Here is a 49,863-nt window from a genome sequence, read left to right on the forward strand (position 1 = left end):
ACTTGTTCACAGCATGTAGCTCGGCACGCTTGCGTGCAACCTACGAATCGGCAGGAGATCGACCCCCGCCGACTTGCCTATTGGCGACCATGATGACTACTAGGCCTGTTTTTCATCGCAGTGGGCATGGGCATTGCGCTGCCACTGGTGATGGCCGAGCCCTTGCAGGTGATCGGCCTGGGGGCGGGCATTCTGCTGCTCAAGGCCCTCACGCTGTACGCGGGAAGGCGGCTCATCGGCGGCGACGACGCGCTCAGCCGTCCCTTGGCCATTTTGCTGGCCTGCGGCGGCGAGTTCGCCTTCGTGCTGTTCACCAGCGCGCGCAGTGGCGGTCTGCTCGACGGCCCCACTGCCGAGCTGCTGACCGTGGCGGTGGCCGTCTCCATGGCCTTGGCGCCGTTTCTGCTCATCCTCAACGACCGGCTGATCCAGCCGTGGGCGCGCAACCGTCAGGCGCCGCCCTTCAGCACTATCGACGAACCCGGCCAGCCCGTCGTCATCGCGGGCTACGGGCGCGTCGGCCAAATCGTCGGAAGGCTGCTCAACGCGCAAGGCGTGGCGTTCACCGCGCTGGACGCCAGCGCCGAACAGGTGGATTTCGTGCGCCAGTTCGGCAACAAGATCTACTACGGCGACGCCACCCGCCTGTCGCTGCTGCGCGCCGCCCATGTGCAGGACGCCCGGCTGTTCATCCTCGCCGTCGATGACGTCGAGGCCAGCCTGAAGATTGCCGAGCTGCTGCGCACCCACTTCCCCGACGTGCCGCTGCTGGCGCGGGCGCGCAACCGCACCCATCTCATGCGCCTGCGCGAGCTTGGCGTGAAAGACGTGCTGCGCGAAACCTGGGGCACGAGCGTGGAGCTGGGACGGCGGGCGCTGCAGACCGTGCAGCCCGACGTCGATGCCGACCGCGTGGTCGCGCTGTTCACCGCCCACGACCTGCGAGTGCTCGACCGTCAGCAGGCCGTGTTTCACGACAGGGCCGCGCTCATCGCCCTGTCGAAAAACGCCCGCGCAGAGCTGGAAGACATTCTCCAGGGCGACGCTCAGCTGCACCTGACCACGGCTGCGGAAGGCAGCACCGAAGCGCCCAAGACCGTGCCGGACGGGACTGCGTAGGACGACATCGGGCAACGGAGTTTCGCCGTTCGCGCGCCTGCAGAAAACACGCCACGCGCGTACAGTCTTTGGCTTTGCCCAAGGAGAAAAAACATGTCCCTGAATCTCGCTCCTGCATCGCTCAAAGATCGCGTCGTCCTCATCACCGGCGCTTCATCCGGCTTCGGCGAAGCGACCGCCGAGCTGTTCGCCCAGGCTGGCGCGCGCCTGGCCCTGAGCGCACGCCGCGGCGACCGGCTGGACGCTCTGGCCGCACGCCTGCGCGCACTGGGCGCCGAGGTGCTGGTTCTTCCTGCCGACCTGGCCGAAGTCAAAGCCGCGCAGGCCATCGTGCAAGATACGGAAGCGCATTTCGGCTGCCTCGACATCCTGGTCAACAACGCCGGGGTCATGTATTTGGAGCCCATCGACAGTGCGGACATGACCCGCTGGCAGCACATGATCCAGCTGAACCTGCTCGCGCTCATGGCCAGTTGCCAGGCCGCCCTGCCCGGTATGCGCGCCAGGAAGGACGGGCACATTTTCAACATGGCCTCCACCGCCGGGCGGCAAGCCAACCCCAACGGTGGGGGCTATTCGGCCTCGAAATGGGGCGTGGTGGGTTTTAGCGAGTCGCTGCGGCGCGAGGTCTACAAAGACAATATCCGCGTCACCGTGATCGAGCCTGGCGTGGCGCAGACCGAGCTGCGCGACCATATCGCCCACGCGCCCACGCAGACGGCGCTCAACAACTGGGCCGACAGCATGCGCCAGTTGCAAAGCGCAGACATCGCCCGCGCCATTGTGTTCTGTGCCGGCCAGCCCGCGCATGTGAACATCAATGAAATCCTGATGCGCCCCACCGATCAGGAACGTTGAACCCAACTCTGGAGACTCCCCAACATGATTCATGAACTCGCCGATATTCAGATCCGGCCCGGCAGTCAGGCCGAATTCGAAGCCGCCATCGTCCATGGCGTGAACACCGTCATCGCGCATGCCAAGGGGTTCGAAGGCTACGAGATCCGCAAAGGGATTGAAACGCCCGAACGCTATCTGCTGATGATTCGCTGGGCCACCCTGGAAGACCACACCGTGGGCTTTCGCCAGTCCGAGGCGTTCTCGCAGTGGCGGGCGATTGTGGGCCCCTACTTCGCGCAGCCCCCGGTGGTCGAGCACTTCACGACTTTGCCCGAAGCGCAGAAGCATTGAACGCCGAAGGAGCGCCTGTACGCGGCCCCGGCCGCAACACCCTCAACCCTCCACCGTCGGACGCCACCATTTCGAGGTGCGTTCGGCAATCTCGCGCTCGGGATATGACTGGTAATGCGATACGTCGTTGAACAGCTTGAGGCGCGGGCGAACCTCGTTCATGAAATCGAGAATGGTTAGCGCCGCGGGGCTTTGATCGAGGCGCTCGCGGTAGCCGCGCGCATCCAGGCCCAGCAGGCTGCTGACAAGCAGGCGATTGGTGCCTTTGTGCGAGACGACCAGCACGGTCTGATGCCGGTGCCGCTCGATGATCTCGCGCATGATCGGCAACGCCCGGTGGATGACGCTCAGTCCCGACTCCCCGCCTTCGGGCGCCACCAGTAGCGGGTCTTCCTCCCACAGGCTGTAGGCCTGCGGAAATCGGCAGGTGACTTCGTCCCGGGTCAGGCCTTCCCAGTTGCCGTAGTCGATCTCGCGCAGCGCATCAACGATTTGCACGGGAAGATTGTGCGGGCCTGCGATGATCCGGGCGGTTTCCAGGGTTCGCGCCATCGGGCTGGCATAGACCGCAGCGATGGACACGCTGGACAACCTGATTCCCAGGCTCGCAGCCTGCTCTCGGCCCTCGTTCGACAACGATATATCGTTCGATCCGGCAAAGCGGTCTTCCAGCGTCAGACGGGTCTCGCCATGACGGACGAGCAGAATTCTTGTGGGCATTGGGTTCTCCTGCGTGTCTCGTGAACACATTGTGATGTCGGGCGCACTCAGGGGCATAGCGCCGTCTGGAATGAACTCTGTGCCGTCATCGATTTTTCGCTTTCAAGGCTGACTGGTTGCCAGCAGTATCCGTCCTCCGTTACCAAACGCCGGATCACCTCTGCGCTCTCGTCAATGCGAAAAATGTGAAGCCATTTGTTGTCCACCAATTGGCGGATCATTTCATGGCGAGCAATGATGTTGTCGATCGCTTCAGCTGGCGCCTCCAGATAGACACTGAGCCGCAAAGGCTCATGCATCCAACGGCTACCGTCATGTAAAGACTGCAGAGGAAGGCCCACCCGCAGATCACCTCCATTGCCTTCCAGAACGCCGATGGCGCCACCCACCACGTTGTGAAGCACCTTGTTGCCGCTTCCGAAGCGTGAATTGTCGACAACCGAGCCGTAATACTGCATGTTGATCCAGTTGGCGACGACCATCGGGGCGGTCATGATGAGCTCGAGCACCTTGAAGTCGACATCGTTTTTCCAAACATAGTCGTGCAAGAAGGCGCGCCCGCCAAGGTCGGCGCCACGTGTACGGAACCTGGGGGCGGCAATGAAGGCGGCGTTATTGGCCAGCGCCCATTCAGGGCGCACTTGCGACCAATCCCGGCTGCGCGCCTGCACATGCTGGGCGACATCGCGATCTGTCATTGCATCGATGCCCATCGACGCAGCACGCTGCATGCGGGTCAAGTCGCCAGCCTGTTCGAGTGCGCGTTCAAGGTTGGCGAGATCAGGCGCCAGGTCATGCGGTACGGCATGCGCATCGAACACCTGCACGATGTCGGTCGTCGTGTCATGCAAGGCCGCCAGGAAACAGGTGTCTTCTGGAATGAGAATGCCACGGCGTGCCAGTTCCACCCGAACCTGCTTGTCGTTGAATAGCGCTGCAACCACTTTCGCACTCGCCTCGCCTGTTTGTCCGGCACACGCGCCGCAGTCCAGACTCGTGGCATGCGGATTGTTCACAGAACTGCTGCCATGCCCAACGAGCAAGACAAGGCGCGCAAATGGCCCGGTCAGGCCCATGGCGCGCAAGATTCTTTCCGCGTTCTCAACCCGTTGGTCCTGCGGAATTCCTGTTGCGCCGTGATGCGAGCAGCACGCATCACTTGTCTTGGGCAACAAACTCGGCGAGAGAGCCAGCGCCCTTTTCCGGCCGATGCCCTGCGTTTTAGGGTCAGGAACGGGTCGAGACCAGCCCATGCTGTCCGACAGAAGTTTGGGCGCGTAGGTCAGCCCGGCAGACTCCACAAAAGAAAAACAGGAGGACGCCGAAAATTTGAAACCCTTCCACACCTTCGCCCATTTCAACCGAGCTCGGCGCTGTTGACGCAGTTGATCCGTTTCGTCTCCACCCTGCTCTTGCAAACAATAGCTGGGGGTGAACAGAATCGGCACATGAGAGTGCCCGCAATCGGCGCCCAGCGGAACGACCTCAATGAAAATTCCGAAGAACCCGGCAAAGCCGATGGTCTGTATCGAGGGCGCCACGATTTCCAGCGAGCGGCGGAATATCTCTGAGCGGACATCAATACAAAAAGCAGCCTGCACAGCGGGGCGCGTCGGCAGCGGCTGCGGACGCTGCGCTTCTTTCAGCGCTGCGAGCACCGAGTTCTGAAACCCGATTTCCATGGCACTGAGCAAGATTCTGTCGACCTCCGCAGCCGCACGGCGTTTGGCCGATGGCGCACGCATGCTGGCTGCGAGCATCTCCCGCCAGCGGGCCTGAAGTGCAGCACTGCCCTTCTCCTGAAACAGCAAGACATCCCAGACCAGACGAATCGCCAGAAGATCGACGATCGACGCATCGGTCTGGCCTGAGAGCTCCGCTTGCCACTTCAGGTATCGCGTCCAGGCGGCCCATCCCCCCACGCTCAGCAAAGCGGCGTGAAGATAGCGCTCGGTGGCCTCTGCAGGAATGTCGAGCTTCTCGACGGCCCATGCAATCGCATCCCGTGGGGCATGCGGAACCTCGGCGATGGCAGCGCGCAGGCCACGCAACCCCATCAACGCCGGGCTCTGGTCAATGGTGGCGGTCTCCCGCCAGGCGGCAAACAACGATTGGTGACGATAAGGCATGGGAATGACGGCCTGGCCGATGTCGAAGTACGCGGCGCAGTGCATGCTGATGCGTTCAACGACAAATCGCGTCCACAGACCTCCCTCGACTTTGTCGAGCAGATCACTCACGGTCGCCATGCCCATGCGGGGCTGAGGGCGGTCTGTGGCCAGAGCTTCCTGAACGTCCTCCAGGCTGAGCGTGCTGCCGCAGAGCCTGATCGCTTGGCGAATGTCCTTGCTGCCGATCCGGCCTTGAGCCACCTGCTCCTGGAAATAGGTGCGCGGCATGTAGAGGCTCGTGCCCATGACACGAGCCAGTAGATCAGAGGCGCTCTGAAAGTCGTGATCCCGCAGCCCAAAAAATGGATTGACGGCCACAAAATTCTTCAGCGGCCAGAGCGGCGCGATTCGGCCGCAGGCGGCGTCGATCTGAGGATCAATCGACAAGGTTGGCGCCATCAGCGTGGGCATGTCGGCGAGGTTCATCTCAAGCTCCTTGAAGTTGAATGTCATTGGTTTGGGGAACAGGCCACAACTTTTGCAGCAGACGGGTGACATAGACATCGACATACAGCCCGTTGTAGAGGTGCACGTACAGCCTGAAACGCGCCGGAGAAGCACTCGCCTGCAGGAATTGCTGCATCATCAACAGCGCGACGAATGTCACGCTCACGACGGGCACGAGCACGCTGTAAGCCGTGTGAGCAAGCCCCGACACCGGCAAAACACTGTTCAGCAGCAAGCGATCGAACAATGCGTGCAACACAAAGTAGGTCGTGCATAGAAGCGCGCTCATCCCCCCCGCCATGACCAAGGCAGGCACCAGCCCCAGCGCCGTGGCTGCCTGCAACACGAGTTGACTCATGGACACCGCCAGAATGACGCCCACAACAAGCAAGGTGTCCTGCCCGTGCCAATAGACACCCAATAGCGAGCCGATACCGAGTGACGCGGTCACGCCAAGCGCGAGGGCGGCAATCAGCCGCACAAGATCAAAGCCTTTGGGGGACGCTTGCAGGGCGGGCGCCCGAAAGGCATCGACTGCACTGCCCGATGCCAGAAAAGCATGGGCTTTATAAAGCGAGTGTGCAACGAGATGCAGCATGGCGAGGCTATACAGCCCGAGGCCGCATTCGAGCAGCATGAATCCCATCTGTGCAGTGGTTGACCAGGCAAGACAGACCTTGACGCTGGTTTGCGTCAACATCACCAGGGAAGCAAGCACCAGGGTGACCAGCCCGATGAGGGTCAGCGCGACGAGCGCTCCTGTGGAATGCGACAGGATGGGGCTCATGCGAATCACCAAAAAAGCTCCGGCATTCACGATGCCCGCATGGAGAAGCGCCGACACCGGTGTCGGTGCTTCCATGACCTGCAGCAGCCAGCCATGCAGAGGAAACTGCGCCGATTTCAATGCCGCGCTCAAAACAATGAGGTAACTCGCGATCTGCAGTTTCATCGGCATCTCGCCTCTGAACGCCGCCATCAGTTGAAACAGGCGCTCGAACTCCAGCGTGTGGAGTGTCGAGCCAATCAAAACGATAGCGAGCAGAAGGCTGGCATCACTGATGCGGCTGGCGACGAATTTTTTGTGTGCAGACAGCACGGCAATCGGCCGCTTTCTGTAAAACATCAAAAGCTGATGCAAACTCAGACTGGTGGCGATCCATGCCAAGGCGAACATCAAAAGATTGCCCGACACGATCAAGCTGAGAATGCTGGCCAGGGTCAAAGCGAGCCACTTATGAAACCGACCCTGTTGCGCGTCGCCCGCAAGATAGTTTTTGGAATAACGCGATACGACCACGCCCACAAAGGACACCAGCAGCAGCATCATGATCGTCAGCGCGTTCAGATAAATCGAGAGGGTCAGATGCCCCAGTTCCGCAGGGAGCGCAGCGGATGCCACGGTGAAAGTGTGCGTGGAGCCCTGCAGCGTGCCGAGCAATCCAGCAGTGATAGCCAGCACGAAGGCCAGCCAGGCCATGGCTTCATTCCACCGTGCAATCAATCGAGGCCGTGCGTTGGCCCACGCAGTCGGAACGCAGCCGACGACCAATAAGGCAAGGGGCACGCACAGGGCGAGCAGTGGACCGAGCGAATTCCATGAGGGCGACATGGCATATCTCCTAGAGGTTGTTCCGGCAGATCAGTGGTGCAGCGGAACTCAGTCTATGGAGTACCTGACAAAATTAATAATGAATAATTAGAATAAAAACCATAGACAAAAAGCTATACATAAAGGATCGGACATGATGCATGTCAGCTTGAGGCAGTTGCGCACCTTCGAGGCCGTCGCACGGCTGCGGAGCTTTTCGAGGGCCGCTGAAGAACTTCATGTGACACAACCCACGGTCTCGAAGCAGATTCGTTTGCTCAGCGATGAAATTGGTCTTGCCCTGCTGGAGCAAATCGGTAAGAAAGTCTTTCTCACCGAGGCCGGAGAGCACCTCTACGCCACCTGTGGCGACTGGCTGGAAACGTGGGGCCGGTTTGAGCAAACCATTGCCGACATGAAGGGGGTGAAAAAAGGTCGACTCCGAATCGCTTCGGTCACCACGACCAAATACTTCATGCCCCGCTTGCTCGGCCCCTTCTGCGCGCAATATCCCGGCATCGACATTGCGCTGGAAGTGATCAACCGAGATCGTCTGCTTGAGCGCCTTGCACGCAACCAAGACGACATTTACGTCATGGGCGTCCCGCCCGATGGGATGAACATCGAGTGCGAGCCTTTTCTCGAAAACTCGCTCGTCGTCTTGGCGCCCTCGTCACACCGGCTGACGACGTTGGGGCGCACCGTTCGTTTTGCCGAACTGGCGCAAGAGCACTTTCTCGTTCGAGAGCGGGGCTCTGGAACGCGTTTGACGATGGAGCGACTCTTCGAAGAGCATGGCGTGCGCCCGAACATTCGCATGGAGTTGGGGAGCAACGAGGCCATCAAACAAGCGGTGGCCGGCGGCCTGGGCCTTGCCATCCTCTCGGACAGTACGATCGGCGAGGATCATTTGAACCATCAGGTTTGCGTCCTCGACGTTGAAGGCTTTCCTATTCGACGCTCTTGGTACCTGGTCAGGTCGAAAGAAAAGCGGGTCTCCGTGGTGGCCGCGACTTTTCTCGAATTTCTGAAATCCCATGTCAACCTGCTGGGCCATCCGGCGAAAGAGGTTCAGCAAGCGGTCTGATCACGATTTACCCCTCCGTTTCGAGATCGGGGATGTGGTTGAACGCGATGCGCATGGGGGCTTCCTCCCGCCCCTGGTGGCCGCTGCCGCAATAGATGGTGTGGCGGCCGTAGCGCACGTTGAGGGCATCGACCGCGCTCCACAGCGCGGCCTGCTCCGCATCAGAGCCGGGCACATCGCCCTCAAACAAGCTGGCGCTGGTCTGCCCGGGCTGGCGCAGATCGTGCAGCAGCATGGCCACTTTCATCGGCGCCCAGCCCGCAGGCACCATGCCGGGCCACAACTCGCGCAGGGTGTGCAGCAGGGCGCGGGTGTCGGCCGTCGGCGCGAAGCGGGCGCCGCGCTCGGGACGCAGACGCTCGCCGTGCCGACGGGTGAGCTTGAGCATCACGGTCATAGCGCCGGCCAGCAGGTGCTCGCGGCGCAGGCGCATCGCGGCTTTTTGCGTGAGGCGATCGAGCACGGCCAGCGCGCCCTCGGCGCTGCGCATCTCCGGCGGCAGCACATGCGAATGGCCGAGCGAACGCCGCGGATTGGCGGCCTGCACACCCGACGCCAGCCCGTGCAGCCGGTCGTAAAACGCCTCGCCCGCCATGCCGCCCCACACCACGCGCAGTTGCTCGCGCCGCGCCCGCCAGAGCTGCTCCACGCTGTGGATGCCCTGCGCCTGCAGCCGCGCGAGCATACGCACATTGATGCCGGTGAGATCGGTGAGCTGCATGCGCAGCAGCGGGCCGGGCAGGTCGGTGGAGTCGAGCACCACCAGACCGTCGGGCTTTTGCAGATTGGACGCCTGCTTGGCGAGAAACACATTGGGGGCGATGCCCACCGAGACGCGCAGGCACTCGCCCAGCGCCTCGCGCAGCGCGGCCTTGAGGCGCAGCGCCAGTTGCGTGGCGCGCTCGCGGCTGGTCCAGCCCATCGGCAGGCTGCAGGCCATTTCGTCGATGGACAGCACTTGCTCCACCGGCGCGATGGTGTCCACCACCGCCACAGCGCGGTGGTGAATCTGCACATACTCGGCATGCCGCGCCACCACGAACACGATGCCCGGACACAACCGGCGCGCCTCGGCCACCTGCGTGCCGGTCTTCACACCAAACGCCTTGGCCTCGTAGCTGGCAGCGATGCAGCAGGTCGTGTCGGCCAGCATCGGCACCACACCCACCGGCCGCCCGCGCAACTCAGGGCAAAGCTGCTGCTCCACCGAGGCGAAGTAGGAATTGAAATCGACCAGCAGGCAACGCAGTGTCATGGCAGCCCGCGCCGCTTGCACAGCGCGCCGGAATACTGTTTTTACGCACAGTATTTCATGCTGTCATGACGCTGGCAAGTGGCCCGCTGCAAGTGGCGCTGCCGCGCGGGGGTTTTACGCCTGCCAGCGCTGCGCCGGATGCGCGGCCGGAGCCGCCGGGTGCTGCTGTGGCGGTTGCGCTTGCGGGGTTTGCAGCGGCGTCAACAGCACCATCGTGGGCAGCACCGGCGGCATCAACCACGGCGACTGCGGCAACAGCACACGCAGGGTGGACATCGGCCCGAACACCGCGTTCATCTGCGCATTCATCTGCGCGTCCACCCGCTCGATCAGCCGCTGCATCGGCGCAAACTGCGTGTGCATCTGCCGCAGCGCCCAGGCGGGGGCGGCCGCGCCCGAGCTTTGCTCGATCACCACCCGCGCATGGCCCTGCGGGCTTTGCCAAGTCCAGGTCTTGACCTGCACCGGGCCTGCGGCCGTGTGCATGACCTCCACCGTCTGGTGCATGGGCATGTCATGCCCGTCGTAACGCACCGCAAGCGGCTGCGCCGCCAAGGCCAGCGCGGGCAGGGTCATCGCCAGCGCTGCAACCAGGATTTTGGATTGAATCTTCATAATCGAACTCCTTTCTCAAACTGAACCCAACGCCGCAGCGCGTGGATATCGCCGCGGCGATTTTTTCGTTCTTTTCCAATGACCGGAGTTCCTGAAGCGAAGCTGAAGGTCGCCCGCACAGGCCGCCGCTCAAAGCGCCTGCACGGCCTCAAACCGCCGGGGATGGATCGGCCTACGCCCGCAGGCCCACCAGCCGCTTCCACTGTCCGCTCGCCAGCGCGGTGCCCGCCAGGATGATCGCGCAGCCCGCCAGCATGGCGCCGGTGACGGCTTCCTGCAGAAACAGCGCGCCCCAGAGCATGCCGAAAGCCGGAATGAGAAAAGTGACCGAGGCAGCGTAGGCCGCGCCGACCTGCGCCACGAGGCGGAAATACAGCACATAAGCCAGCCCGGTGCACAGCACGCCCAGCGCCACCACGGCGGCCCAGATGTCGCCCTGCACCGCGTGCGCAGGCCAGGTGAATGCAGCGGGCAGAGCGAGCAGCACCGTGGCTGTGAGCTGGCTGCCGAACGCGGTGAGCGTCGGATCGACCCCGGCCAGATGGCGGCGGGTGTAATGCACGGCAAAGCCATAGGACACAGGCGCCAGCAGCGCCGCAGCCACCGCCCAAGGCGCGGCGCCTTGCGACAACCCCGGCTGATCGCCCACCAGCACGACCACGCCGAGCAGGCCGATGCCCAGCCCGACGATCTGCGCCCGGCCGATCGGCGCGCCGAACAGCGTCGCCCCCAGCACCGCCGCCCACAGCGGGGTGGTGGCATTCAGAATGGCCTCGAAGCCCGCGCCCAGGTGCAGCGCGCCCACGGCGAACAAGGTGAACGGCAACGCGGAGTTGGTCACCCCGACGACCAGCAGCGGCCAGAGTTTGTGGCGAAACTGGGCGCGCGCCGCGGCGGTTCGCAGCACCGGCAGCAGCACCAGCGAGGCAATGCCCACGCGCAGCGCGATGAGCGGCAGCGGCCCGAACTCGGGCACGGCGATGCGCAGAAAGAGAAAAGAAGCGCCCCAGATGGCGGCGAGCAAAAACAGTTCGATGAAAGGCATGGGCGTGATCCGGATGATGCGCAGCGCTGGCCGTAGCGCTCAGGCCGCGCGCGGGCGACGGGGCGTAGGGGTTTGCGTGGGGGATTGCGTTGAAATCGGGGCCACGCGTTCGAGATCGAGCAGCGCCTGCTTGCGCGGCAGGCCGGCAGCGTAGCCGGTCAAGCGGCCGTCATGGCCGATGATGCGGTGGCAGGGCACGATGATGAGCAGCGGGTTGCGCCCCACCGCCGCACCCACGGCGCGGGCATGGCTGGCGGGCAGGCCCAGCCGCTGCGCGAGCAGCGCATAGCTGATCGTCTGTCCGTAGGGCGCGGTCTGCAGCGCCCGCCAGACCGCCTGCTGGAACGGCGTGCCCTGGGGCCGCAAGGGCAGATCGAAGGTGATGGCGTCGCCGCTGAAATAGGCTTGAAGTTGCGCGCGGGCGCGCTGCAGCAAAGGTGTGTCGGCGGCGGTTGGAAGCTTTGCGTCGTCGAGAAAACTCAGGGCAGTGAGCCCGTCTTCCGCGGCGGTGAGTTGCAACGCGCCCAGAGGGCTGTCCATGACCAAGACGGCTTTCACGATGTTTCTCCTTCAGTCGCGCGGCGCCACAGATGCACCGCGGCATAGCCCCGCCACGGCGCCCAGCGCGCGGCATGGGCCAGCATGTCGGCCGGACGGGCCAGGCCGAGTTGTTTGCGCAACACCAAATCGCCGGCGGGAAAGGCATTCGGCCAGCCCAGACCGCGCAGCGCAATCACCTGCGCCGTCCAGTCGCCGATGCCGGGCAGGGCCTGCAGCGCCGCAAGCGTGGGCTCGACCGGGGCGAGCGGCTGCAGCGCCACGCGTCCCTCGGCCACGGCCAGCGCCAGCGCGTGCAGGCTGAGGGCGCGGGCGCCGGTCAGACCGCAGGCGCGCAGCGCCTCGGGGGTGCAGGCGGCGAGCGTGGGCGCGTCGGGCAAGGTGCGGCACAGACCGTCGGGCGCATCGGGCACGGAGGTGCCGTGACGCTGCGCCAAGCGGCCAAGAATGACGCGCGCCTGTGGCAGGCCGATCTGCTGGCCGACCACGGCGCGCATGGCGATCTCGAACCCGTCGAAGGCGCCGGGAATGCGCAGGCCGGGCGCCTCGGCGGCGAATTCGGGCAGATGGGCGTCGATCAGATCGGGGCGGGCATCGAGGTCGAACAAGCGCCGCACACCGCCCACGATGCGGCCGATGTGCCGCGCCAGCCGCGGCGGCAGGGTGAGGCGCAGGCTGTGGCGCTCAGGGTCATGGGTCACCGCGATCCAGCCGGTGACCGGCGGCGCACCCGGCTCGGCGGCGAACGCCACCGCGCGGCTGTAGCGATCGGCGGTGACGCGCTCCACACCGTCCACCGCGCGACGCGCGAGAAAATCGACCATCTGCCTCCAGGCGTAGGGGGGCCGGTAGGCGAGCGACACGGTGAGCCGGTCTTCCTGCCCGCAGGCCCCGCCCGAGCGCCGCAAGCTCAGCGGCGTCAACCCATAGCGGGTGCGAAACAGATGGTTGAACCGCCGCACGCTGCCAAAGCCCGCCGCGTCGGCCACCGCCGCCATCGGCAGCGTTGTGTCCGTGAGCAGACCCTTGGCCAGCAGCAGCCGCCGCGTCTGCGCATACGCCACGGGCGAGACGCCGAATTCCGCCTCGAAGATGCGCCGCAAATGCCGCGGCGTGACGCCCACGCGCCGGGCCACGGCGCTCAATCCGGCGGGATCGGTCAGCCCCTGGTCGATCAGCGCGGCAGCAGCGCGGGCAAGCTGGCCCGAGAGGTCGAGCACGCCGAGCCCCGGCGCCAGTTCGGGACGGCAACGCAGACAAGGCCGATAGCCCGCCTGCTCGGCCGCCGCCGCGCTGGGATAGAAGCTGCAGTTGCGTTTGAGCGGCGTGCGCACCGCACACACCGGCCGACAATACACCCCGGTGGACGACACGCCGACGTAAAACCAGCCGTCGAAGCGGCGGTCGCGGGTGAGCAGCGCGCTGTAGCAGGTGTCGGGATCGAGTTGCATGCCCTCACTCTAGTCGCGCAGCGCAACGAAGTCTGGCCGAAAACGGACATCAGTCTGCCTCGCCGTTGTACGCCGCGCCCTGACTTTTGCGCAACACAGCTTTGCCTTCGACAAATCGCAAAAAGCCGGGTTACTCCTGCCCCGCTGCAGCGCAGCAAACGGGATAATCTGCCAGTAAAACCAATATATTTTCCCGGAAGACTCGCTATGAATGCCCCCCTCCAACCTGACTTGGCCGCGCGCGCGGCGCGGCAGGCCGAAGTGGTCGCCGCGCTTGGTGCGGTGGCGCCGCCGCACATCCTGCTCTGGCAGCCGGAGGAGGTCACGCCCTACGAGTGCGACGGCCTTTCGGCCTATCGGCGCAAACCGCTGGTCGTCGTGCTGCCGGAAACCGAGGCACAGGTGGCGGCGGTGCTCAAGGCCTGCCACAAGCTGAACGTGCCGGTGGTGGCGCGCGGCGCGGGCACGGGACTGTCGGGGGGGGCGCTACCCAATGAAGACGGGGTGCTGCTGGCGCTGGCGCGGTTCAACCGCATCAAGCGCATCGACCCCATAGCCCGCACCGCCACGGTGGAATGCGGGGTGCGCAACCTGGCGATTTCGGAGGCTGCAGCGCCGCACGGCCTGTTCTACGCGCCCGACCCGAGCAGCCAGATCGCCTGCACCATCGGCGGCAACATCGCCGAAAACTCGGGCGGCGTACATTGCCTCAAATACGGCCTCACCGTGCACAACGTGCTGCAGGTGCGCGGTTATACGGTGGAAGGCGAGCCGCTGACCCTCGGCGGGCTGGCCTGCGACTGTCCCGGCCCCGATCTGCTGGCCGCCGTGATCGGCAGCGAAGGCATGCTCATGGTCGTCACCGAAGTGACGGTGAAGCTGCTGCCCAAACCCGTTCTGGCGCGCTGCATCATGGCCAGCTTCGACGACCTGCGCAAGGCGGGCGACGCGGTGGCGGCCATCATCGCCGCGGGCATCATTCCGGCCGGGCTGGAAATGATGGATCAGCCCATGACGGTGGCCGCAGAGGCCTTCGTGCACGCGGGCTACGACCTGGAAGCCAAGGCCATTTTGCTGTGCGAGAGCGACGGCACGCCAGAAGAGGTCGAAGAAGAAATCGGCCGCATGACCGAAGTGCTGTCGCGTTGCGGCGCAACCAAGCTCAAGTGCAGCGAAAGCGAGGCCGAGCGTCTGCGCTTCTGGAGCGGGCGCAAAAACGCCTTTCCCGCCACCGGCCGCATCTCGCCCGACTATTACTGCATGGACGGCACCATTCCGCGCAAGCGCGTGGCCGACATGCTCGAAGCCATTCAGGGCATGGAGAGCAAGTACGGGCTGCGCTGCGTCAACGTGTTCCATGCGGGCGACGGCAATCTGCACCCGCTCATCCTGTTCGATGCCAACCAGCCCGGCGAGCTGCACCGCGCCGAAGAATTTGGCGCCGAGATTCTGGAGACCAGCGTGGCCATGGGCGGCACGGTCACTGGCGAGCACGGCGTGGGTTTCGAGAAGATCAACGCCATGTGCGTGCAGTTCAGCCCTGAAGAGCGCGAGCAGTTTTTCGCCTTCCGCCGCGCCTTCGATCCCGGCGAAACGCTCAATCCCGGCAAGCAGATTCCCACCCACGCCCGCTGCGCCGAGTACGGCAAGATGCATGTGCGCGGCGGCCTGCTGCCGTTTCCCAACCTTCCCCGGTTTTAACCGCGTCGCATTCCGATCTTGGCTGCGACCCCGCGCCGCAGCGTCCCGTACATGCAAGCAGACGATCTGATTCCTCTTTGGCAAGACCTGGTGCGAGAAGCCGCCTCGCGCGGCGAACGCATTCGCATTCACGGCGGCGGCAGCAAAGCGCCGTGGTGGGCCGCCGCGCAGCACAGCGGGGTGGATGCCGCCGAACACACGCTCGACGCCACGCAGCTGTCGGGCATCACCCATTTCGAGCCGACCGAGCTGGTCATCACCGCACGCGCGGGCACGCCGCTGGCCGAGATTGAAGCGGCGCTGGCCGAGCATCACCAGTTCCTGCCCTTCGAGCCGCCGCACTTCGCCCGCATCGGCCGCGCCACGCTGGGCGGCATGGTGGCCAGCGCCCTGAGCGGCCCGGCGCGCATCAGCGTCGGCGGGGTGCGCGACTATGTGCTCGGCGCCACGCTGCTCAGCGGCAAGGGCGAGGTACTGCGCTTCGGCGGCGAGGTGATGAAAAACGTCGCCGGGTTCGATGTCTCTCGCCTGCTGTGCGGCTCGCTCGGCTCGCTCGGGGTCATTCTCGACGTGTCGCTCAAAATCATGCCCGTGGCCCCGGCGCAAACCACCCTGCGCTTCTCCATGACGCAGGACGAAGCCATCACACGCTGTAACACCTGGGCCGCGCAACCCCTGCCGCTCAACGCCAGCGCCTGGCTGCCCGACCGCAGCGCGGGCACCGGCAAAGGCGTGCTCACCCTGCGACTGCGCGGCGCGCAGGCGGCCGTGCAGGCCGCGCAGACCCGTCTGGGCGGCGAACGCATGGCCGAGACCGAAGCCGCCGCTTTCTGGACCGGGCTGCGCGAGCAGACCCTGCCCTGGTTCGCCCCCACCTGGCCGGGCGATTCGCAGGCCGCGTTGTGGCGACTGTCGCTGCCCTCCACCGCACCCGCGCTCGATCTTTCCGGCACGCAGTTGGTGGAATGGTTCGGCGGCCTGCGCTGGCTTATCAGCGCCGCGCCGGCGTCCATCATTCATGAAGCGGCCCGGCAGACCGGTGGCCATGCCACGCGCTTTCGCGGCGGCGACGCCAGTGCGCCCGTGTTCGACACCGCGCAGGCCACGCTGCTGCGCATTCAGCGCAACGTCAAGGCCGCCTTCGATCCGCACGGCGTGTTCCCCACTCTTTTCTGATCCCGATGGAAACCCATCTCAGCCCCGAATTCGCCAGCACGCCCGAAGGCCAGCAGGCCGAAGCCATTCTGCGCAACTGCGTGCACTGCGGTTTTTGCACCGCCACCTGCCCCACCTATCAACTGCTGGGCGATGAGCTCGACGGCCCGCGCGGCCGCATCTACCAGATCAAACAGGTGCTCGAAGGCGAGGCGCCCACCCGCACCACCCAGCTGCACCTCGACCGCTGCCTGACCTGCCGCAACTGCGAGACCACCTGCCCGTCCGGGGTGGAATACGGCCGTCTGGTGGACATCGGCCGCGCCGTGGTCGATGCCAAGGTGGAACGTCCCGCCGGAGAAAAACTCGCCCGCTGGGCGCTGCGCGAAGGCATGACCTCCAGCCTGTTCGCCCCGGCCATCAAGCTCGGCCAGGCGCTGCGCCCGCTGGTGCCCGCCGCGCTGCGCGACAAGGTGCCCCCCCGGCAGCGCGCAGGCAAACGCCCACAGCGCGACCACGCCCGCAAAGTGCTGATGCTGGGCGGCTGCGTGCAGCCCACGCTCATGCCCAATATCGGCGCGGCCACCGCCCGTGTGCTCGATGCCGTTGGCGTGCAGCCGCTGCTGGCCGACGGCGCCGGTTGCTGCGGCGCCATTCGCCAACATCTCTCCGACCACGGCGGCGCGCTGGCCGACATGAAACGCAATGTCGATGCCTGGTGGCCGCTGGTGGAAAGCGGCGCGGTCGAAGCCATCGTCATGGACGCCTCGGGCTGCGGCGCCATGGTCAAGGAATATGGCCACCATCTGCTGCACGACCCCGCCTATGCCGAACGCGCCCAGCGCATCAGCGCGCTGTGCCAGGACATCAGCGAGTACCTGCCGCAGTTCGCCGCATCACTCAAAACCTTGCTGAAAAACAAGCCGGTCGACCATCTCGCCTACCACCCACCCTGCACCTTGCAGCATGCGCAGCAGGTGCGCGGCGGGGCCGAGGCCCTGCTGCGCGAGCTGGGCTTCGAGGTCAAGCTGCCGCTGGAAAGCCATCTGTGCTGCGGCTCGGCAGGCACCTACTCGGTGCTGCAGCCCGAGCTGTCGAAAGAGCTGCGCAACCGCAAGCTGCAGCATCTGGCCGAAACCGCGCCGCAGCGCATTGTCAGCAGCAATATCGGCTGCATCCAGCATCTGCAGTCCGGCACCACCATTCTGGTGCAGCACTGGGTGGAACTGCTCGACGAAGCGCTGCACGGCAAACCCTGAACGCTGTTGGATTTCCGCCTCTGAGCGCAGCGGATGCGGTTGTCAGCCTCGGCCGGGTTGTGGACAATGCAAAAAATTTACAAAAACCGGGGTCGGGGGCCCTGCTCGCTTCATGCGCGGATGCTGGCTTGTTCCGCGACCCGGTCGTCCCCTCCCCTGATGTCCCTTACGCTCGCAGCGCAGGCCGGTTGGCTGAACTGCAGAATCCTTGCCGACGCATTTTTTCCGAGACCACGATGAAATTTTTTGCCACCCTGTTTGCTGGCCTGAGTCTGATGGCGGCCACGTCCGCATTTGCGGCCACGCCGGGCGTGACTGACACGCAAATCGTCATCGGCCAGTCGGCCCCGCTCACCGGACCGGCGGCGCAGCTCGGCATCCGCCTGCGCATGGGCATCGAGGCGTATTTCAAGCAGGTCAATGCCGACGGCGGCGTAGCCGGGCGCAGCCTCAAGCTGGTCAGCCTCGATGACGGCTACGAACCGGCCCGCGCCGTGGCCAATACCAAGACCTTCATCAACGGCGGTGATGTGTTCGCCCTGCTGGGCTATGTCGGCACGCCCACCACCTTGGCGGCCAAACCCCTGATCGATCAGGCCGGGATTCCCCTCATCGGCCCGTTCACCGGCGCGATGGGGCTGCGCTCCCCCGTCGATCCCTACATTTTCAACATCCGCGCTAGCTACAACGACGAAACCCGCAAGATCGTCGATCAGTTCCTGTTCCTCGGCCTGAAAAAAATCGCCGTGTTCTACCAGGACGACGCCTACGGCATGGCCGGACTGACGGGCGTGCAAAAAGCCCTGGCCGCGCACAATCTCAAGCCCGTGGCCACCGGCACGGTCAAACGCAATACGGTGGATGTGGCCGGGGCGCTGGCCTCCATCCTGCCTTCCAAGCCCGACCTCATCGTGGAAGTCGGCACCTACACCGAAGTAGCGGCATTCAATCAGCAGGCCATTGCCAAGGGCTACGGCGGCCAGTTCGCCAATGTGAGCTTCGTCGGCTCTGAAGCGCTGGCCAAAGCGCTCGGCCCCGAGGGCAACGGCGTGATCATCACCCAGGTCGTGCCCTTCCCCTTCTCTACCGTCACCCCGCTGGTGCGCGAGTACCAGGCCGCGATGAACAGCGCCGGGCATAAGGGCGATTACGACTTCACCAGCCTGGAAGGCTATATCGACGCCAAGGTGCTGGTGCAGGCCCTGCGCAAAGCCGGCAAGACGCTCACCCGCGCCAGCCTGATGGACGCCCTCAACAGCATGGGCAACGAGAACCTCGGCGGCTTCACCGTGCACTTCTCGCCCGACAACCACTCCGGCTCCGACTACGTGGACACCACCAGCATCACGGCCAGCGGCGGCTTCCGCCACTGACCTCCAGCACCGTATCGGCCTCGGCCTGCTTTCGCGCAGGCCAGGCGGCCAACAAGATCGCCAGCAGAATCAGGCAGCCGCCCCACAGCGCCTGCGCGCTTAAGCGCTCCACGCCGAGCAACACGGCGCTGCCGCTGGCGAACACGATTTCCACCGTCATCACCACTGCCGTCAGCGCAGACGGCAGCCGCTCTGCGCCATACTGCAGCCCCAGATTCGCCGCCAGAAAAGCCAGCGCCATCAACACCACGCCCATCAGCCACCCCGGCGCCGGTGCAGGCATGGGCGCAACGGCGCCGCTGGCGGTCAGCAGGGCCGCGACGCCGCCCGCCACGATCACCCCGCCGGCGAACATCGCCAGGCCGCGCGCCTCGGGCGGCGTGTGCGCATACTTGCGCAGCAGCACATTGTTGAGCGCGAAAAACATGCCGCCGATCACACCCAGCCAGTCTGCCGGATGTTGCGGCAGCGGCAGACCGCCCCCTTGCGGCCACAACACCACCATCGCCCCGGCCAGGGCCAGCATCAGGCGCAGGCCGACCAGCCTTGTGAGTTTTTCGTTCAGTAGCCAGCGCGCCAGCAGTGTGGCCCAGACCGGCATGAGATAGAACAGCAGCACCACCCGCACCACGTCGCCCTCGGTCACACCCCAGTTGAACGCCGCGTTCGTCGCTCCCGAGGCGATGAGAATGCCCCACAGCGGCGGATGCCGCCAAAGCGCCCGCAGCGCCGACGGCCGCGCCGCCACGATGATGAGCGTGCTCACCGCGTACATCGCCGCGGTGGCCCACAGCGGATTGAGGCCCAGACCATTGAAATGGCGGAACGGCCACCACGACACGCCCCAGACGAAGGCATTGAGCATCAGACCGCCGATGGCGGCCAAGGTGATTGCAGAGGGGGTCGGCATAGAAAAAACGTCAGGCCGCAGGGTGCGGATCAAAGCTGCGCAAGATAGCGGGTTTGCACGCGGGCGTCGCCGAGTCTCACTTTGGCTGGGCGTTTTCGAGAAAAAATTCACGCCCGTGGCGCGGCGCGGCATCGTAAAGTCGCGTTTTACTGGGCGCTGGCGAAAGACTGCCGCCCGATCTCCATTGCATCCTTCATCATGCCCGACCAGAACGCGTCCCTCGGACTGCTCGAATTGCCCAGCGAAATCCTGCGGGGGCTGGCGGCCGGGCGCCCGGTAACCGAGCTGGCGGCGCTGCTGTGCCGCATGGCCGAGCAGGCGGTGCCGGGACGTCTCGCCAGCCTCCTGCGGCTGGGGCCGGACGGCGATCTGCACCCGCTGGCGCTGCCCAGCGGCCCGCCTGAATTGTTGAGCGCCTTCGACGGACTCACGCCCGGGCCGCATGCCGGTTCCTGCGGCAATGCGGTGCTGCACAACGCACCCACCTTCATTGCAGACATCCCCACGGATGATCGCTGGGACGACCTGCGCGCCGCAGCCGAGCAATGCAACCTGCGCTCCTGCTGGTCGTGGCCGGTGCGCGACGGCGCCCAGGTGATCGGCAGTTTTGCCCTGACCAGCACCGTACCCGGCCTGCCCGATGCGGCGCAAACCCAGCTGCTCGAATTCGTCGCCTCCATGGCCGGCGCGCTGCTGCGCATGGACGCGCTGCAGCGCGAGCGCGAGACCGAGGCGCGGCTGCGCCAGGCCATGCTCGACAACGCGCTGGTGGGCATCGCGCTGGTGGGAGAGCGCGTCATCCGCAGTGGCAATGCGCGCATGGTCGAGATGTTCGGCTACCCCGATCTGCAGTCTGTGCAGGGGGTGCAGGCACGCGAAATCTATGCCGACGACGCCGAGTTCGAGGCTATCGGCGCCGATATCTACGCGGCCATGGCGCGCGGCGAGTCGGTCACGCGCGAGGTGCACATGCGGCGGCGCGACGGCAGCCTGTTCTGGTGCGAACTCACCGGCCAGGCCGTCACGGGCCAGCCGGGAGTCGATTCGGTCTGGGTCGGGCAAGACATCAGCGAACGCCGCGCCGCGCAGGAACGCCTGCGCTGGCAGGCGCGGCACGACGCCCTCACCAGCCTGCCCAACCGCTACGCCCTCGACGAATGGCTGCCGCAGCGGCTGCAAGCTGCGCAGGCGCAAGGCGCCACCGTGGCGCTGGGTCTGCTCGACCTGGACGACTTCAAGGCGATCAACGACGACTGGGGCCACGCCGTCGGCGACGAGGTGCTGGTGCAGGTCGCCCGCCAGCTCGGCGCCCGGCTCGAACCCGACGACCTGCTCGCGCGCATCGGCGGCGATGAGTTCGTGCTCGTGCTCCACAGCGCAGGCGGGGCTCAGGCCATCGCCCGCCGCATCGAGGCGCTGGGCGCCTTGCTGCCGCTGAGTGTGCCGCTGCCCGGCGGTAAAACCCACCCCCTGCGGCTCAGCATGGGTCTGGCGCTGTTCCCGCAGGACGGCACTGATCCCGACACCCTGCTGCGCCACGCCGACGTCGCGCTGCACACCGTCAAGCTGCACAAGCACACGCGTCGCCATTGGTGGCTGCACTGGGGGCAGGAGATCGAAGCCGACTTTCTCGGCGACGGCCCCGAGCACTGGGTGCCGCAGCCCTATGGAGCGCAAGCGCAGGAGCTGTTGCGCATCGCCGCCCCGTCTTTCGTCGCCGCGGCAACGGAATTCATCGCACAGTTTTACAGCCTGCTCGAACACGACGCCGAATCGCGCCAACTCCTCAGCCACCTCACCCCAGAGGAATTCGATCATCTCAAGGCGCGGCAGGCCGATCATTTCCGGCTGCTGCTCAGCCCGGATCTGCTGGAAGACACGCATGTGCGCGAAGCCACGCGCGTCGGCCAGATCCACGCCCTGGTGGGCGTGCCCACGCGGCTGCTGGTGCAGTCTGCGGGGCTTTATCTGCAGGCGCTGATCGATCGCAGTCAGGGCTTGAGCGCCCGTCCGCGCGACCGTCGGCGCATCGTCCAGTTGTTCACCGCGCGGCTGCAAACCGAGCTGCAGACCGAGGTGGAAGCGGCGCAGACGATCCGCGAGCAGTTCCAGCAAAGCGTCATCGCGCTGGAACACGCGCTGCAGGACGGCACCGCGTGGAGCGAATTCATGCAAATGGCGCTCGACCGCCTGGCCGCCCTGCCCGGGGTCAAAGCGGCCGCTTTGGGCGCGCCCGATGCCAACGGCGAGTTCGTCGTCGAGCTGTCTTCCGGGCTCGAAACCTACGCCCGCGCCATGAAGAAGCACTACGGCGGCATCAAAGTGCCCAAGCTGCAAGGTGCGCACGCCGAGAGCCTCGGCCCCACGGCCACGGCCTGGCAGACCGAAAAAATCAGCACCCTGGCGAGCTACGCGCACGACACCCCCGGCGCCCCCTGGCGCGAGGCGGCGGGCGACGCCGGCATTCGCAGCGCCGCCTCGGTTCCACTGACCGACCGCAATGGCCGCGTGGTCGTCATCCTCAGCCTGTACGGCGGCTACCCGGCCATGTTCGAGCGCGGCGCGGCGCGCAGCTTTCTCGACAACCTCGGGCAGACGCTCAGCCGCGCCTGGCAGCGCCTGCACGCTCACGGCCGCCAGCAGCCCGTGCCCGTGGTGCTGCGCCAGCGCTGGCGCAGCAGTCTGTTCGATCATGGGCTGGAGATGCATCTGCAACCCTTGGTCGATCTGCAGACCGGCAAGCCTTACGGCGTCGAAGCCCTCGCCCGCCTGCGCATGGACGACGGCAGCCTCGTCATGCCGGGGCAGTTTCTGCCGTGGTTCGGCCAGGCCGAACTCTCTCGCCTGTTTCGCGGCGGGCTGGCGCAGGCGCTGGCGCACATCGCCCGCTGGGATGCCGAGGGTCTGCGCCTGAGCCTGGGGCTGAACCTGCCGCTGGACGTGCTGCTGCAGCAAGACTGTCGCCGCCGCGTCGAATCGGCGCTGCGCGAGGCCGGTGTCGCGCCCGACCGCTTGTCGCTCGAAATGCTGGAAAACGCCGAATTCGACAATCCGCAGCGCCGCGACGATGCGGTGCGCGACCTCGCCGCCACCGGCGTGCGGCTGGTGATGGACGATCTGGGCAGTGGCTACTCCAGCCTGCTGCGCCTGCGCACCCTGCCGTTTCATACTGTCAAAATCGATCAGGGCCTGGTGCGCGAAGCCGGACGCGACCCCGAGCAGGCCATCGGCTTCATCGGCGCGCTGGTGCAGCTGGCGCAAAGCCTGGGCCTGTGGGTGGTCGTCGAAGGGCTGGAAACGCCCGACCTGGTCGAGGCCGCCACCCTGCTGGGCGCCGATGCCGGCCAAGGCTACGCGCTGGCGCGGCCCATGCCCGCTGCCGATGTGGCCGACTGGGTACGCAACTTCCGCTGCCCGGTCGATCCGCGCCAGCCCGCCACGCCGCTGGGCCGTCTGGCGCAAGACTGGATGGCGCAGCACGGCCGCCTGCTTGCCGACGCCTCGGCCCGCCGCCTGCTGCACGCCGCGCGGCGCAAAGCGCTGAACACCGGCGCCTGACGTACCGGGATTGCGCCCACTCGCCGTTACTTGCGCAGCGCGGCGATGCCCTGCTGCAACGTCGCCGTCGACAACTCGCCAATGTGCACCCTCTGCACCGTGCCATCGGCGCGGATGAACAAGGTGGTGGGCAGCCCGGGAGACTGATAGAGCGAAAGCAGCCGGTTGCCCGGATCGAGCAGCACCCCCGGATCGGTGAGCCTCTCGCGCTGCAAATACGCCGCCACGCGCGGCGCCGCCTCGCCTTCGTTGACCAGCACGATGCGCGCCCCGGTCTGCTGCTGCGCGGCCTGGATCAGCAGCGGCAATTCGCGGCGGCAAGGCGGGCACCAGGTGGCCCAGAGATTGACCACCAGCGGCTGGCCACGCAGGCTGGCCAGCGCCACCGGGCGACCCTGCAGCGTTTGCAGGGTGAGATCAGGCAGCGGCGGGCGCGCCGGTTGCAACAGGGTGAGCGCTCCCATGCCCGCCAGCACAACGGTGGCTCCGGCGCTGGCGCTCAGCGGCAGGCTCATTCGCAAGGCCGGGCGCCGCCAGGCCCAGAACGCCACACCGGCTGCCGCCGCGGCCCAGCCCGCCCAGGGATCGAAGCCGCGATCGCGGATGTCGATCATCGCCAGCACGCTGGAATAGTCTGCGCTGTGCCGCGCCACGAACACGGCGCGCGCCACGACCAGCGCCCCAATCAGCAGCGGCAGCAGCGCGGGCTCGGCATTGCCGCGCCCCGCCTTCTGCGCCACGCCCGCCACCCACACCGCCACGGCATAACCGAGCACCAGCAACAGCGGCGCCCAGGGCAAGACGATGGGGCCAAGGCGCAAGGCGTCCATGCTCAACCCTGCCGACCGAGGCCGGGCACGAACATCGACGGCCAAGCGTTCCGCATCGTTACGCCGCCTTGCCCACCCAGACTTGCTTGGGCAGGGCGTAGGCGAAACCGGCCTGCGTCAGCGTTTCGCGGATGGTGCGGTTGGTGTCGAAATACACCTGCCAATAGTGGGCGTTGTTGCAGAAAGGAAAAACCGTGAGCACCGGCCCGACGCTGTTGAACTCCAGAATTTCAATCACCGGTGCCGGATCGGCCAGCACGTTCGGGATGGCCTGCACCTGTTTGCGCAGCAGCTCCATGGCGACGACATGATCGGCGTCGCTGGAAAGCTGGCATTTGAGTTCGACGCGGCGGTAGTCGTTGGTCGAATAGTTTTCGATGTTGTTGCCCAGAATCTTGCCATTGCCGACAAAGGTGAGCACGTTGTCGAGTGTGACGATGGAGGTGACGAACAGCCCGACCTCCTTCACCGTGCCGGTCACATCACCCGCCTTGACGAAATCGCCCACCTTGAAGGGCTTGAGCACCAGCAGAAAGGCGCCCGCCGCGAAGTTGCCCAGCAGGCCGCTCCACGCCGCGCCGATAGCGACGCCAGCGCCTGCCACCAAGGCCGCGAAGGTGGTGGTCTGCACCCCGAAATAGCCCAGAATGGCCACGACCAGCACGATGTTCAGCGCGATGTTCATGAAGCTGAGCATGTAGCGCGTGAGCATGGGGTCGAAATGCTGCCTGTCCAGCACGCCACGCAGCAGTTTGTCGGCAATGCGGATGAGCCATCGCCCCAGAATCCACAGCGCGATGGCCGCGAGAATTTTCATTCCCGCCTCGGTGGCGTATTGCAAAAGGAGGTTGCTGTAGTGCTGCACGTCATTCATGGTGGCGCTCCTGGAAAGGACATCGGGGATTAGACCGATTTTGCGACGGTTTGAAGACAGGGCGAAGCGGCAGAATGTTAAGAATGATGCTCGTCGTGACGCGGCTCGCCGATCAGCTGCGTCCAGTCGCGCTCCCGCTGGTTGCGCCGGTACCAGAGGATGACCAGAAACATGCTGACGCAGACAAAGGTGCCGAACAGCGCAATCACCCACGGCACCGGCAGGTTCAGGCGGATGAGCAGGGCGTAGAACAACAGCATGAGCAGCACGCTGACGTTCTCGTTGAAGTTCTGCACCGCGATCGAATGCCCCGCCGACAGCAGCACATAGCCCCGGTGCTGCAGCAGCGCGTTCATCGGCACCACAAAATACCCGGCCAGTGCGCCGATGAACACCATGAAGCCGTAGGCGAACAGCATGTAAAGCGGCAGTTGCACCACCCAGAAATGCAGCTGCACGTCGGGCAGCAGCTCGCGGTTGAAAAACGCCAGCGCCACGGTGGTCAGCCCCATGCCCACGCCCAGCGGCAGCACGCTCAGGCTCTTTTTCAGCGGCACGCGCACGGCAGCGCTAATAGCCCCAGCGGCCACGCCCAGCGCAACGGCCGCCTGCATCACAGACGCCATGGTGAGATCCAGCCCCAGTGCGTGTTCCGCCCACTTCAGCACGATGAACTGCAACGTCGCCCCCGCGCCCCAGAACAGGGTGGTGACCGCCAGCGAAATCTGCCCCAGCTTGTCGGTCCACAGCACCTTGGTGCAATGCGCAAAATCCACCAGCAGCGCCACCAGCCGGGTTTTCTGTTTTTCGTAACGCGCCCCGGTATCGGGAATGCGCAAATTGCATAAGGCCGCCAGCAGATACACCAGGGTGATGACCAGAATGGCCGCCTCGGGCGTGGTGTTGATACCAACCGCAGCCAGCCCGGGCAGCCCCAGCAAAAAACCCGACGCCGCCTGACTCACCAAAAACCCGCCCAGCACCGTGCCCAGAATGATGGAGCTGACCGTGGTGCCCTCGATCCAACCATTGGCCGCGACCAGTTGCTGCGGCGGCAGCAACTCGGTGAGGATGCCGTATTTGGCCGGCGAATAGGCCGCCGCGCCCAGGCCCACCACGCCGTAAGCCAGCAGCGGATGCACCGAAATCAGCATGAGCACCAGCCCGGCCACTTTCACCAGATTGGTGATGAACATCACCTTCCATTTCAGAATGGCATCGGCAAACGCCCCCACGAAGGGGGCGAGCACCACATAGGAGATGGTGAAAAAGAACTTGAGCAGCGGCGTCATCCAGTCGGGTGACTGCATCTGCACCAGCAGGGCGATGGCGGCGATAAGCAGCGCGTTGTCGGCCAGCGAAGAAAAAAACTGCGCCGCCATGATCCAGTAAAAGCCTTTTTTCATCGCGTGGCTGCCCGCGATGCTGCGGCAGGCTGTGTCGTATCGTTGGGTGAGAACAAGATCAGGGATTGCGATGAATGAGGCGGGCTGGCGCGTGCGGCATGGCTGGCGGCTTGCGGGAACAGACCCGCAGGCTGCCGAGGTTTATAGCACAGGGCATTTCAGGGCATTTGCGACAATGCTGGCCTCAACCCTCTGCCCGAGCTGCCATGCCCCGCCCGATTTCCGCCGTGATCCACACGGCCGCGCTCTCCCACAACCTCCTGCGAGTCCGCCAGGCCACGCCCGCGAGCAAGGTCTGGGCCGTGGTCAAAGCCAATGCCTACGGTCACGGCATCGCCCGTGCGTATGGTGCACTGCGCACGGCCGACGGTTTCGCCCTGCTCGATCTGACCGAGGCCGAGAAGCTGCGTGCGCTGGGCTGGGTCGGCCCCATTCTGCTGCTCGAAGGCTGTTTCGCCCCGGAAGACCTCGCGCTTTGCGAACGCCTCAACCTCTGGCATGTGGTGCATTGCCGTGAACAGATCGACTGGCTGGCGGTGCACCGCGGCAACCGCACGCACCGCGTGTTCCTCAAAATGAACACCGGCATGAACCGCGTGGGCTTTTCGCCCGAGGCCTACGCCGCCGCCTGGGAGCGGCTGAACGCGCTGCCGCAGGTGGGCGAAATCACTCACATGACCCACTTCGCCTGCGCCGACGAAGCGGGCGGAATCGACGAAGCGCTGGCACGATTCGCCCGCGGCGTGGGGCATCTGCCGGGCGAACGCACCCTGGCCAATTCCGCCGCGGTGCTGGTGCACGGCGCCGACCCGCGCGTTGCGACCGACTGGGTGCGGCCCGGCATTGCGCTTTACGGCAGCTCGCCCACCGGGCTGGCGCTAGACGCGGCGCACTGGAAGCTGCGCCCCGCCATGAGTCTGCGCAGCGAGCTCATCGACATTCAGCACATCGCTGCGGGCGAGTGTGTGGGCTACGGCGCTCGCTTCACCGCGCCGCGCCCCATGCGCATCGGCGTGGTGGCCTGCGGCTATGCCGATGGCTACCCGCGCGTCGCCCCCAACGGCACGCCCATCGTGGTGGACGGCGTGCGCACGCAGTTGGTCGGCCGGGTGTCGATGGACATGATCACCGTCGATCTCGAACCCGTGTTTGCCGCAGGCAACCAGCCCATGATCGGCAGCCCCGTGCTGCTGTGGGGGCAGGACGCGCAGGCCGAGCTCTCGATCGACGAGGTTGCGGCAGCGGCGGGCACCCTCGGCTACGAGCTGATGTGCGCCCTGGCTGCCCGCGTGCCGGTGCGGGTGGAGTAGGGAATAGCCCACCCCGAAAACCTTCGCTACGCTCGGTTCTCCCCTCAAGGGGCCAGAAACTCTTGGGACGGCCCGGCGAGTTTCTGTGACTACACCTATGGCCAAACCCCAAACTGTTTATATCTGCTCCGAGTGCGGCGGCAAATCCGCCAAGTGGCAGGGCCAGTGCCCGCACTGCCAGGCCTGGAATACCTTGGTGGAAACGGCAGAGCGCAGCGTCGATGCTGCCCGCCCCGGCGCACGGCATGGCGCCGCGGCAGCGCAGTTCGCCGGGCGCGGCGGCCTCACCGCGGCGAGCGGCCCAGTGCTGCTCACGCAGGTACAGGCCGAGCGCCACGCGCACCGCAGCAGCGGCATCGACGAACTCGACCGCGTGCTCGGCGGCGGACTGGTGCCCGGCGGCGTCCTGCTGCTCGGCGGCGATCCGGGCATCGGCAAGTCCACCCTGCTGCTGCAAGTGCTCGCCAATCTGTCCGCCGAACTGCCGGTGCTCTATATCAGCGGCGAGGAGTCTGCCGCGCAGGTGGCGCTGCGCGCCCAGCGCCTGGGGCTGAAAGACGCGCCGGTGCGGCTGATGGCCGAGACGCAGCTGGAAGTCATGCTCGACGAGTTAGCACGCGGCCCCGGTGCCGGGCCGTCTCAAGGCGGGCGTTTCCCCCTCCCAACCTCCCCCATCGAGCGGGGGAGGAGCAATCACTCCCTCCCCACGGGTGGGGAAATCACTCCCTCCCCACGGGTGGGGAGGGTCGGGGTGGGGATGCCCCCCTCGGGGGGCAGCGAGCGAATGCGAGCATGGGGGCCTATTCCATCGCAGTGATCGACTCCATCCAGACCGTCTACACCGAGGCGCTGTCGTCGGCGCCGGGGTCGGTGTCGCAGGTGCGCGAATGTGCGGCGCAGCTCACCCGCGCGGCCAAGGCCAGCGGCATCACCCTGGTGCTCGTCGGCCATGTCACTAAGGAAGGCGCGCTCGCCGGCCCACGCGTGCTGGAGCACATGGTCGACACCGTGCTGTATTTCGAGGGCGACACGCAGTCGCGCTTCCGGCTGATTCGCGCCATCAAGAACCGCTTCGGCGCGGTGAATGAACTGGGCGTGTTCGCCATGACCGAGCATGGCCTCAAAGGCGTGTCCAACCCCTCGGCCATCTTCCTCTCCACCCACGCCGAGCCGGTGCCCGGCACCTGCGTGCTGGCCACGCTGGAGGGCACCCGCCCGCTGTTGGTGGAAGTGCAGGCGCTGGTGGACAACGCCGCCGCGCCCAGTCCGCGCCGCCTGTCCGTGGGCCTGGACGCGGCGCGGCTGGCCATGTTGCTGGCCGTGCTGCACCGCCATGCCGGCGTGGCCAGCGGCGATCAGGACGTGTTCGTCAACGCCGTGGGCGGGGTGCGCATCACCGAGCCCGCGGCCGATCTGGCCGTGCTGCTGGCCATTCAAAGTTCGCTGCGCAACCGCCCGCTACCGCGCGGCCTGCTGGCCTTCGGCGAAGTCGGCCTGGCGGGTGAAATCCGCCCCGCCCCGCGCGGCCAGGAGCGTCTGCGCGAAGCCGCCAAACTCGGCTTCTCCGCTGCCATCATTCCGGCTGCCAATGCCCCCAAGGGTGCGGGAAAACAGTTCGAAGGGCTGGAGTTGCACCCGGTCTCGCGCATCGAAGAAGCGCTGGACGTGGTGCGCGGGCTGGGGTGACGCATCAACGCCGCGCCGCATCACGGGTGCGCATCCCTTGGAGGATCAGCGCCGTTCCCAGCGGCCGCCCTGACCGTGCCAACCGCCGCCTTGCTGCACCCAGCGATGCGGCACCCAACGGTAGCCAGGGCGTGGCGCGTGCCAGTAGCCCCGGTTCCACACGTAGCGACCGTCTGCCCAGCCCCAATAGCCGGTGATCCACACGGCTCCGGGGTAAGGCGCCACACCAACCGCCTCGTACTGCGGGGCGGGAGGCGGCACATTGACCACGTCATACGCAGGCGCGCCGTAGCCATATTGCGGCGGCACGGGCGCCACCACGCAACCGCCCAGCCCCAGCGCGGCAACAGCAGGCAAGATCAGAGCCGCAAGGCGACGCTTCGGGGTGTTGAGTGCAGCGGGAATGAGCGGTTGAGACATGGCGATGACCTCGTGTGTCGTGGGAGCAGGTTCTGAAGTAACGCGCAGCGCTGCGAAACCGCGACAGGCGATCACGCCTTTCTCACACCAATGGCGTGAACAGGCCCTAATCGGAAGGCCAGCGCGCTCCACGGCGAGCAGCCATGTCCTGGCCCATCGCCGTGATTTGGGCGGCATTCATGCGCGCTTGCGCGGCCGGAAAAATCCGCGAGTTTTCGATGGCAATATGCGCGGCGTGCAGGGCGCTGAAGCGTTGCGCCGCATCGGTGATGGGCGCCGATGCGGGCAGGGCCTGCGCGGCTTTCACTTGCAGCAGCCAGTCGCGCAACTCGGCCCAAAGCACAGCAAGCGTGCGGTGATCGCTTTCAAGCGTTTCCAGCACCGCGTCGTCGCCGTCCCACTCTTCCGCCGAAACGCGCAGCAGCGGAAACACATGCAGCTCCTCGTCTTCATGGTGCAGCGGCGCGGCTACATCGAAGTAGCGCAGCACTTTGTCGGCCGCCTGCTGCGCCTGTGCGTCCGTACCTTCTTGTGCGCCCCCAGGGTCGGCACGCCGCCCCGCCCCCCGTGGGGAACAAGGAAACTTGGGGCGGCCCTGCGTTTCCTTGAGCGCCACATGATCGATCAGCCGCAGCAGCAGAGCGTCCATGCGGGTGATGCGGGCATGGCAGCCGCGCAGCAGCTCGAAGGGTTGGTCAAACCCGGCGGCGGACAGATCGTCAGAAAGCAGCATCACCGCCGCATCACGATGCGAAGGCTGGCGCACCCGGTGCGCCCTCGTCGCCCAGCGCTGCCTTTTGCGCCCGCTCGGCATCGCGTTTTTCCATGCGCGCCGGGCCTTCGCCCGAGGGGTCGGCCACGACCGCGTAAATCTGCGCATGAAATCCGATCACGCCCACACGGTGCGCCACACTGACCAGCGTGGCGTCGGGCAGACGCTGCTGCAAAAGCGCGTACATGGCGCGTTCGGTTGGTGCATCGAGCGCGCTGGTGGCCTCGTCCATGAACAGCCAGTCCGGGGCGATGAGCAGGGCGCGGGCCACGGCCAGGCGCTGCTGCTCGCCTGGCGAGAGGCGTTGCATCCAGGTATCGGTCTGCTCCAGCGCGGCTTCCAGATAAGGCACGCGGGCGAGTTGCAGCGCCTCGCTGATTTGCGCGGCACTGAAGTCTTCCGGGCTTTGCGGATAGGTGAGCGCCTGTTTGAGCGTGCCCAGCGGCAGATACGGCTTTTGTGGCAGGAACAGGGTGCGGCCCGATGGCGCATGCGCGTGCGCGGTGTTGAGCGCGTAGGGCCAGATACCGGCGAGCCAGCGCACCAGCGTGCTCTTGCCGCTACCCGACGGCCCGGTGAACAGGGTGTGCTGGCCGCGGCTGATGTGCTCACCCGCGCATTGCAGCAGCGGCCGTCCGTCGGGAGAGAGCAGCAGCAGATCGCCCAGCGCCACCGACTCGCGCGCGCTGCGCAGCGGCACCACACCGGCCGAAGCGATCGCAGCGCTTGATGACCGTTCCGAGGGCAGACCTGCGGAAGCGGGCGCCGTGGGCGTAGGCGGATGGCTCTGCGCGTTTTGCATGGCCTCGACAAAGGTCTGCAGACGCTCGACGGTGGCGCGCCAGTCGGCAATGCTGGTGTACGCGCCGATGAACCAGGACAGCGCCCCCTGCACCTGACCGAAGGCCTGCGCCGTCTGCGTCAGGCCACCGAGTTGAATCTGCCCGGCAAAGTAACGCGGCGCGGCCACCAGGATGGGGAAGATGATGGCGAGCTGGCCGTAAAACGCGCTGTACCAGGTGAACAGCTTCTGCCGCTTCATGATGCCCCACCAGTTGCTCCACACATTGGCGAACCGGTCGCGGTGTCCGGCCAATTCGCGCTGCTCGCCGTTGTAGAGCGCAATGCCTTCGTCGTGCTCGCGGGTACGCGCCAGGCCGAAGCGGAAATCCGCCTCGTAGCGCTGCTGGTAGAAGTTGAGCCGGATCAGCGGCTTGCCCACCCAATGCGCCAGCACGCTGCCCACCCCTGCGTACAGAATGGCGACCCACACCATGTAACCGGGAATGGTGATGCCGAACAGTGTGACCGCGCCCGACAACATCCACAGCATGAACAGAAAAGAAAACAGCGTGACCAGCGAGGAGACGAAGCCGAAAAACAGATTCAGGCTGCCGTTGATGAAACCGCCGATGTCGTCGGCGATGCGCTGGTCCGGGTTGTCGGTGTTGCCCTGCCGCAGCGACATGCGGTAATGCGTGCCGCCGGCCAGCCAGTCTTTGAGAAACACCTCGGTCATCCAGCGCCGCCAGTTGATCTGCAGCATCTGCAAAAAGTACTGTGAATACACCGCCAGGGCGATGTAGAGAAAGGCGTAGCCAGTGAAATACAGCAGCAGTTGCTTGAACGCGCCGAAATTCTTCGCCTGCAGCGCATTAAAAAAATCGCCGTTCCACTGCGTGAGCTTCACATTCACCCAAACCAGCGCCAGATTCATCGCCAGCACCAGCAAAAGCAGACCCCAGCCCTTTTTTTTCTCTTCCGAAACCAAGTACGGTTTGGCGAGCGAATAGAAATGTCTGAGGGCGAAGCGATACGACTGTGGAGAGGCTTGAGGTGGCATGAGGCAAACGGCTCCCGAAAACGCGAAAACTGCGGCATTGTGCCTGTGAGGGCGCGGCCGTTGTCACAGTACGGACATGCCCTCAGCTGTCGCAGCCTAACGACGCCGCCTGAGGATCGGCTTAAGACCGCAGCCCACCCGGGCCGTATGATACGGACTCTCGAACGACCGTGCTTTTTCTCATGACCGACACCCCCATTACCGCCGAGCTTCAGACCGCCTTCGACGCCGCAGTCGCCCATTCCAAAACCCTCACCACCCGCCCCGACAACCAAACCCTGCTGCAACTCTACGGCCTGTACAAACAAGGCAGCGCGGGCGACGTTTCGGGCGAGCGCCCCGGTTTGACCGATTTCGTCGCCCGTGCCAAATGGGATGCCTGGGCCGCACGCAAAGGTATGCCCCGCGCCGAGGCCATGCAGGCTTATATCGATCAGATCAACGCCCTGTTCTTCTGAGCGCCCCAGGGCCGGGCTGCACTGACCCCTCTGAGGCGCTCAGGCGTTGCATCTGATTACATTCAAGTATTTAGATGTCGTTGACTTGAATCAAGCTCGCGGAACACAGGGCGCCCAGAATGCAGACATGACAAAACCCCTTCGGCGTTGTGCGCCAATTTGTCGCAGTCGCCGCAAGGAAAAACATGGAGGTCGTCATGTCTCTCATCCCTTGTTCACAAAACGTTTTTTTCCGCCAGTTCTTCACCCGGCAGCGTGAGTCTGCGCGCCGATTGAAATACAGCCTCGCAGCGTTGACCGGCTTGATCGGCTGCTTGGCGTGGGCGCCCAATGCGCAAGCCGTGCCCGCCTTTGCCCGCCAGACCGGGCAGGACTGTATCGCCTGTCACGTCGGCGGCTTCGGCCCGCAGCTCACGCCTTTCGGCCGGGCGTTCAAGCTCGACGGCTACACCCTGAGCGACGGAAAAAAACACATTCCGCTGTCGGCCATGCTGGTGGCTTCTTACACCCACCAGGCGCAGAGCTATGGCAACAACAACTACATGGGCCCGCCGCCCGCAGGATTCAGCGCCAACGACAACTTCACCGCGCTGCAGCAGGCCTCCATTTTTCTGGCGGGTCGCATTACCGACCACGTGGGCATGCTGGGGCAGGCCACCTATTCCGACCCAGGTTCGCAAAACCTGGCCTGGGACAACACCGAGCTGCGCTACGCCCACTCCTACACACTCGGCTCCGCCAGCGGCCTGTTCGGCATGAGTCTGAACAACAACCCCACTCTGTCGGACGTGTGGAACACCACGCCCGCTTGGCAATACAGCTATATGGCGCCGCCATTCGGCAACAGCGGTCCGCCGGTATCCCCCGTCATTTACAACCTGGGGCAAAGTGTCGTGGGCGCCACGGCGTACACGATAATTGACAACAGCTGGTATGCGGAGGCTGGGGCCTATCACAACCTTTCGACTTACTGGGCCAATGCACTGCATGCGGGCAACGCCTCCCTGCAAGGCGAAGCGCCCTACTGGCGGCTGTGAGCGGTCTACCCGGACTGCCCACAGACGACTATCACGACATCGGTCTGGATGCGACCTATCAATTCCTCAATGGCGGCCCGAACATCATCACCGCAAACGCCATTTATATGCACGAACGCCAGAACCTGAACCAAGCGCTGTTGCAAGGCAACGCGAGTAACGGCAGCAACACGCTGAACTCGGCCAATCTGAACGTGGCCTACTGGCGTGACAATACTTACGGGGCAACGCTCGGGCTGTTTCAAACCACTGGCTCCTCCGACGCCGCGGTTTATGGCAACGGTTACAGCTCGCGCACCAACAGCCCGAATACCAACGGCGCCATTTTTGAAATCGACTGGAATCCGTTTGGCAAGAGCTGGGTCAACCCCGAGAAAAATCTGCGGATCGGTTTGCAGTACACGCTGTACAACAAATATCTCGGGGCCAAAACCAATTTTGATGGCGCCGGCACCAACGCACGGGATATGAATACCCTCTATCTCTATCTGTGGACGGCGATCTGATCGGCGAGGTGACCAGGCGCAAAGCCGATGCGCTCCGCGAGCAGCGGGGCGCATCTCAGTTTGATCGCAGCCGGGCCGCTCGACGGCCCCACCTCGTTATCGCTTGTCACGATTTCATCATCTGATCCAGCGCAGAACGTCCTATGCTTTTCGCATTGATCATTCGGCTTACGCAAGGAGGTTTTCCATGACAAACGCCAACACATTCATCTATTTCGCCCAAGCCTTCCACCACGGCGAGGCCGAGCAGCACAGTTATGTCGTGGCCGTCGGTGAGCGCGAAGTCGTCGAGGCGCTGGCCAAGGCGGAGCACGCGCGGCTGCGAGGGGCTTACGGCGTGGCCATTTACCGCACTCTGCCAAATGGCGCCACGCAAGACAACTTCCGCCTGGTCGGCTACCTTTCGTCCGACATGGGCGAGAAATGGACCTGCAGTCAGCCCGACGAAGCGCAGGCGGCCTGAGCCGCGCTGAGGTTCACTGCACCATGCCCAGCCAGCGCGGAAACGCCAGGCTGATTGCCGGGATGTAGGTCACCAGGCCCAGAAACACCAGCATGGTCAGCAGCCAAGGCCACACCGCGATGGTGAGTTCGGTGATGCCCATCTTGGCGATGCCGCTGGCGACATAGAGGTTGAGGCCCACCGGCGGGTGGCACATGCCCACTTCCATATTCACCACCATGATGATGCCGAAGTGGATCGGGTCGATGCCCAGGTGCATGGCCACGGGAAACAGAATGGGCGCGAGGATGAGCACGATGCTCGACGGCTCCATCACATTGCCGGCCACCAGCAGCAGCACATTCACCAGCAGCAGAAAGGCAATCGGCCCCAGGCCCGCGCCCAGCAGCCACTGCGCCATGTTTTGCGGAATGTGCTCCGAGGTCATCAGGAACGAGAACAGCACTGCGTTGGTGATGATGTAGAGCAGCATGGCGCTCATATTGGCCGAAGCCAGCAGCACCCGCGGCACATCGCTGAGCTTGAGATCCTTGTACACAAAAACGGCGATGATGAAGGCGTACACCGCGCTCATCGCCGCCGCCTCGGTGGGGGTGAAAATGCCGCTGTAAATGCCGCCCAGCACGATGAGGATGAGCATCAGCCCCCAGAAACTCTCGCGCAGCGCCTTGCCGCGCTGCGCCCACGTCGCCCGAGGCTGACGCGGGTACTTGCCTCGCCAGGCGCGCCACCAGGTGGTCACGCCCAGCATAGTGGCCAGCATGATGCCGGGCACCACCCCGGCCATGAACAGCGCGCCCACCGACGAATTGGTGGAAACTGAATACAGCACCATCACGATCGACGGCGGAATGAGAATGCCCAGCGCGCCCGAGGTGGTGATGACCCCGGCTCCGAAGCGCGGCGGAAACCCGGCCTTGACCATGGCCGGCATCAATATGGAGCCGATGGCCACCACGGTGGCCGGGCTGGACCCCGACACCGCGGCGAACAGCGCGCAAGCCAGCACCCCGGCCAGCCCCAGCCCGCCGGCCCAATGTCCGATGAGGCTGCTGGCGAAGGTGATCATGCGGCGCGCCACGCCGCCGTGGGTCAGAAAGTTGCCGGCCAGAATGAAGAACGGAATCGCCATGATCTCGAAGTTCTCGATCCCGGTGAACAGCTTGAGCGCCACGGCCTGGATCGGCACATCGGTCATGGTGAACAAGAAGGTGAGCACCGTCAGCCCGAGGGCGATGGAAATGGGCATGCCCGTGAGCATCAGGGCGAGCAGCAGGGCGAAAATGATCAGCGCGCTCATTTCGCACCTCCCATCTGCGGCACCGGATGAATGTTGTCCGCCCCGGGCGCAATCTCCATCGGCTCATCCAGCCCTTCCACCGCGCCTGGATCGTGGTGCGGCAATTGCCCGTCGCGGTTGAAGCGCCAGGCGACCTGCAAAAAGCGGTAGCACATCAACGACGATCCGAGCGGAATCGCCAGGTACACCCACCACATCGGCACTTCGAGATCGGGCGAAGTCTGGTCGGTATGGCCGACATGCCAGACAAAGTTCGCCCCCATGACCGCAACCGTGCCGGTGAACAGCGCTCCGGCCAGCAGACCGAACAGAATGACGGGTTTTTGTTTTTCCGGCGCAAGGCGGTTGACCAACACGTCCACGCCCACATGGATGCCGGTGCGCACGCCATACGCCGCGCCGAACTTGGCCATCCACACGAACATATAGATGCAGAGTTCCTGCGCCCAGCTCAAGTTGAGCGACAACAGCCAGTCCTGCAAGCCCGGAATGGCAAAGCCCGCCATATAGCGATGCACGACGGCAACAAAAATGAGCAAGGTCGCCGCCGCCATCAGAATGGCGATCAGCGTTTCTTCCAACCGGTCGAGCACGCGGTTGAACAGGGCAAGAGCAGACATGGGAAGGTCCGATCAGGAAGGGGTTGACGGGCCAGAACGACAAAAGCCCATGCCGACTGGGCACGGGCTTTGCACATCGATTCTGAACGACTCAGAGCTTGGCGGGATCGAAACCGGTCGCCTTGAACACAGAGTCCATCAGCGCCTTGGGCACGCGCGACTCGGCCTGCTTGTAAACCGGCACCATCGCCTTTTTCCAAGCCAGACGCTCGGCCGGAGTGAGGGCGATGACCTCGCACTTGCCCGACTTACGCACCGCTTCGGTGGCATCGTCGTTGTCCTTCTTCGCCACCTTGTTGGCGAAATCGGTAGCTTCGACCATGGCCTGATCGAGGGTCTTGCGGATGTCGGCCGGCAAGCCATCCCAGAACTTCTGGTTGACGATGACCGCATAGCCCAGATAGCCGTGCTGGGTCTGCGTCATGGCCTTCTGCACTTCATAGAACTTCTGGGTGTAGAAGTTGGAGGGCGGATTCTCGGTGCCGTCCACCACCCCGGTCTGCAGCGCCTGATACACCTCGGAGAACGCCAGCACTTGCGGAATGGCGCCGATGGCGCGCATTTCCATCTCAAGAATCTTGCTCGACTGGATGCGCATCTTCAGGCCCTTGGCGTCTGCGGGATTGCGCAGCGGCTTGTTGGCGCTCATGTCCTTGAAGCCGTTGTCCCAGTAAGCCAGACCGAGGATGCCTTTGGATTCGAGCTTTTTCAGCAAGCTCTGCCCGATCGGGCCCTGGGTGATCTTGTGCAACTCGGTGTAGTTATCAAAGATATAGGGCAGGTCGAACAGTTCGAATTCCTTGACGCCCAACGGCCCGAACTTGGCCAGCGAAGGTGCAAGCATCTGCACTGAACCGAGCTGCAGCGCCTCCATCTCTTCCTTGTCTTTGTAGAGCTGGCTGTTGGGATAGACCTCCACCTTCACCCGGCCCTTGGTGCGCTCTTCCGCCAATTTTTTGAAGTATTCGGCGGCCTGCCCTTTGGGGGTGTTGGGCGCGACCACATGGCTGAACTTGATGACGATGGGCTGTTGCGCCCGCACCAGGGGGCTCAGACCCAAACCGGCTGCGGCCAACCCCAGACCAATGACTGCTTGACGACGCTGCATGGCGATCTCCGTTGATTTGTTGTGTTGTGAAATGACTTGTCTTTTTTTGTAACCGGCGAAAGCATACGTCAACCCGCGGCTGAAGCGCGCAGGGTTAGCCCGGGGGATCAGGCAGCCGAAGGGGTCGCCGAATAGGCAGCGTCAGCCAAAAACAGACGCTCTCAGCCGCGGCCGTTGTTGACTGGCGGCTTGTTTGCGCCTTTGCGCAGTTCACGCGCATGCTCGTCGGCGCTCTGCTGAATTTTGCGGCTGAAAAACCAGATAAAAAATACGCCGATGCCCAGCATGAAAATGCTGCCAATCAAGCTGAACAGACCATAATCGGTGCCGAGCAATCCTTGCCAAGCAGATCCCATGATGTCTTTCTCCCTGTTGTTGACGATGCGTGAGAATAAATCCGTACACAGTTTACGGTTTGACACAGAACAAACAGCGTTCGACCTGACCCGGCTAAGCCGCATCGGGCGCAAGCGATGAACGCGGCGCGTTTCGGCATCGTCAGCGCCATTGCGCAGGAGCAACAGGGTTTGCTGGAATGTTTGCAGCAGCCGCGCTGCGTGCGTCACGGCAGCCGCGACTACCCCCTGGGCACGCTGTGGGGCAGCGACGTCGTGCTGGTGCTGTGCGGCATCGGCAAAGTGGCGGCGGCCGCCACGACCACCAGCCTGATTGTCGAATTCGGCTGCGACGCGCTGCTGTTCACCGGCGTGGCTGGCGGCCTGGGAGACGGCGTGGCAGTGGGCGATCTGGTGATTGCCGACACGCTGTTGCAGCACGACCTCGATGCCCGGCCGCTCTATCCACAATACGAAGTGCCCGACACGGGGTTGACGCACTTTGCCGCGAACCGCGCGCTCACCGACCGCCTGCACGCCGCGGCGCAGCGGCTTTTGTCACCGCAGGCCAAGCCCTTGATTGATGCCGAAACCCGCCAGACTTTCGGGCTGCACACCCCACGCGTGCATCGCGGGCTGATTGTCAGCGGTGACCGCTTTATCTCTACCCGCGCCGACAGCGACGCGCTGCGCCAGGCGCTGCCCGACGCGCTCGCGGTAGAGATGGAGGGCGCCGCAGTGGCTCAGGTCTGCCGCGATTACGACATGCCCTTCGCGCTGGTGCGCACCATTTCCGACCGCGCCGACGACACCGCGCACATCGACTTCGGCCGCTTCATCCACGCCGTGGCCAGCCAGTACAGCCGGGCGCTGCTGTCCGAGCTTTGGCACGCCGGACTTACAAACGAGAAGGCAGATCCAGGCGGTCGGTAAACAGACCGTCCAGCCCATCAGCCAGCAGCGCTCTCGCCTGATTGGCGTCATTCACCGTATAGGCGCGCAGCTTCAGTCCGCGCGCATGCACTGCCGCCACGACTGCAGGCGTCACCTGTTGCCAATCGGTATGCAGCCCCTCGGCGCCCAGCGCCACGGCCTGCTCCAGCACCTGATCGTCGTAGGTTTCGACCAAATAGGCCAGCGGCACATCGGCCTGCCGGGCGTCGAGCACCGCGCGTGCCGCCTGCAGCGCGGCGAGCGAAAACGACGACAGCAAGGGCCTCGGAGCTGAGGGCTGATCGGCCAGCCACTGCACCACGCGGCGCGCCACGGCCTCGCCGGTTTGCGCATCCTGCCCCGGGTTGGGCTTGATTTCCAGGTTCAGCCAGACCGCATGGCGCGCGGCGAAGTCGAGCACCTGATCGAGCGAGGCCGGAGGCTCGCCCTTGAAGGTCGCGCTGTGCCAGCTTCCGGCATCCACCAGTTGCAGGTTTTCCCAGCGCCAGGGCGCCGCCGGGCCGCGCGCATCGGTGGTGCGGTCGAGCGTGTCGTCGTGCAGCAGCCACAGCACGCCGTCGGCACTGAGTTTCACATCGCATTCAAACGCGCGAAAACCGGCCTTGAAGCCGACTTCAAAAGCGGCCAGCGTGTTCTCGGGCGCGGCATCGCCCCCGCCGCGGTGCGCGAACCAGCGCAGATCAAAGGGAATTCGAGTCGTCATGATGGTGAGCGGCGTTGATCATCCCGTGCATCTTGCGCTTGCAGCATGACGCCCTGTTGTCACGCCGTTGCCTTTTTGGCGGCCGCTTTTTTCGCTGGCGCCTTGGCCGGGCGCGGCTCGAACTCGAAGCCGATTTTGCCACCCGTTTGTTTCACCAGAAACGCCTTGAACTTGCGCTTGGTGCGTGCCGAGACGAAGCCGTCGAGCAGATCGGTGCGGCCAGTTTCGAGCAACTTGCGCATCTGCTCGGGCTCGATGGGCTGCTGCAAAATGATCTTGCCGCTGCGGAAGTCGCAGCTCGGCGCCGGGCCCACGCTCTTTTCGCAGACATAGCTACTGCCCGCTTCATACACCGCGCTGCCGCATTTGGGGCAGGCGCCCAGCGGCTGTTGCGAACTGAAGTCGGGCGCTTCGCCCCCATCGCTGCCGGGCGCGCTGTCGCCGAAGTCGAATTCGAGCTTCCACTGCCCTTTGCCGTCTTCCTGCGCCAGCTTGAGTTCGGCGGCGAACGGGCGGCCCATCTTGCTGCGAAAACCGGTGAGCGGGCCGAGGTGCTTGTCGCGCAGCAGTTGCTCCACTTCGGCCAGCTCGAAGCTGCGTCCGCCCGGATGTTTGCCGATGGAAAAATCGCACTGCGTGCAGGCGTAGCGGTGGTAGTTCTCCTTGACCACGCCGCCGCAGTTCGGGCAGGGGGTTTGCAGCGTGGCGTAGTCGCCGGGCACGGTGTCGCGGTCGAACTCCTTGGCGCGGCGCACGATGGTTTCGGTCATGCCGGCAATGTCGCGCATGAAGGCTTCGCGCGAGAGCTGGCCGCGCTCCATTTGCGCCAGCTTGTGCTCCCAGCCGCCGGTGAGCTCGGGCTTGGTGAGTTCTTCCACCTGCAAGCCGCGCAGCAGGGTCATGAGCTGGAAGGCCTTGGCGGTGGGTATCAGCTCACGGCCCTCGCGCACCATATACGCCTCGGCCAGCAAGCCTTCGATGGTGGCCGCGCGGGTGGCCGGCGTGCCCAGCCCTTTGCCCGACATGGCCTCGGCGAGTTCTTCGTCCTCAACCATCTTGCCCGCGTTTTCCATCGCGCCCAGCAAGGTCGCTTCGGAGTAGCGCGCGGGCGGGCGGGTCTTGAGGGCTTTGAGTTCCACGGTCTCGGCCTGCACCGCGTCGCCCTCTTTCACGGCGGGCAGGTTGTCATCTGCGCCCTGCTCTTCCTTGCCGTAGATTTCCAGCCAGCCGGGTTTGACCAGAATCTTGCCCTCGGTCTTGAACTGATGCGCGCCCACGGTGCTGATGCGCGTGGTCACCAGAGATTCCGCCGCCGGGAAGAACACGGCGAGAAAACGCCGCGCCACCAGGTCGTAAATCTTGGCCTCGGCCTCGGTCAGCGCTCCGGGCGTCTGCGTGGTGGGGATGATGGCGAAGTGATCCGACACCTTGGTGTTGTCGAACACGCGCTTGCTCGGGCGGATGTAGTCGGCCTCCAGCGCGCGGCGTGCGTGCGGCGCGATGGCCCCGCCCGCCTCGGCCAGCGCCTGCGCGGTCTGCCGCGCCACGGCGAGATAGTCTTCGGGCAGATGGCGCGAGTCGGTTCGCGGATAGGTCAGCGCCTTGTGCTTTTCGTACAGCGCCTGCGCCAAGCCGAGCGTGGTCTTGGCGGAAAAGCCAAAGCGCCCGTTGGCCTCGCGCTGCAAAGAGGTGAGGTCGAACAGCGCGGGCGAGAGCTGGGTGGACGGCTTGGATTCGTCGCGCACCGTGGCGGGCTGTCCGTTGCAGGCGGCGACGATGGCCTCGGCGCGCGGCTTGTCCCACAGCCGGTCGGCGCGGGCGTCTGCATCTTCCCCTCGCTTGAACGCCGGATCGAACCACTTGCCCGCATACGCCCCGGCGGGCGCGCCAAACTGCGCGTGCACCTCGAAGTATTCGCGGGCAATGTGCTTGCGGATCTGCTCTTCGCGCGTCACCACGATGGACAGCGTGGGCGTCTGCACCCGGCCCACCGGGGTGAGGAAAAAGCCGCCGTCCTTCGAGTTGAACGCGGTCATCGCCCGCGTGCCGTTGATGCCCACCAGCCAGTCGGCCTCGCTGCGGCTGCGCGCGGCATCGGCCAGGGGCCGCATGTCGGCATCGCCGCGCAGACGCTCGAACCCTTCGCGAATGGCCTGCGGCGTCATCGACTGCAGCCACAGCCGCTTCACCGGCTTGTCCAGCGCCTTCTTGCCCTCGGCGTATTGCAGGATGAGGCGGAAAATCAGCTCGCCCTCGCGCCCCGCGTCGCAGGCGTTCACCAGCGCGGTCACATCCTTGCGCTTGAGTTGCTTGACCACCGCCGCCAGTCGGCTCTTGGTCTTCTCGATCGGGTTCAGATCGAAGTGCGGCGGAATGACCGGCAGATGGGCGAAGCTCCATTTGCCGCGCTTGACCTCGAAGTCGTCCGGCGCCTTGATTTCCACCAGATGGCCGACCGCCGACGTCACGACATACTGCTCGTTCTCGAAATACTCATCATGTTTGTCGAACTTGCCCGACTGCGGCGTCAGCGCGCGCACGATGTCTTGCGCCACGCTGGGCTTTTCGGCGATGACCAGGGTTTTACTCATAGGACGGAATGGATGCGATCAAAGAAATTTGGCGATGCCCGCGATGTCTTCGGCGAACAGCTCGCCCGAATCGGCCATCTTCACCCGGCCGTCGCGGCCAATGACAATGGTGACTGGCAGACCCGCGGGTTTGGGAAGCACCTTGGCCAGCGCGGGCGACAGCCACGCCACCGGAAAGGTGTAGTTCTTGCTCTTGAGAAACGGCGCAATATCGGCCGCCTTCTTGTCGATGGACAGGGCCAGCACTTCCAGCCCTCGGTGATGCTCCTTCTTGTATAGCGCCTCGACATGCGGCATCTGCCGCGCGCAGAACGGGCACCAGGTAGCCCAGTATTCCAGCACGATCACCTTGCCCGCCCAGTCTTTGGTGTGCAGCGTCTTGCCGCCCAGCAACTCCACCGTGGGCGGCAGCGTAAACACGCTGCCCTCCTTCGGCAAGGGCACGGCCTTCTTGTCTTTTTTCTCCAGCGCGCTGGCCTGCTCGGCCACGTTTTGCGCCCAGGCGGGCACGGCCACAGCGCCGAGCGCGGCGCCAAACCATTTCAACTGAGTACGACGAGATTGATCCATGATGACGGCTCCCTAGAATGCCTCGATTTCGACCATAACGAGAACGATCACGGACGGTTTGTCTCCTCCACCTCTCGCGTTCTCTTTTTTTACTTTACCGAGTTTCTTCGCCGCCGCGCATTCCCACCCGTCTCGCCCTGACCACCGATGCCCAAAAGCCGCCCCGCCCCCGCCGTTGCTCCCTCCGGCGGCCCCTACACCCAGGTGCAGGATTCTCCCATCCACGGCCGCGGGGTGTTCGCCCGCCGCCCCATCCACGCCGGGCAGCGCCTGCTGGAATACAAGGGCGAGCGCATCGACTGGCCCGAAGCCCTGCGCCGCCACCCGCGCGACCCGGCCCAGCCCAATCACACCTTCTACTTCTCGCTGGGCGACGACACCGTGATCGACGGCGGCGTGCAAGGCAACAGCGCCCGCTGGATCAACCACTCCTGCGCGCCCAACTGCGAAGCGCAGCAAGTCGGCAGCCGCGTGTTCATCGACGCCCTGCGCGACATCGCCCCCGGCGAAGAGCTGTTCTTCGACTACGCCCTCGAACTCGACGCCCGCTACACCGCCAAACTCAAGCGCGACTACGCCTGCCGCTGCGGCGCCCCCAACTGCCGCGGCACCCTGCTCGCCCCCAAGAGGCGCAAAGGCAAATGAGCAAAGGCGCACCTTCGCCTCAAGATCCCCTTGGCGCCCTGCGCGCGCAACTCGCCGTCAGCCACCCCGCCTGCACCGTGCGCTGGACCCCACGCACCGGCTCGACCAATGCCGATCTGCTGGCCGAGGCGCGAGCCGGGCGGCTCGACGGGCCGACGCTGCTCGCCACCGGCCAGCAAACCGCGGGCCGTGGGCGCCAGGGCCGCCCCTGGGCCGACGATGCGCAAAGCAGCGTGCTGTGCTCGCTGGCCTGGCCCGATCCGCGCAAGCGTGAACCGGGCCCGCTGAGTCTGGCCGTGGGCGTCTGGCTGGCGCAGGCGCTGCACGCGCTCGGCGCTGCGCAAGTGCGCCTGAAGTGGCCCAACGATCTGCTCCTGCCCGCGGCGGACGCCCCCAACGGCTGGCGCAAGCTCGGCGGCATTCTGGTGGAAATGGCCGACACGCCGCAGGCGCGCTGGGCCGTCATCGGCTTCGGCCTCAACCTGCGCGCCCCGGCCGATCAGCCGCAGGCGACCGGACTGAACGTCGCCGGGCTCGATCTCTCGCGGGAGCAGGTGCTCGCCGCCCTCGCCCCCGCGCTGCTCGACGGCCTGCAGCAAGGCCCGCGTGGCGTGAGCGAGGCGCTCGCCCATTGGAACGCGCTGCACGCCTGGGGCGGCCAGACGGTTGCGGTGCTCGATCATGGGCAAACGCTGTTTTCCGGCGCCGCGCTGGGCATAGCCGCCGATGGCGCGCTGCGCGTGAGCACGCCCGAGGGCGAACGCCGCGTGCTCAGCGCCGACGTATCGCTGCGCCTGCACGCCGCAGGTATGGCGGACGCGGCAAAATGACGGGGCCGAACGCCCTCCATAACGCCCTCCCGAACGCCCTCAATCCCACTGACCCATGCGCACCCTGCTCCTTGCCCTGCTGCTCGTCAACCTCGTGTTTTTCGCCTGGTCGCAGGGCTGGATGGCGGGGGTCGGGCTCGGGCCAGTGACTCAGCGCGAGCCGCAACGCCTGGCGCTGCAAATCCACCCCGAGCAGGTGCAGATCACCCCGTTGGCCAGCGCCTCCGCCACGCCCGCCATCCCGCCGCAGCCCACGCCTTCCGCACCTGCCATTCCGGCCGGCCTGCCGTCCGCCCCGATCGACGCGTCCGCCCCGGCCAGCGCCGAGCCCGCCCGTACCGCCAATGCCGTCTGCCGACAGATCGGCCCCTACGGCGCGCTCGAAGCCGAGGCGCTCGCGCAGGCGCAGTCCGCACTGGCGCAGGCCGGGCTCAAGCCCACAGTCCTCAACACGCCTGTGCCCGCGCAGTGGATGGTGCTGCTCGGCCCCTATCCCAGCCAAAGCGCTATGCGCGCCGCGCTCGACGAAATCACCCAGCAAGGCAAGGTCAAGGTGTTCGCCCCGGTGACCGACCGCCCACGCTACGAGCCCGGCATTTCGCTGGGCGTGTTTGCCAACGAAGCCGCGGCGCAGCAGCAGTTGCAGATCGTGCGCAAGCAAGGCGTACAGGGCGCCAAGGTAGTGCAGCGCAATGCCGGACTGAGCCGCACCGTACTGCGCCTGCCCGCGCTCACGCCCGAGCAACTCGGCGCGCTGGAAAAAGTGTCAGGGCAACTGGGCGGGCAGATCGTCAAGACCTGCGCGACCGCTGCGCCTGCGCCGTAAACTTGTCACGCTCACACTGGTCACGCTCACCAAGGAGACGCCATGTCCGCCGTGCTGTCCCGAGCTCATTTCACCTTTGAAGACTATCTCGCCTGGGAAGAAACCCAGACCGAGCGCCACGAATACATCGGCGGCGAAGTCTTCGCCATGGCCGGTGGCAGCACCGTGCACAACACCCTCTGTCTGAATGCCGCCATTGCCCTGCGCAGCCAAACCCGCGGCACGCCCTGCCGGGTGTATATGGCCGACGTCAAGCTGCAAGTCGAAGCCGCAGACGCCAGCTTCTATCCCGATGTGTTCGTCACCTGCTCGGCAGCAGACGCCGGGCGGCGTACCGTGCAACAAGACGCACGGCTCATCGTCGAGGTGCTTTCGCCCTCGACCGAAGGCCACGACCGCGGCGATAAATTCGCCGCCTACCGCCTATTGCCCAGTTTGCAGACCGTGCTTTTCGTCGCGCAGGGCCAGCCTCACGTCGAAGCCTTCAGCCGCAACGCCGACGGCTCATGGACGCTGCATGAAGCCAGCGGGCTCGGCGCCCAACTCACCTGCATCGCCGCCGAGCGTTCGTTCATTTTCTCGCTGGCTGATCTCTATGCCGGGGTCGATTTTTCCGCAGCGACTGCCGAGACGGCTGCCGCCAGTTCTGGCACATCGGCGTAAACCTCCGCCAGCGCCAGATCGGCATTCAGGCAGTCCAACCGCAGCGCGCCAGCGGTGCAGCGGGTGAAATCCCACTCTTCGCCCGGCTCGCCTTGGGCGCGGTGGTAGCGGTCGACTGTCGCGCTCGCACTGTCCACGATCAAGTATTCCCGCAGACCCGGCGCCTGCTGGTAGGCGAACAGTTTTTCCCGCCGGTCGATACGCTCGGTGCTGGGCGACGTCACCTCCACCACCAGGCAGGGTCGCCTGCGGTAATACGGCGACTCGCGGTCTTGCGCGTCACAACTCAGCACCAAGTCCGGGTAATAAAAGTAGGTGCCGCGAAGCGCCTGCACCCGCACCTTCATGTCGGCGATGAACAACTGGCAACCCGACTTGCGCGCCAGCGGTCCCAGCGCGATGGCCAGGGCCGTGCAAATCAACCCATGCCGGTCGCTCGCCCCGGCCATCGCCACCACCATGCCGTCGAGGTATTCGCGCTTCACCTCCGACAAAGGCTCGGTGTCCAGATACTCCTGCATGCTCATGCGTTCCATCACAACACTCCCCTCCCCGACCCTCCCCACAAGTGGAGAGGGAGCAAACACTCCTCCTCCGCTTGCGGGGGAGGTTGGGAGGGGGTCACCCCCGCGCCAACCACGCCTGCGCCAACCTTACCCAGAAGCTGCCGCCCAGCGGAATGAGGTCGTCGTTGAAGTCGTAGTTCGGGTTGTGCAGGGTGCACGGCCCTTCGCCATGGCCGGGCACGCGGTGGTCGCCGTCGCCGTTGCCGATGATGAGGTAGGCGCCGGGCTTGTGCTGCAGCATGAAAGAAAAATCTTCCGCGCCCATCGACGGCACGAACTCGTGTACTGCGTCTGCGCCCACCATCTCCACCATCACCCGCCGGGCGAACTCGGCCTCGGCCGCGTGGTTGACGGTGGGCGGATAGTTGCGCTTGAACGCAAACTCGCAGCCCACGCCGAAGGCTTCCGCGGTGTGGGTGGCGATGTCGCGCATGCGGGTTTCGATCAGATCGAGCGTCTCAGTGGTGAAGGTGCGCGCCGTGCCCTGAATTTCGGCATATTCGGGAATGACATTGGTCGCCTCGCCGGTATGAATCATGGTGACCGAGATTACCGCCGGGTCGAGCGGGGCGCGGTTGCGGGTGACGATGGTCTGGAACGCCTGCACCATCTGGCAGGCCGCGGGCACCGGGTCGATACCCAGATGCGGCATGGCCGCGTGCGCCCCCTTGCCGGTGAGTTTGATGTGAAACTCGTTGCTCGACGCCATCACCGGCCCGGCTTTCACCGCGAAGTGCCCCGCCGGAAGGCCCGGCCAGTTGTGCATGCCAAACACCGCCTGCACCGCAAAGCGCTCGAACAGGCCGTCCGCGATCATCTCGCGCGCCCCGCCGCCGCCCTCTTCGGCCGGCTGGAAGAAACACACCACCGTGCCGTCGAAGTCGCGCGACTTCGCCAGATGCTGCGCCGCTGCCAGCAGCATGGCGGTGTGGCCATCGTGGCCGCAGGCGTGCATCTTGCCGGGGTGTTGGCTGGCGTGGGCGAAGGTGTTGAATTCCGTCACCGGCAGGGCGTCGAAGTCGGCGCGCAGGCCGATCATCCGGCCACTTCCGTCGCTACCCCGCCCGCCGTCGCGGCCATGAATCACCCCCACCACCCCGGTCTTGCCCAGACCGCGGTGTACTTCCACCCCCCAGGCGGCCAGCCGCGCCGCCACCACGTCGGAAGTGCGCTGCTCCTCGAAGCACAGCTCGGGGTGCGCGTGCAGATCACGCCGCAGCGCGGTGAGCGCAGCGGCCTCGGTCACGATGGAGTCGATGAGTTGCATAGCGGTGTCCTATCGTCAGTCTGAAAGCATCCCCACCCCAACCCTCCCCACGAGTGGAGAGGGAGAAAACACCCCTCCCCCACTTGCTGGGGGAGGTTGGGAGGGGGATCCCCTGCACGGCCTTGCCCATGAACCCTTCATCCTTCACCATTTCAGATCCATCAAACATCCCCTGTCCAGAAACCAGCATATCCCCTCGGTCCAGACCGTGTTTGATCGCAATTTCCCACACCGACACCGCGCTGACCCACACCGTGGTGCGCTCGGACAGAATCATCTCACGCACCCTGGCGCTCAGGCGATCATCATCGGTAATGGCCCAGAGCGCGATATGGGTGTCGAGCAGCACGTTCATGGTGCCGCGCCACCGAGAAACAGCGCCGCGACTTCGGCGGCGTGGGTGTCGATGCTTTGCGGCACGACAAAACGCCCTTTCGCCACCCCCAGGCGCTTGCCCGCGCCCGTCTTCTCCACCGGCAGCAGCCGGGCCACGGGCTGGCCATTTCGGGCAATCACGATTTCGCGCTCACGCCCCTGATCCAGAGATTGAATCAGCCGCGACAAATGGGTCTTCGCATCGAGCATATTGACCGTGCTCATGTCGTCTTCCCGGAAATAAAGCCGCTTGGCGCGGCAGAGAAATACAAGCCTAGTCTGGTCTACTCAGGCTTGCAACGACCTTCCAGAAATTGTCATTCACCCGCCGCAGGCTGACAAAACCGGCTCATCGGCGCCGTAAACCGTCACTACGCCTGCCCGCCTGAGCGAAAAACTGTGAAGCTTTTCACACAATGCGCCCCTTGTTGCGACCGGCGTCGATGGCCTTCAAATTGCAGAGCCAGAATCACGATTGTTTACAAATCCACCGGCCCTGCCCCATCGAGCACAGACTATGCGCGCGCCTGCCCTTCCTTCTTTGCGCCACCTTGAGCGCGGCTTCACCCTCATCGAGCTGATGATCGTGGTCGCCATCATCGGCATTCTGGCGGCCATCGCCATACCCGCTTATCAAAACTACACCATTCGCGCGCAGGTGGCCGAGGGGCTGAGTCTGGCGGGCGGGGCGAAAAATGCGATTTGGGACTACTACTCGCAGCATGGCGTCTTCCCCAATTCCAATCTTTCTACCAAAGTGCTTTATCTCTCCGCAACCAGTTCGGCAGGTGCCCTGCGATGGACCTGCACCACTCATGCAGACGCCAACGGCGTCCCCCGCGCCTATCTGCCGACTTCGTGCAGTTAAACCCAGACTGCCGATGAGGTGAGGCTTCGCCTCGGCGCGGATGCTGGCAGGCGCGAGTTTGAGAATTCAGAGCGTCTTGGTCTCCGCGCAAAAACCTTCCCCTCCCCAACCCTCCCCACAAGTGGAGAGGGCGTGTTTGCTCCTCCTCCACGCAGTGGGGGAGGCTGGGAGGGGGTTGCGCCCACCGCGATACCCACTCCTCGACCTATTGCAAGGCCTGCACCAGGGCATCTACGTTTTCAATCAGCAGGTCGGCGCATTCCAGCAGTTTTTTGAACAGCCCGATCCCCTCCGGCCAGCCCACCTTGTCCCCGCCGCGCAACACCCACTTGGTTTCCAGCCGCGTCAGCAAGCTGACCTGCGCCAAATCGCCCCTCGCGGCGGCTTGGGCACTTGCGCGCATCGCCAATTTTCGCCTCACCTGACAAAAATTGGCAGGCCCAGCAAAGATTGTCGGCGGCTGAGAGGGCCGATTCGCCGGATTTCGTGAAGCAGTTCACGAAAAACGAGGTGAGCAAGACACAAAATGGCTGGCACGGCATGTGCTCTAAGTCTCCTGCCCATCGGGGGGTGATGTCAGTCCACCGCAGTCTGGGGCCGCAGCATCTCCAGACTTAGTTCCGCCCCGGGCTGCGGTGAGTTTTTTGCCCAACCGTGATTGATTTTTTGACTTTCCACTCTCAGGAGTTTCAGATGAAAAAGCAACTGCAACAAGGCTTCACGCTGATCGAATTGATGATCGTCGTGGCGATTATTGGTATTTTGGCGGCGATCGCGATTCCGGCGTATCAGGATTACACGATTCGGGCGCAGGTGAGCGAAGGTTTGTCG

Annotated in this window: 48 protein-coding genes and 1 pseudogene; 22 read left to right on the forward strand and 27 right to left on the reverse strand. The window is 64.9% G+C overall.

Going from position 1 to position 49,863, the window contains the following annotated elements; all coding sequences use genetic code 11:
- Positions 1-105: 105 nt before the first annotated feature.
- From ABT24_RS10595 to ABT24_RS10605, 3 genes are all read left to right on the forward strand, one after another.
- Positions 106-1,119 (forward strand): NAD-binding protein, encoded by a 1,014-nt coding sequence (locus tag ABT24_RS10595; protein ID WP_286737813.1) that lies wholly within the window; start codon positions 106-108, stop codon positions 1,117-1,119.
- Positions 1,120-1,212: 93 nt separating this feature from the next.
- Entirely contained in the window at positions 1,213-1,977 is a 765-nt protein-coding gene (locus ABT24_RS10600) for an SDR family oxidoreductase (RefSeq protein WP_276730229.1), read from the forward strand.
- 24 nt (positions 1,978-2,001) lie between these two features.
- Positions 2,002-2,310, forward strand: coding sequence for an antibiotic biosynthesis monooxygenase family protein (locus ABT24_RS10605; RefSeq protein WP_276707422.1), 309 nt, complete (start codon positions 2,002-2,004; stop codon positions 2,308-2,310).
- 42 nt (positions 2,311-2,352) lie between these two features.
- On the opposite strand, the gene ABT24_RS10610 is transcribed toward ABT24_RS10605, so the two are convergent.
- From ABT24_RS10610 to ABT24_RS10620, 3 genes are read right to left on the reverse strand one after another with little or no spacing between them, the layout of a single operon-like run.
- Entirely contained in the window at positions 2,353-3,030 is a 678-nt protein-coding gene (locus ABT24_RS10610) for a histidine phosphatase family protein (protein ID WP_013122367.1), read from the reverse strand.
- A 47-nt stretch (positions 3,031-3,077) separates the two neighbouring features.
- Positions 3,078-5,627, reverse strand: coding sequence for a YbcC family protein (locus ABT24_RS10615; RefSeq protein WP_276730227.1), 2,550 nt, complete (start codon positions 5,625-5,627; stop codon positions 3,078-3,080).
- Position 5,628: 1 nt separating this feature from the next.
- Positions 5,629-7,260, reverse strand: coding sequence for an NADH-quinone oxidoreductase subunit L (locus ABT24_RS10620; protein ID WP_276730225.1), 1,632 nt, complete (start codon positions 7,258-7,260; stop codon positions 5,629-5,631).
- A gap of 133 nt (positions 7,261-7,393) precedes the next feature.
- Between ABT24_RS10620 and ABT24_RS10625 the strand changes: the two genes are divergently transcribed.
- Positions 7,394-8,326 carry a LysR family transcriptional regulator gene (locus ABT24_RS10625; RefSeq protein WP_276707428.1) on the forward strand — a complete coding sequence of 311 codons (933 nt, stop codon included), beginning with the start codon at positions 7,394-7,396 and terminating at the stop codon, positions 8,324-8,326.
- Positions 8,327-8,333: 7 nt separating this feature from the next.
- On the opposite strand, the gene ABT24_RS10630 is transcribed toward ABT24_RS10625, so the two are convergent.
- From ABT24_RS10630 to ABT24_RS10650, 5 genes are all read right to left on the reverse strand, one after another.
- Entirely contained in the window at positions 8,334-9,581 is a 1,248-nt protein-coding gene (locus ABT24_RS10630; RefSeq protein WP_276730223.1) for a Y-family DNA polymerase, read from the reverse strand.
- Positions 9,582-9,695: 114 nt separating this feature from the next.
- Entirely contained in the window at positions 9,696-10,196 is a 501-nt protein-coding gene (locus ABT24_RS10635) for a hypothetical protein (protein ID WP_276730221.1), read from the reverse strand.
- A gap of 172 nt (positions 10,197-10,368) precedes the next feature.
- Complete coding sequence (locus tag ABT24_RS10640) at positions 10,369-11,241, reverse strand: DMT family transporter (RefSeq protein WP_276730220.1); 873 nt, start codon at positions 11,239-11,241, stop codon at positions 10,369-10,371.
- A 39-nt stretch (positions 11,242-11,280) separates the two neighbouring features.
- Positions 11,281-11,799: a methylated-DNA--[protein]-cysteine S-methyltransferase gene (locus ABT24_RS10645; RefSeq protein ID WP_276730217.1), complete on the reverse strand. Its 519-nt coding sequence runs from the start codon at positions 11,797-11,799 to the stop codon at positions 11,281-11,283.
- Complete coding sequence (locus ABT24_RS10650) at positions 11,796-13,250, reverse strand: DNA-3-methyladenine glycosylase 2 family protein (protein WP_276730215.1); 1,455 nt, start codon at positions 13,248-13,250, stop codon at positions 11,796-11,798. Before ABT24_RS10650 ends, ABT24_RS10645 begins: the two co-directional genes overlap by 4 nt.
- A gap of 207 nt (positions 13,251-13,457) precedes the next feature.
- On the opposite strand from ABT24_RS10650, the gene ABT24_RS10655 reads away from it, so the two are divergent.
- The 4 genes from ABT24_RS10655 (at position 13,458) to ABT24_RS10670 (ending at position 18,738) form a co-directional block, all read left to right on the forward strand.
- Positions 13,458-14,951, forward strand: coding sequence for an FAD-linked oxidase C-terminal domain-containing protein (locus tag ABT24_RS10655; protein WP_276730213.1), 1,494 nt, complete (start codon positions 13,458-13,460; stop codon positions 14,949-14,951).
- Positions 14,952-15,002: 51 nt separating this feature from the next.
- Positions 15,003-16,127: a glycolate oxidase subunit GlcE gene (glcE, locus tag ABT24_RS10660; RefSeq protein ID WP_276730210.1), complete on the forward strand. Its 1,125-nt coding sequence runs from the start codon at positions 15,003-15,005 to the stop codon at positions 16,125-16,127.
- Positions 16,128-16,132: 5 nt separating this feature from the next.
- Positions 16,133-17,365 (forward strand): glycolate oxidase subunit GlcF, encoded by a 1,233-nt coding sequence (gene glcF / locus ABT24_RS10665; protein WP_013122355.1) that lies wholly within the window; start codon positions 16,133-16,135, stop codon positions 17,363-17,365.
- A 236-nt stretch (positions 17,366-17,601) separates the two neighbouring features.
- Entirely contained in the window at positions 17,602-18,738 is a 1,137-nt protein-coding gene (locus ABT24_RS10670; protein ID WP_013122354.1) for an ABC transporter substrate-binding protein, read from the forward strand.
- On the opposite strand, the gene ABT24_RS10675 is transcribed toward ABT24_RS10670, so the two are convergent.
- A complete protein-coding gene (locus tag ABT24_RS10675; protein ID WP_276730206.1) occupies positions 18,710-19,648 on the reverse strand; it encodes a DMT family transporter in 939 nt (312 codons plus the stop codon). The two genes, ABT24_RS10670 and ABT24_RS10675, sit on opposite strands and share 29 nt — an antisense overlap.
- Before the next feature lie 198 nt (positions 19,649-19,846).
- On the opposite strand from ABT24_RS10675, the gene ABT24_RS10680 reads away from it, so the two are divergent.
- Entirely contained in the window at positions 19,847-23,206 is a 3,360-nt protein-coding gene (locus tag ABT24_RS10680) for an EAL domain-containing protein (RefSeq protein WP_276730204.1), read from the forward strand.
- 26 nt (positions 23,207-23,232) lie between these two features.
- Here ABT24_RS10680 and ABT24_RS10685 read toward each other — a convergent pair whose 3' ends face one another.
- The 3 genes from ABT24_RS10685 to lplT form a co-directional block, all read right to left on the reverse strand.
- Complete coding sequence (locus ABT24_RS10685) at positions 23,233-24,036, reverse strand: TlpA family protein disulfide reductase (protein WP_276730201.1); 804 nt, start codon at positions 24,034-24,036, stop codon at positions 23,233-23,235.
- A gap of 58 nt (positions 24,037-24,094) precedes the next feature.
- The gene (locus ABT24_RS10690) at positions 24,095-24,910 is read right to left on the reverse strand and encodes a mechanosensitive ion channel family protein (RefSeq protein ID WP_276730198.1); all 816 of its coding nucleotides are present in this window, start codon (positions 24,908-24,910) and stop codon (positions 24,095-24,097) included.
- Between the two features lie 77 nt (positions 24,911-24,987).
- Positions 24,988-26,316: a lysophospholipid transporter LplT gene (lplT, locus tag ABT24_RS10695; protein ID WP_276730195.1), complete on the reverse strand. Its 1,329-nt coding sequence runs from the start codon at positions 26,314-26,316 to the stop codon at positions 24,988-24,990.
- Between the two features lie 206 nt (positions 26,317-26,522).
- On the opposite strand from lplT, the gene alr reads away from it, so the two are divergent.
- Positions 26,523-27,626 carry an alanine racemase gene (gene alr, locus ABT24_RS10700; RefSeq protein ID WP_276730192.1) on the forward strand — a complete coding sequence of 368 codons (1,104 nt, stop codon included), beginning with the start codon at positions 26,523-26,525 and terminating at the stop codon, positions 27,624-27,626.
- 97 nt (positions 27,627-27,723) lie between these two features.
- A pseudogene (gene radA, locus ABT24_RS10710) lies at positions 27,724-29,312 on the forward strand (DNA repair protein RadA).
- A gap of 45 nt (positions 29,313-29,357) precedes the next feature.
- Here the strand turns inward: radA and ABT24_RS10715 are convergent.
- The 3 genes from ABT24_RS10715 to ABT24_RS10725 form a co-directional block, all read right to left on the reverse strand.
- The gene (locus ABT24_RS10715; protein ID WP_276730187.1) at positions 29,358-29,732 is read right to left on the reverse strand and encodes a hypothetical protein; all 375 of its coding nucleotides are present in this window, start codon (positions 29,730-29,732) and stop codon (positions 29,358-29,360) included.
- A 106-nt stretch (positions 29,733-29,838) separates the two neighbouring features.
- Positions 29,839-30,465 carry a hemerythrin domain-containing protein gene (locus tag ABT24_RS10720; protein ID WP_276730184.1) on the reverse strand — a complete coding sequence of 209 codons (627 nt, stop codon included), beginning with the start codon at positions 30,463-30,465 and terminating at the stop codon, positions 29,839-29,841.
- 10 nt (positions 30,466-30,475) lie between these two features.
- Positions 30,476-32,347 (reverse strand): ABC transporter ATP-binding protein/permease, encoded by a 1,872-nt coding sequence (locus ABT24_RS10725; RefSeq protein WP_276730183.1) that lies wholly within the window; start codon positions 32,345-32,347, stop codon positions 30,476-30,478.
- 182 nt (positions 32,348-32,529) lie between these two features.
- Here ABT24_RS10725 and ABT24_RS10730 point away from each other — a divergent pair, with 182 nt between their 5' ends.
- The 4 genes from ABT24_RS10730 (at position 32,530) to ABT24_RS10745 (ending at position 34,811) form a co-directional block, all read left to right on the forward strand.
- Positions 32,530-32,805 carry an acyl-CoA-binding protein gene (locus tag ABT24_RS10730; protein ID WP_276730181.1) on the forward strand — a complete coding sequence of 92 codons (276 nt, stop codon included), beginning with the start codon at positions 32,530-32,532 and terminating at the stop codon, positions 32,803-32,805.
- Positions 32,806-33,002: 197 nt separating this feature from the next.
- A complete protein-coding gene (locus ABT24_RS10735) occupies positions 33,003-33,842 on the forward strand; it encodes a hypothetical protein (RefSeq protein ID WP_286737805.1) in 840 nt (279 codons plus the stop codon).
- Positions 33,839-34,348: a hypothetical protein gene (locus tag ABT24_RS10740; RefSeq protein WP_286737806.1), complete on the forward strand. Its 510-nt coding sequence runs from the start codon at positions 33,839-33,841 to the stop codon at positions 34,346-34,348. Before ABT24_RS10735 ends, ABT24_RS10740 begins: the two co-directional genes overlap by 4 nt.
- Before the next feature lie 187 nt (positions 34,349-34,535).
- Positions 34,536-34,811, forward strand: coding sequence for a hypothetical protein (locus tag ABT24_RS10745; RefSeq protein ID WP_276730174.1), 276 nt, complete (start codon positions 34,536-34,538; stop codon positions 34,809-34,811).
- Between the two features lie 13 nt (positions 34,812-34,824).
- On the opposite strand, the gene ABT24_RS10750 is transcribed toward ABT24_RS10745, so the two are convergent.
- From ABT24_RS10750 to ABT24_RS10765, 4 genes are all read right to left on the reverse strand, one after another.
- Positions 34,825-36,111 (reverse strand): TRAP transporter large permease, encoded by a 1,287-nt coding sequence (locus ABT24_RS10750; protein WP_276730171.1) that lies wholly within the window; start codon positions 36,109-36,111, stop codon positions 34,825-34,827.
- Positions 36,108-36,731 carry a TRAP transporter small permease gene (locus ABT24_RS10755; protein WP_276730169.1) on the reverse strand — a complete coding sequence of 208 codons (624 nt, stop codon included), beginning with the start codon at positions 36,729-36,731 and terminating at the stop codon, positions 36,108-36,110. Before ABT24_RS10755 ends, ABT24_RS10750 begins: the two co-directional genes overlap by 4 nt.
- 91 nt (positions 36,732-36,822) lie before the next feature.
- Positions 36,823-37,839 (reverse strand): TRAP transporter substrate-binding protein, encoded by a 1,017-nt coding sequence (locus ABT24_RS10760; protein WP_276730166.1) that lies wholly within the window; start codon positions 37,837-37,839, stop codon positions 36,823-36,825.
- A 161-nt stretch (positions 37,840-38,000) separates the two neighbouring features.
- A complete protein-coding gene (locus tag ABT24_RS10765) occupies positions 38,001-38,261 on the reverse strand; it encodes a DUF3149 domain-containing protein (protein ID WP_231836365.1) in 261 nt (86 codons plus the stop codon).
- Between the two features lie 51 nt (positions 38,262-38,312).
- Between ABT24_RS10765 and ABT24_RS10770 the strand changes: the two genes are divergently transcribed.
- Positions 38,313-39,107 (forward strand): 5'-methylthioadenosine/adenosylhomocysteine nucleosidase, encoded by a 795-nt coding sequence (locus ABT24_RS10770; RefSeq protein WP_286737807.1) that lies wholly within the window; start codon positions 38,313-38,315, stop codon positions 39,105-39,107.
- Here ABT24_RS10770 and ABT24_RS10775 read toward each other — a convergent pair.
- Genes ABT24_RS10775 through ABT24_RS10785 form a run of 3 tightly spaced genes read right to left on the reverse strand, consistent with a single transcriptional unit; the run spans position 39,073 to position 42,992 of the window.
- Positions 39,073-39,831 carry a glycerophosphodiester phosphodiesterase family protein gene (locus ABT24_RS10775; RefSeq protein ID WP_276730161.1) on the reverse strand — a complete coding sequence of 253 codons (759 nt, stop codon included), beginning with the start codon at positions 39,829-39,831 and terminating at the stop codon, positions 39,073-39,075. The genes ABT24_RS10770 and ABT24_RS10775 overlap by 35 nt on opposite strands.
- Before the next feature lie 59 nt (positions 39,832-39,890).
- Entirely contained in the window at positions 39,891-42,422 is a 2,532-nt protein-coding gene (locus tag ABT24_RS10780; RefSeq protein ID WP_276730156.1) for a DNA topoisomerase III, read from the reverse strand.
- Positions 42,423-42,440: 18 nt separating this feature from the next.
- A complete protein-coding gene (locus ABT24_RS10785) occupies positions 42,441-42,992 on the reverse strand; it encodes a TlpA disulfide reductase family protein (RefSeq protein ID WP_276730154.1) in 552 nt (183 codons plus the stop codon).
- A 147-nt stretch (positions 42,993-43,139) separates the two neighbouring features.
- Between ABT24_RS10785 and ABT24_RS10790 the strand changes: the two genes are divergently transcribed.
- The 4 genes from ABT24_RS10790 to ABT24_RS10805 are packed head-to-tail and all read left to right on the forward strand — an operon-like array spanning position 43,140 to position 45,956.
- Entirely contained in the window at positions 43,140-43,637 is a 498-nt protein-coding gene (locus ABT24_RS10790) for an SET domain-containing protein (RefSeq protein ID WP_276730151.1), read from the forward strand.
- The gene (locus ABT24_RS10795) at positions 43,634-44,467 is read left to right on the forward strand and encodes a biotin--[acetyl-CoA-carboxylase] ligase (RefSeq protein WP_276730147.1); all 834 of its coding nucleotides are present in this window, start codon (positions 43,634-43,636) and stop codon (positions 44,465-44,467) included. The genes ABT24_RS10790 and ABT24_RS10795 overlap by 4 nt, the downstream gene beginning before the upstream one ends.
- A gap of 55 nt (positions 44,468-44,522) precedes the next feature.
- A complete protein-coding gene (locus tag ABT24_RS10800) occupies positions 44,523-45,293 on the forward strand; it encodes a sporulation protein (protein WP_276730144.1) in 771 nt (256 codons plus the stop codon).
- Between the two features lie 42 nt (positions 45,294-45,335).
- Complete coding sequence (locus ABT24_RS10805; protein ID WP_276730141.1) at positions 45,336-45,956, forward strand: Uma2 family endonuclease; 621 nt, start codon at positions 45,336-45,338, stop codon at positions 45,954-45,956.
- On the opposite strand, the gene ABT24_RS10810 is transcribed toward ABT24_RS10805, so the two are convergent.
- The 4 genes from ABT24_RS10810 to ABT24_RS10825 all read right to left on the reverse strand — a co-directional run bounded on the left by ABT24_RS10810 (position 45,887) and on the right by ABT24_RS10825 (position 48,389).
- Positions 45,887-46,492: a Uma2 family endonuclease gene (locus tag ABT24_RS10810; RefSeq protein ID WP_276730137.1), complete on the reverse strand. Its 606-nt coding sequence runs from the start codon at positions 46,490-46,492 to the stop codon at positions 45,887-45,889. The two genes, ABT24_RS10805 and ABT24_RS10810, sit on opposite strands and share 70 nt — an antisense overlap.
- A gap of 85 nt (positions 46,493-46,577) precedes the next feature.
- On the reverse strand, positions 46,578-47,789 hold the full coding sequence (locus tag ABT24_RS10815) for a M20 aminoacylase family protein (protein WP_276730134.1): 1,212 nt from the start codon (positions 47,787-47,789) through the stop codon (positions 46,578-46,580).
- On the reverse strand, positions 47,731-48,144 hold the full coding sequence (locus ABT24_RS10820) for a type II toxin-antitoxin system VapC family toxin (protein WP_276730132.1): 414 nt from the start codon (positions 48,142-48,144) through the stop codon (positions 47,731-47,733). Before ABT24_RS10820 ends, ABT24_RS10815 begins: the two co-directional genes overlap by 59 nt.
- The gene (locus ABT24_RS10825) at positions 48,141-48,389 is read right to left on the reverse strand and encodes a type II toxin-antitoxin system Phd/YefM family antitoxin (RefSeq protein WP_276730129.1); all 249 of its coding nucleotides are present in this window, start codon (positions 48,387-48,389) and stop codon (positions 48,141-48,143) included. Before ABT24_RS10825 ends, ABT24_RS10820 begins: the two co-directional genes overlap by 4 nt.
- A gap of 292 nt (positions 48,390-48,681) precedes the next feature.
- On the opposite strand from ABT24_RS10825, the gene ABT24_RS10830 reads away from it, so the two are divergent.
- Positions 48,682-49,032 (forward strand): pilin, encoded by a 351-nt coding sequence (locus ABT24_RS10830; protein WP_286737812.1) that lies wholly within the window; start codon positions 48,682-48,684, stop codon positions 49,030-49,032.
- A 205-nt stretch (positions 49,033-49,237) separates the two neighbouring features.
- Here ABT24_RS10830 and ABT24_RS10835 read toward each other — a convergent pair whose 3' ends face one another.
- A complete protein-coding gene (locus ABT24_RS10835; RefSeq protein ID WP_276730123.1) occupies positions 49,238-49,435 on the reverse strand; it encodes a hypothetical protein in 198 nt (65 codons plus the stop codon).
- A 290-nt stretch (positions 49,436-49,725) separates the two neighbouring features.
- On the opposite strand from ABT24_RS10835, the gene ABT24_RS10840 reads away from it, so the two are divergent.
- Positions 49,726-49,863, forward strand: a 138-nt coding sequence (locus ABT24_RS10840) for a pilin (protein ID WP_286737814.1), incomplete at its 3' end; no start/stop codon positions are given.

The sequence above is a fragment of the Thiomonas sp. SCN 64-16 genome, assembly GCF_001725585.1.
In the GTDB taxonomy this organism is placed as follows: domain Bacteria; phylum Pseudomonadota; class Gammaproteobacteria; order Burkholderiales; family Burkholderiaceae_C; genus Thiomonas; species Thiomonas arsenitoxydans.

What these genes read in the sequence shown, in the direction of transcription:
- ABT24_RS10600 (WP_276730229.1), top strand. Translation starts at nt 1,213, where the DNA reads ATGTCCCTGAATCTCGCTCCTGCATCGCTCAAAGATCGCGTCGTCCTC.
- ABT24_RS10605 (WP_276707422.1), top strand. Translation starts at nt 2,002, where the DNA reads ATGATTCATGAACTCGCCGATATTCAGATCCGGCCCGGCAGTCAGGCC.
- ABT24_RS10610 (WP_013122367.1), bottom strand. Translation starts at nt 3,030, where the DNA reads ATGCCCACAAGAATTCTGCTCGTCCGTCATGGCGAGACCCGTCTGACG.
- ABT24_RS10615 (WP_276730227.1), bottom strand. Translation starts at nt 5,627, where the DNA reads ATGAACCTCGCCGACATGCCCACGCTGATGGCGCCAACCTTGTCGATT.
- ABT24_RS10620 (WP_276730225.1), bottom strand. Translation starts at nt 7,260, where the DNA reads ATGTCGCCCTCATGGAATTCGCTCGGTCCACTGCTCGCCCTGTGCGTG.
- ABT24_RS10625 (WP_276707428.1), top strand. Translation starts at nt 7,394, where the DNA reads ATGATGCATGTCAGCTTGAGGCAGTTGCGCACCTTCGAGGCCGTCGCA.
- ABT24_RS10630 (WP_276730223.1), bottom strand. Translation starts at nt 9,581, where the DNA reads ATGACACTGCGTTGCCTGCTGGTCGATTTCAATTCCTACTTCGCCTCG.
- ABT24_RS10635 (WP_276730221.1), bottom strand. Translation starts at nt 10,196, where the DNA reads ATGAAGATTCAATCCAAAATCCTGGTTGCAGCGCTGGCGATGACCCTG.
- ABT24_RS10640 (WP_276730220.1), bottom strand. Translation starts at nt 11,241, where the DNA reads ATGCCTTTCATCGAACTGTTTTTGCTCGCCGCCATCTGGGGCGCTTCT.
- ABT24_RS10650 (WP_276730215.1), bottom strand. Translation starts at nt 13,250, where the DNA reads ATGCAACTCGATCCCGACACCTGCTACAGCGCGCTGCTCACCCGCGAC.
- ABT24_RS10655 (WP_276730213.1), top strand. Translation starts at nt 13,458, where the DNA reads ATGAATGCCCCCCTCCAACCTGACTTGGCCGCGCGCGCGGCGCGGCAG.
- glcE (WP_276730210.1), top strand. Translation starts at nt 15,003, where the DNA reads ATGCAAGCAGACGATCTGATTCCTCTTTGGCAAGACCTGGTGCGAGAA.
- glcF (WP_013122355.1), top strand. Translation starts at nt 16,133, where the DNA reads ATGGAAACCCATCTCAGCCCCGAATTCGCCAGCACGCCCGAAGGCCAG.
- ABT24_RS10670 (WP_013122354.1), top strand. Translation starts at nt 17,602, where the DNA reads ATGAAATTTTTTGCCACCCTGTTTGCTGGCCTGAGTCTGATGGCGGCC.
- ABT24_RS10675 (WP_276730206.1), bottom strand. Translation starts at nt 19,648, where the DNA reads ATGCCGACCCCCTCTGCAATCACCTTGGCCGCCATCGGCGGTCTGATG.
- ABT24_RS10680 (WP_276730204.1), top strand. Translation starts at nt 19,847, where the DNA reads ATGCCCGACCAGAACGCGTCCCTCGGACTGCTCGAATTGCCCAGCGAA.
- ABT24_RS10685 (WP_276730201.1), bottom strand. Translation starts at nt 24,036, where the DNA reads ATGGACGCCTTGCGCCTTGGCCCCATCGTCTTGCCCTGGGCGCCGCTG.
- ABT24_RS10690 (WP_276730198.1), bottom strand. Translation starts at nt 24,910, where the DNA reads ATGAATGACGTGCAGCACTACAGCAACCTCCTTTTGCAATACGCCACC.
- lplT (WP_276730195.1), bottom strand. Translation starts at nt 26,316, where the DNA reads ATGAAAAAAGGCTTTTACTGGATCATGGCGGCGCAGTTTTTTTCTTCG.
- alr (WP_276730192.1), top strand. Translation starts at nt 26,523, where the DNA reads ATGCCCCGCCCGATTTCCGCCGTGATCCACACGGCCGCGCTCTCCCAC.
- ABT24_RS10715 (WP_276730187.1), bottom strand. Translation starts at nt 29,732, where the DNA reads ATGTCTCAACCGCTCATTCCCGCTGCACTCAACACCCCGAAGCGTCGC.
- ABT24_RS10720 (WP_276730184.1), bottom strand. Translation starts at nt 30,465, where the DNA reads ATGCTGCTTTCTGACGATCTGTCCGCCGCCGGGTTTGACCAACCCTTC.
- ABT24_RS10725 (WP_276730183.1), bottom strand. Translation starts at nt 32,347, where the DNA reads ATGCCACCTCAAGCCTCTCCACAGTCGTATCGCTTCGCCCTCAGACAT.
- ABT24_RS10730 (WP_276730181.1), top strand. Translation starts at nt 32,530, where the DNA reads ATGACCGACACCCCCATTACCGCCGAGCTTCAGACCGCCTTCGACGCC.
- ABT24_RS10735 (WP_286737805.1), top strand. Translation starts at nt 33,003, where the DNA reads ATGTCTCTCATCCCTTGTTCACAAAACGTTTTTTTCCGCCAGTTCTTC.
- ABT24_RS10745 (WP_276730174.1), top strand. Translation starts at nt 34,536, where the DNA reads ATGACAAACGCCAACACATTCATCTATTTCGCCCAAGCCTTCCACCAC.
- ABT24_RS10750 (WP_276730171.1), bottom strand. Translation starts at nt 36,111, where the DNA reads ATGAGCGCGCTGATCATTTTCGCCCTGCTGCTCGCCCTGATGCTCACG.
- ABT24_RS10755 (WP_276730169.1), bottom strand. Translation starts at nt 36,731, where the DNA reads ATGTCTGCTCTTGCCCTGTTCAACCGCGTGCTCGACCGGTTGGAAGAA.
- ABT24_RS10760 (WP_276730166.1), bottom strand. Translation starts at nt 37,839, where the DNA reads ATGCAGCGTCGTCAAGCAGTCATTGGTCTGGGGTTGGCCGCAGCCGGT.
- ABT24_RS10770 (WP_286737807.1), top strand. Translation starts at nt 38,313, where the DNA reads ATGAACGCGGCGCGTTTCGGCATCGTCAGCGCCATTGCGCAGGAGCAA.
- ABT24_RS10775 (WP_276730161.1), bottom strand. Translation starts at nt 39,831, where the DNA reads ATGACGACTCGAATTCCCTTTGATCTGCGCTGGTTCGCGCACCGCGGC.
- ABT24_RS10780 (WP_276730156.1), bottom strand. Translation starts at nt 42,422, where the DNA reads ATGAGTAAAACCCTGGTCATCGCCGAAAAGCCCAGCGTGGCGCAAGAC.
- ABT24_RS10785 (WP_276730154.1), bottom strand. Translation starts at nt 42,992, where the DNA reads ATGGATCAATCTCGTCGTACTCAGTTGAAATGGTTTGGCGCCGCGCTC.
- ABT24_RS10790 (WP_276730151.1), top strand. Translation starts at nt 43,140, where the DNA reads ATGCCCAAAAGCCGCCCCGCCCCCGCCGTTGCTCCCTCCGGCGGCCCC.
- ABT24_RS10795 (WP_276730147.1), top strand. Translation starts at nt 43,634, where the DNA reads ATGAGCAAAGGCGCACCTTCGCCTCAAGATCCCCTTGGCGCCCTGCGC.
- ABT24_RS10800 (WP_276730144.1), top strand. Translation starts at nt 44,523, where the DNA reads ATGCGCACCCTGCTCCTTGCCCTGCTGCTCGTCAACCTCGTGTTTTTC.
- ABT24_RS10805 (WP_276730141.1), top strand. Translation starts at nt 45,336, where the DNA reads ATGTCCGCCGTGCTGTCCCGAGCTCATTTCACCTTTGAAGACTATCTC.
- ABT24_RS10810 (WP_276730137.1), bottom strand. Translation starts at nt 46,492, where the DNA reads ATGGAACGCATGAGCATGCAGGAGTATCTGGACACCGAGCCTTTGTCG.
- ABT24_RS10815 (WP_276730134.1), bottom strand. Translation starts at nt 47,789, where the DNA reads ATGCAACTCATCGACTCCATCGTGACCGAGGCCGCTGCGCTCACCGCG.
- ABT24_RS10820 (WP_276730132.1), bottom strand. Translation starts at nt 48,144, where the DNA reads ATGAACGTGCTGCTCGACACCCATATCGCGCTCTGGGCCATTACCGAT.
- ABT24_RS10825 (WP_276730129.1), bottom strand. Translation starts at nt 48,389, where the DNA reads ATGAGCACGGTCAATATGCTCGATGCGAAGACCCATTTGTCGCGGCTG.
- ABT24_RS10830 (WP_286737812.1), top strand. Translation starts at nt 48,682, where the DNA reads ATGCGCGCGCCTGCCCTTCCTTCTTTGCGCCACCTTGAGCGCGGCTTC.
- ABT24_RS10835 (WP_276730123.1), bottom strand. Translation starts at nt 49,435, where the DNA reads ATGCGCGCAAGTGCCCAAGCCGCCGCGAGGGGCGATTTGGCGCAGGTC.